Genomic DNA, 53,815 nt, shown 5'->3' with positions numbered 1-53,815 from the left:
CTTTATTTGGGATGGGATATGCGAGTAGCCGAACAAGGCAAGCCGGTCGGGGCGCATGGCGACCGCTGCCCTCACTGTTTCGACGCACGACTCCACCGTTTGACGCGGCAGGCCGTAGATGAGGTCGAAGTTGATGCGGCTTACTCCATGCCGGCGCAGCACTTCCACGGCAGCCGACGTCTGGGCCTCGCTCTGGATTCGGTTGATCGCTTTTTGAACAATGGGATCGAAGCTCTGTACGCCCAGGCTCGCGCGGTTCACGCCGGCCGCTCCCAAGCCTTCCGCCATCTCGGGCGTGAGTGTGCGTGGATCGATCTCGATGGCGACCGTAGCCGTTTTCGAGATGGCGAAGCGGCATCGCAGGAACTCCATCAGAGCGAGGAACTCGGCTGGTCCAATGAGAGACGGCGTTCCGCCGCCGAAATGTATGTCGCTCACGGGCAACGTCTTCGGCACTCGCTCCGAAACCAGACGGATCTCGTCACGCAGCGCCGCCAGATAGTTGAGGATGGGCGCATCACGGCGGGTGATGGTGGTTGGGAAGCCGCAATACCAGCAGGCTGATCGGCAGAACGGAACGTGCAGATAGAGTGACACCGGATCATCAGCCGGCAGGTTCCTGAGCCATTCCTCATAAGCCTCGGCGCCGACCGCCCCAGAGAACTCCGACACAGCCGGATAGATAGTGTACCAAGGCAGCCGGGCCTCTCGAAATTTCGTGGTCTGCAACGGTCACCGTCCCATGCTGATAACATCCAACCTTACCGCTGCGCTCGCCTGCGTCTTTGCGCTATGTCAGTCCGTTCCGCTTTGGGCTCGAAATTTTTTAGCAATGGGCGCCGTTCAGTCTTGGCTGGACAGCGATGGTCTGAGCGCACTCGGTCAGCGACTGACGATGGTGTTCCCGCCGAAACCCTCACGCGCACCGTTTTGTTCCACCGTCCCTTCCCTTCATCTGCGCGTGGGAGACTCTTCTGAGCGCAGATGAAGCATCCGATGAGACAATATACGGTGTCGGGTCCAGACTTTGCACGCCAGCTACCGCCGCCCATAATGATCTCTGCCGTCTCGATGAGCTCGTTGTGTGAATTGCTGGCAGAAGCATTAGCTGTGCCGCGCCGCTTTCAGCACGAAAACCTGCTCGACGCGACCGTCAGGTCCGCCGCAATGCCAAGGCTGGCGCCTACCGACTCAGTGGTGCAAGGCTGCGGCGCGTGGTTATCGACCATCAGCTCGCCAAAGTGACGGCGTCGTACCGAGCGGTGGCCGCCGCATGATGCCTCAACGGCGGGGCTCACAGCAAACAATGCCGTCGCCATTAAGCCAAACTGTCGCGAAGCGAACAGACGAACCGTAGCCGAAACGTTTGCCGTTCGTGCTTGGGTGGATCCGCAAGGCAAAAAGAACGGAAACGCGAACCAAGGTCCGCCCGCACATTTGAGCTTCAAGCCGCAGCTGGGCCGTCAGGGTGGCACGTCATTTGCAGTAGTACCCTTTGTGAGGCCCGCCGCGGAGGTGAAAAGGGTGATTGTACAAAAATGTTGTATGACCGTCTGGGAGTGATAACTACTTAATATATGTGACAACAAGTCTCAATCACATTCTAAATTCTCCTGAGCATTAGCACGACAGGTGCAGCAACACTCCTAGAATTCAGCTTGATGCGCTATCAACCGTTTGCTTAGCAAAAATCATTTATCGGTCTCGATTCCTTTTACTATTTAGACGGAGATCAACAATGACCATTGGGAGCCTCCTCCTCGGCTCAACTGCGGCACTGGTCGCCGTTTCCGACGCTCGCGCCGTGATCATCGTCCCCGAGCCTGATCCGACTGAGTACCTCAAGATCTGCGACGTCTACGGCTCGGGCTACATCTACATTTCAGGCACCGAGTCCTGCCTGCGCATCGGCGGCTATGTCAGTTACGACGTCGGCTTGGGCCATGTCGGATTGTTTGACCACGCAAGAACCTCAGATGTGAGGACTGGTGAGGATCAGGGTACATGGCAAAACAATACGCGCTTCACACTGAAAGCTTGGACCGGCCAGGAGACCGAACTCGGCACGTTGAAGACCTACACCGAAACCCGCGTGAATTTCGGTAACCGCCACACTTCGGTTTCGGACAGTTCTCGGTCCTATGCCTTCAACGGAGACAGCATCTTGACTTTCGCCTGGATTCAGCTTGGTGGCCTCCGAGTTGGTAAGGACTGGTCGGCCTTCGACATGTTTATTGGCGGCGCGGGTGACGTACTCAACCAGACGCCGGTTCCGTACGGCGCTTTGGATACCGATGTGGTCCAGTACTACTTCGACGCCGCGAACGGCTTTTCCGCCGTGGTTTCGCTCGAAGAAGGCTCAGGCGTGGTGGGCACAATCGACAACTACGCTCCGCACATAGTCGGCGGCTTGAAATACACACATGGCTGGGGAGCGATCACCGGCGTTGCTGGTTATGATAGCAACTACGAATCGGTAGCCGCCAAGGTCCGTGTCGACATCAATGTCACCAACGAACTGTTGCTGTTCGGAATGTTCGGCTACGGTTCCAATGGCAAGCTCAACGACGACTCCATGAACGCGATCGACGCTCATGGTCGCGGCTTCTATAAGATTTGGGGCGGGAACTGGGCTTTCTGGGCTGGCGCCGCTTACGAGGTCAACGAGACAACTTCGTTCAACCTTCAGCTCTCGGGTGATCAGCTCAAGAACTATGGTGTCGCTGCGAACGTCGCCTATGCGCTTCTTCCAGATTTCACAGTTACGGCTGAACTCGACTACGACCGCTACGGAGGCTCCGCCGTCGGAAAGGTGAAAGCTTCCGAAGTGAACTGGGCCAATGCCAACAAGAAGAGCAGTGTCGGCGGTATCCTGCGTTTCGAACGCTCATTCTAATGCGATGAAGCGTTGAGCTCCGAGGTGCAGTTGATGCGCGGACATTTCCCCTACATTCCGTTTGATTGTGGATGCGTGGCTCGGACGGCCGTCGTACGCGGCGACGTCATGGAGCTCGGGTTTGACGCCGTGCTCCTGAACACGGCGGTCCCGAGGGCGGCCGATCCGGTCGGGATGGCGCGTTGCGTTCGGCAAGGGCGGTCGATGCCATTCGTAAAGCTAGCACTGGAATGCTCGAACCGCGCTACTCACCGAAGGTCGGCAGGGCTGTCTTCTCATGAAGCTCGATCCCTTCTATCTGAATTTCGACGTGCCGGCTGGGTTGACCGGCTGGCGCCGCTCGGCGTGCGTCTGCTGCAGCTCCGGATGAAGGATATGGACGAGAAAGGACTGCAGACGGAAATCCGCCGCGCGAACGACGCCTGCGCGGTCCATGGTTGCCAAGTGAGCGTCAACGACAATTGGCGCACGGCAATCGAGGAAGGCTGCGACTTCGTCCATCTTGGTCAAAAGGATTTGGCTGCCGCCGATGCTGACGATTAAATACGCCGGATTGAAGCTCGGTCTTTCGATCCACGATCACACCGAACTGGAAACGGCGCCAGTGGCCGAGCCGGAGTATGTGGCGCTCGGCCCAGTCTATCCAACTAGCCTCAAGAAGATGAATGGGCGTCGCAAGGGCTCGAGCGGATCAGCGAGTGGAAGCACCACGTCGCGCCGATCCCATTGGTCTCCATCGGCGGCCTCAACCTGACCGGCTCGAAGGCGTTTTTCGAGGCTGGCGCGGAAAGCGCAGCCGTGGTCACCGACTTTGCGCTGAACGACGCCCCAGAAGCGCGCACGCGAGAATGCATCGAAAGACAGTACAATGGCGCTGGGGCGAGAACCGCATCTGCTCGTTGTTGTCGGGTCAGATTCCCGCGGTGGGGCTGGAATTGCCCGCGAGATCGAGACGATCGCTTGCCTTAACGTGCGCACCTGCCTTTGCTGTCAGCGCGCTGACGGTGCAAACCCAGGAAGACGCCTTGGAAATCCAAGTTACGCAACCCGGTCTGGTGACGGGTCAAATGCGCGTTGCGCTTCAAGCTAACAGAGTGGCCGGCACCAAGGTTGGCATGCTCGCAACGGCTGAGATCATCGTCGCTGCGGTTGCAGGCTGTGCTGCGCGAATATCGGGCGCATATCGACAGTCCAGATCCGGTGCTGGCTTCCACGTCAGGCCGAGCGCTTCTTGAAGCAAGCGCCATCCCGCATCATGAAGTAGCATCTGATGCCGCTTTGCCGTGTCGACACCCAATGTCATTGAACTGGCGCTTCTTGCCGGCTCAGTGCTACCGGTGAATGAGGCCGGCGCGCTTCAACAAGGACCCCAAGCCACCCCGCCTGCTGGACTCCTCCAAATTCGAAACACGGATGGTTCCTATCCAGACAATTGATTTTATCAATCTGCGACAATACCGCATAGCGGCGCCGGCGGAATGATCACCGGTAGCAAGACGAGCTGCTTTCAGTGGCCTGCACGACGCGCACCGCGACCGAGTACAAGCCGGCTCGTCTGCAGCCATGTTCGGATCGGCCGCATCGGTGCGCCGAATGAGATTGCCGGCGGAACGCTCTATTCGTGCAGCTGTGACGGCAGTCATCTCACCGGAGCCATCCTGCCGATGGATGGCCGGCAGTCGGTGCAGCATGGGCTGACACTGTTCACGGAATGAAGCCGCTCGCGCTTCGGACGGTTGAAATGGAGGACATTAGCTTGGAACCGATCAGTCTCGACGAGCTTCTGGCCAGCGTCGGCAAGGAAGTCGGCGTGTCGCCGTGGCGGGTGGTCTCGCAGCGGATGATCGACCAGTTCGCCGAGTCCACCGATGACCACCAGTTCATCCACTGCGATCCGGAGCGCGCCAAGCGCGAGACGCCGTTCGGCGGCACCATCGCACATGGCTTCCTGTCGCTTTCGCTTTTGTCGGCGATGACTTTCGAGACCATGCGGCCGCTCGAAAACTGCAAGATGGGTGTCAACTATGGCTTCGAATCGCTGCGCTTCCTGGCGCCGGTGAAAACCGGATCGCGCATCCGCACCCGTTTCGTACTGGCCGACGTCAAGGTCAGGCCGTCGGGCTGGGTGCAGACGGCGCTGGGCGTGACGATTGAGATCGAGGGCTCGAAAAAGCCGGCGCTGACCGCGCGCTGGTTGACGCTGACGCTGATCAAACGCCAGCCGGAGGCGGCCTGAATTGTCAACGAGCGTCAGCAGAGACGATCTTCACGTGCCGGGGCGATGTAGGCGACCAGTGCGCACCGATCGGCAACGCGGCCACGGGGGTCGGCTAGAGAGTGGCAGGAATGCCTAATCGGGGCTCGCATCGACGTATCGGAAGCGCTTCGGCTTTCGGCGCTGCATTCCTTCTTCACGAAGGTCCATGCAGAATTCCCGACCACGGGGTCGAAAGATCGGCTTGTGATCGGAGTGGGCAGATCCTCCCCGACTGAATCTGCCAATAGGGTGAGTCAACCGGGTCGAACTTGAGGTCGCGGGTGTCGCTGATCGGCTGCTCGTCGAGCTCGAGAGCTGCCAGCTAAAGGCAGAACACCGCGATGCCAAGAGCCTCCGCAGTTGATGTGGACGCCCAGAGCTGGCAGTACAGACCGACGAGTTCCCGGCGGGCGAACTTGCCATTGGTAGCGCGCCAGACCAGTCGCGAGAAAGCCTCGATGAGAAGGCCCCGAGCCGCGCGCGGCATCGACTACAGTGGCGTTTGGCGAGAGGCCTTCGAAGACGAGATCGAGTGTAAGATGGACGAGCTCGACACGCATATCGCGCAGTCCCTGCGATCGCATTGTCCGCGGCGCTCGTGCGAGCGAACTGTTGGTAGATCGAGCTGACTAGATGAACCGGGATGGCATTAAAGCGGAACTGGAAGAGACGCCCTGGCCGAACCAAGCAAGATCAATCCAGCCATCGCTAAAGGTAGGCGAACACGAGACGTTCGGACTCCGTGCCGCTGAAATCCTCAAATTGAATCGGCCGGACCGTTGGAGCTATCATCACCCGCTTGGCTTCCAGAGCTACGGAGCGGGTTGATTATCTGAACGTCCTCGAAGTCCTTTTCATTGTCGGTCACTACGACACACTCGTTGGCTTCGGCTACAGCGGCAATGATTGTGTCTAGGGCGCTCCGCGAACGGCCTCTGGCTTTGCCGTTGGCCATCAGCCGCGCCCACACGAGGCCAGCTTTCTCGTCGAACGATAGCACGCGGCCAGCGAACAGCGCTTGCGGGCCTTCGGAGCCCTCGAACCAAGTTTCAAGGCTGCTGCGCTTTTTCCCCTTCGGCTTCTCTAGGATGCCTCGGCGAATTTCGGCGACAGTAAGCGAAGCAATGAAGAGGTCTTCGTCCTTCTGCGCGCCCATCCAGGCCAGCAACGAGCCCGAAGGCTCCGGCTTTATGACGTTGCTGATGATATTGGTATGAAGAAGGTAGCGCGTCACAGGTCGATCTTGCGCCCCTCTTCGCGCGGCTGGCTGAGGTCGAGATTGGAGCCAACCAGAGGCGAGCGACGCAACGCGGCGAGAATGCTGCCCGCTTTCGGTGGCTCACCCGCCACGGCTTGCTGTATGGTCCGACGAAGCTGTCGGGCATCCGGCCCGCTCTCCGTTAATTTTCGGGCAAGAGTTCGCAGTAGATCGCGGTCTGCGTCGAAGGCCTGGATCTCGAACCGCGCGATGCCGCGCTCAGCCAGGCGAGAGCGATAATTCTCGATGGCTCTCTTCTGTGCAGTGTTGCCCATCGCGTGCCTCCGTTCTCTATCCGGATATATAGCCATGGCTTCTTCGGAGCACAAGGTGCCCCGTCATCGGCCAGCACTGGCTCCTGCGCGACGCGCGTTATTGATAGAATTCCAGCTTGTCGAAGCACTGACTTGGCATCATTGTCGCGAAACGGAGTATTTCGCGTCAGGACAGGAACGCGATCATAGCGCGCCGAAACGGCAACAGCCGAAAAGCTTCGTGTGGTCGCCGGCGCGGCCCGCGAATCGGCTGTGTGCGTCGCCGAAGCCCGATCGACGCTTCGTCAATCTGGTCCGGCTGCTGGCACGACAGGCCGCACGGGATTTCGTTCAAGCCGAAACGGATAGCCAGACGCGGGACCGCGTCCCGGAGTAAGGGGCCGCCTCATGAAGGTCGCGCTTGGCGCTCGCTACTCAACTGACAATCACCGAGACGCCTCGATCGAGGATCAGTTGCGGCTCTGCTGCTTGCGTGCTGAAAAGCAAGGCTGGACAGTCGTCGACAGCAATACCCACCGCGCGATCTGCGGCGGGTCGCTGTTGCGTCCCGGCCTTCAGGAGCTGATCAGCGATGCGATGCAGGGCAAATTCCTGATCGTGCTCGCAGAGGCGATGGATCGCCTGACCATGACCGCTGCAAACCGGGAGCAGGCCAGGCTGGGCAAACGTTGCAACAGATCCTTCAAGGAAATTCATAGACTCTTAGCAACTCCGGCTCGCTGTGAATGGTAGGCTTATTGCAACGTCTGAGGTCAGTGGTTCCAAACCGTGGCCCCGCTTGTCTTCGACTGGCCGAACTGCTTGCAATTTCGGCTAAAGGCAAAAGAACGCCCTTTGTTGTTCGACAGGGCGATATCGGCAGTCGCCACAGCCACCGAGATTTGTCCGGTCGTTGGACAACCTTCAAAAGCTGCGACTTCTGTGGAGGACGCGAATGAGAAATTCGGTAGGACTTGGTCCTGAGCCATGATGACACTGGTTAGTCGCCTACGCATGGCAGCGCATCCTGACCGCCTTCGAATCCTGGGCCTTTGTGCGCATGCGGACCTAACTGTCTGCGAGCTAGCGGAGATTCTGAGCGTGTGTCGAGAGCGGGTTGCGCGACACGTCCGGCTGCTCGCCAGAGCCGACTTTCTTTGCTGCAACGAACAGCCTCCGTGGCGCTCGTACCATCTCAACGCAGGATCCAACGACGGCGGGCTGGTTCAATTATTGGTCGATCTCCTGCCCCATCGCGACGGCTATCATAAACAGGACCTGCAGCGGCTCGAAGCGGTACGAGACACGCGGCCGAAAGGGACCGCGTGCTTGATCGTGAAATAGGTCAATCCAATTGGAGCGCGAAGCTACCATGGACAACTCCGCAGACGGCGCGATCGCACAGCCGGACACCCACGGGCGGTCTTCCTTGGCCGCGGTTGATTGCCGCGTCCACGAGCTGCTTCTGAGACAGGAGCGGCAGGAGCGGACGACCCTGAAGCTCATCGCCTCAGAGAACTTTGCGTCCTCGGCCGTGCTGGAAGCGAACGGCTCGATTTTCACGAACAAGTACGCCGAGGGGTACCCCGGCGCGCGCTACTACGCTGGAAACGAGATCGTTGATGAGCTTGAGGATCTGGCCATTGAGCGCCTGAAAACGCTATTTGGCAGCGAGCATGCCAACGTCCAGCCTTATTCCGGCTCGCCGGCCAACCAGGCTGTCTATCGTGCGCTTTTGAGTCCCGGTGACAAAGTCATGGGCTTGCCCCTTCCGGAAGGGGGCCACCTGACTCATGGTTGGGCCATCAACTTTTCCGGAACTGACTATCAACGCGTGCCCTATGGACTAGATGAAAAGACACAGCAGATTGACTATGACCGCTTGCGCGAGACAGCCAAGCGGGAACGGCCGCGGCTCATTTGGGTCGGCGGAACCGCTTACCCGCGTGTCTTTGACTACGCGGCAATGGCAGAAATTGCCCTGGAAGCGAACTCCTATCTCGTAGCCGACATTGCGCACATTAGCGGCCTGATTGCCGCGGGAGCGCACCCGAATCCCGTGGGCCATTGCGACGTGGTCAGCAGCACGTCCCACAAGTCGATCCGCGGTCCCCGCGGTGGCTTCATTTTGTCAAGGAACGAAGATCGCTATCAGGCCCTGTATCATACAAAGAGCAAATACAATCTCGCCAGACGAATAGACCGGGCGGTCTTCCCTCACCTGCAAGGCGGACCTCACATGAATGCCATCGCTGCGCTAGCGGTTGCCTTGCACGAAGCCGCGAACCCGTCCTTCCGAAGCTACGGCCAACAGACGGTCAAGAATGCCAAGGCTCTGGCACATGCACTGCTTGAGCGAGGTTATGACCTGGTTACCGGGGGGACGGACAATCACATGCTGATCCTTGATCTTCGCGATCGGCCACTATCGGGCAAGGCCTATGCCGAGCGACTAGCAAAGGCAGGAATCATCACAAACTTTAATATGGTGCCTGGCGACCCGCGGCATCCGGCGGTCACAAGCGGAATTCGCCTGGGGGCGCCAGCAGTGACGTCAATGGGCATGCGCGATGTGGAAATGGTGCAAATTGCTGGCTTCATTGACTCCGTCCTCCAGCGGCCAGACGACGAAGATCTCCATGCCTGCGTGCGAAGAGACGTTGCCGACTTGTGCGCTGCGTTCGAGGTCCCGGGCATCTCCGACAAGTAAGGTGGGCCAAGCAAAATGCCCATACCACATCCAACATCCGAAGCGAGGTATTCATGGCTAGGCAGTTCGTGTTCTCTTCCGAATCGGTGGGCGCGGGGCACCCGGATAAGTTGGCCGACAACATCTCGGATGCCATCCTCGATGCCATCCTCCGCACAGATCCCAAGGCGCGCGTCGCCTGTGAAGCGTTGGTAAAATCAGGGATAGTCGTTCTGGCTGGCGAGATCACCAGCGATGCCCAGGTGGATTACAGCCAAGTTGCGCGCGATACGATTCTCGACATTGGGTACGACGACGAGGCTGTCGGCTTTGACGGCCGGCGTTGCTCCGTCGTTCATGCCCTCACCGAGCAGTCGCCCGACATCAGCCAAGGCGTTGACGAGGGAAGAGGGCAAGACCTCCAGCAGGGAGCGGGAGATCAGGGCCTCATGTTCGGCTACGCATGCCGCGAAACCGATACCCTGATGCCTTTGCCGATCCAGCTCGCTCATCGCTTGACGAAACGGCAGGCGTATGTCCGGAAGGCACAACAGCTTGGCTGGTTGCGTCCTGACATGAAATCCCAAGTCTCAGTGCGCTATGAGGGGTTGCGCCCGGTCGCCCTGGATACCATCGTCGTGTCGACGCAACATGACGAGCAGGTCTCGCAAGAGACTGTCCGCGAGGGCGTCATTGAGGAAATCATAAAGCCTGTCCTGCCGACCCACCTGGAGACGGAAGGCATCAGAATTCTGGTCAACCCGACGGGGCGGTTCGTAGTCGGCGGGCCGCGCGGCGACTGCGGTCTCACTGGACGCAAGATCATCGTCGATTCCTATGGCGGGATGGGTCGTCATGGCGGCGGCGCCTTCTCGGGCAAGGACCCGTCCAAGGTTGACCGCTCGGCTGCCTATGCAGCCCGCTATGTCGCAAAGAACATCGTCGCTAGCGGACTTGCGGACGTGTGCGAGGTGCAGCTTGCTTACGCAATCGGCGTGGCCAGTCCGGTTTCCGTCATGGTCAACACGTTCGGGACAGCCAGGGTTGAGGAAAGCAGGATCGAGCGCCTCATTCTTGAGTTGTTCGATCTCAGACCGAAAGGCATTATCAAGATGCTTGATCTCTTACGCCCTATATACCGTAATACAGCGACCTATGGCCATTTCGGCCGTGAAGAGCCTGATTTCACCTGGGAGAAGACAGACAGGGCGGACGAATTGCGTCGCGAGGCAGGACTCGCCGCCCCGTGAGAGCCGCCGGCGAACGGATTGGCAAGCGGAAAGCCCATTTCCACCGGGCAGACCCGCGCCTGGCAGGCGTGGCGAGAAGCCGGCTCGGGTTTTTTGGCGGAGACATTGATGCCGGATTATGACGTGCTTTGCATCGGCAATGCCATTGTCGACATCATCGCCCAGTGCGACGAGGCATTCCTCGAGATCAACGGCATCATCAAGGGCGCGATGAACCTGATCGACACGCGCCGCGCCGAACTGCTCTACAGCCGCATGGGCCCGGCGATCGAGGCCTCCGGCGGCAGTGCCGGCAACACGGCGGCCGGCGTAGCCAGCTTCGGCGGCCGCGCCGCCTTCTTCGGCAAGGTCTCCAACGATGCGCTGGGCGAAATCTATGCGCACGATATCCATGCACAGGGTGTCGCCTTCGACACCAGGCCGCTCGAGGGACAGCCGCCGACGGCGCGCTCTATGATCTTCGTCACGCCCGACGGCGAGCGCTCGATGAACACCTATCTCGGCGCCTGCGTCGAGCTTGGCCCTGAGGATGTCGAGGCCGACAAGGCATCCGGCGCCAAGGTTACCTATTTCGAGGGCTATTTGTGGGATCCGCCGCGCGCCAAGGAGGCGATCCGGCAGACGGCGAAGCTCGCACACGAGGCCGGACGCGAAGTGTCGATGACGTTGTCGGATTCGTTCTGCGTCGACCGCTACCGGGACGAGTTCCTCGAGCTGATGCGCTCGGGCACTGTCGACATCGTCTTTGCCAACAGCCACGAGATCAAGTCGCTCTACCAGACAAAATCCTTCGACGAGGCGCTGGCTCAGATCCGCAAGGACTGCAAGATTGCCGCCGTCACCCGTTCCGAAAAAGGCTCGGTGATCGTGCGCGGCGACGAGACCGTGGTCATCGAGGCGACCGCCATCAAGGAGTTGGTCGACACCACCGGCGCCGGCGACCTCTACGCCGCCGGTTTCCTGCATGGCTACACGCAGGGCCGCAACCTCAAGACCTGCGGCGACCTTGGCTCGCTGGCGGCCGGCCTGGTGATCCAGCAGATCGGCCCAAGGCCAAGGCAGAATTTGCGCCGCGAGGCGGAAGGGGCTGGGTTGCTGTAGATGCGCGGGCAACTAACCAGCCGCCCTACTGACGCGATGACCGCAGTGGCGGAACTGTGTCAAAGCTCGCTGATAGCGACAGCCATTCGCTTCGGAGAACTGACCCATGCTGCTGCCGTGAAGCTCGCTGGAGGAGCGGTGCAAGGCGTGCTTGCCATGACGGCATTCACCGTCATCCAGATCGTCACCAGCATTTTCCAGAAGCTCAGCTTGGGGAAGGCCAGTAAGGTTCCTGAGGTAACGGAGAACTCTCGGCGTCCGTCGGACTTGACTTGCGATCACGTCCCACGATGCCGAATGCGGGCAGCAGACTGAATATTTCACAATGCTAGACAAAGGCGTAAAACGCGACCATATAACGACATAAACATTTCATTATGCGTCATTGACAAAGAGCGGGTTGCTGTGATTGTCTGCTGTTGTGGTTCTCGCGTACGGTGCTGCCGCAGCGGAGCTAAGAGGGAAGCCGGTGCGATGCCGGCGCTGCCCCCGCAACTGTTAGCGGCGTAGCCGATCCACTCATGTCACTGAGGCGAATACCCTCGGGAAGACGGGTAGAGGCTATGACCCCGCGAGCCAGGAGACCTGCCACGCCGAATTACGTCCACGGGCGGGGTGTCTCGGTGGCCGCTGCAACCGGCGTGCCGGCCTGCTAGCGCCTTCCTTGTCACCGACGCCCCCAACCATCGGGGTATGACATGACTGTCTCTCAGCAAATTCCTGTAGCAACGCTCGGCGTGCCGCGCTTCGGTCGTCGGCGAGAACTGAAATTCGCCCTCGAAAGCTACTGGTCCGGAACATCGTCCGCTGGCGACCTTCTTGCGACGTCGAAGGCGCTCCGTGCCGCTAGCTGGGAAGAGCAGCGCGATCGCGGCGTGTCGAAAATCCCGTCGAACGACTTCTCGCTTTACGACCATGTGCTCGACACCGCAGCCATGGTCGGGGCCATTCCATCCCGGTACGGCTGGAATAGCGGCGAGGTCCCACTTGACATCTACTTCGCAATGGCGCGCGGCAACCAGGGTCAGACGGAGGATTGTGGACACGCTGGTCACCAGGAGGAGGCTCGTGGACCTGGTGTAACCGCGATGGAAATGACCAAGTGGTTTGACACCAACTACCACTACATTGTGCCGGAACTCGATGATGATCAGACGTTCGCCCTCTCGTCATCGAAGCCGGTCGATTACTTCCTCGAGGCTAAAGCTCTCGGCATTCACACACGCCCAGTCATCCTTGGACCCATCACCTTCCTCAAGCTGGCGAAATCGCGTGCCGAAGGGTTCGGTCCCATCGCGCTCCTACCGCGGCTGCTGCCCGTTTACGAGCAAGTCCTGCAGAGGCTGAAGCTGTCGGGAGCCGACTGGGTGCAGATCGATGAGCCAGCGCTTGTCCTCGATCTGAACCCGAACGAACGAGCTGCGTTCGAATTCGCCTATGGCCAGCTGTCGAAAGCCGCGCCCGAGCTGAAGATCATGCTGGCTACGTATTTCGGGTCGCTGGGAGACAATCTCGAAACCGCGGTTTCTCTGCCCCTGGCCGGCCTGCATATTGATCTCGTGCGCGCTCCCGAGCAGCTGGAAACGGTGGGTCGGCTCGCTCCGAAGGATCTGGTGCTCTCGCTCGGCTTGATCGATGGCCGCAACGTCTGGCGTGCGAACCTGCCCGCCATTCTCGACCGCATCAAACCGATCGTCGCCGGCTGGCCCTTGGACCGCGTCGAGATTGCGCCTTCTTGCTCGATGCTGCATGTGCCGATTGACCTGCGCATGGAGACGGAACTCGAGGCGGACATCAGGTCGTGGCTCGCCTTCGCGGCCCAGAAGACCGACGAGCTGGTCTTGCTGGCCCGGGCCCTTTCCAAAGGCAGGGATGCGGTGGCAGCCGCGTTGAAAGCTTCTGCCGAGGCTGCCGCCACTCGCTTGACGTCCACGAAGATCCATGACCCGCTTGTTGAGGGGCGGATCGCCAGCATTGACCATAGCATGAAACGACGAGAGAGCGCTTTTGGCGAGCGCTCCAGAGTCCAGGCCGGCACGCTCGGGCTGCCGCCGTTCCCGACGACGACAATCGGGTCCTTCCCGCAGACGCCGCAGGTACGCCGCGCGCGGTCCGCTCATGCGAAGGGCCAGCTCAGTTATGTCGACTACGAGATTTTCCTGAAGAAGGAGATCGAGTCAGCAATTCGTTGGCAGGAAGAGATCGGGCTGGACGTGCTGGTGCACGGTGAGTTCGAACGAAACGATATGGTACAGCATTTCGGCGAGCAGCTGTCCGGCTTCGCCTTCACTCAGCATGCCTGGGTGCAAAGCTATGGGTCGCGCTACGTGCGTCCCCCCATCATCTTCGGGGACGTATCGAGGCGCAATCCGATGACGGTGCGCTGGTGGCAATTCGCCCAGTCGCTTACGGAAAAGCCTGTGAAGGGAATGCTCACAGGCCCAGTGACCATTCTCAACTGGTCCTTTGTTCGAGACGACGTACCCCGCTCCGAAGCCTGCCGCCAGATCGCGCTCGCCATCCGCGACGAAGTGACGGATCTCGAAAGGTCCGGCGCAAGGATGATCCAGATCGATGAGGCCGCGTTTCGCGAAGGATTGCCACTGCGCCAATCTGACTGGAAAGCCTATCTCGACTGGGCTGTCGAATGCTTCCGGATCGCTTCAACGGGTGTAAAGGACGCGACTCGAATCCATACCCACATGTGCTATTCGGAGTTCAACGAGATCATCGACGCGATCGCTGGAATGGATGCGGATGTCATTTCGATTGAGACGTCGCGCTCCAAGATGGAACTGCTGGACGCCTTCACGAGCTCCAAATATCCGAACGAGATCGGTCCCGGCGTCTATGACATTCACTCACCACGTGTGCCGGAGGTCTGCGAGATTTCGGACCTAATCATGCTTGCCCGCGAGCGACTGTCCGACGGCCAACTGTGGGTAAACCCGGACTGTGGCCTCAAAACACGGAAATGGGAGGAGGTCCGCCCTGCCCTCATGAACATGGTCGCTGCAGCGCGCGCGCTCCGGGAGAAAGTGGCCTGAGGCTTCTCCTTCCTCACCGTGTGGTGAGCTACCGGCTGGCTCCTGTCGGCCGTGAACATGCCAAACCGGCACACTCTTGGAAATGAGCCACTCGGCGCAAATGTGCAATTTCCCTACGGCACGTGTCTTAATCCCGCAGAAATATAAATGTGGCACTACGCTATAATATCGGTTCCTTGGGGACATACAGGCCCCGCGCCTCGAACAAATCGGACACGCGTCGTTTCTCGAAGTAGACTGCTTGGCGCGTTCGCTCAGGCAGCGACAATATATGGTGCTGCGTCTGTCCGCCCCCCAGTTGATCGCGCAGACTACGGGCGAGGTGGCAGGGTTCGGGTATCGCTAGACTAGCGTCCCGCCAATTCGGAGATGGACGTCGCAATTCGTGTCGCCAAGTAAAAATCGCCAATCATTTTCGATTGCGAGTCCGCAGCCAGTTGGCCCTTATTTTCCTGAGATCTGCGTTACAGGCCGGGGCGTTGTCGCCGTTTCTGAGGGTAAGATGGGATAGGCGACGTCAGGTGCCTCTCCGGTCAGCGAGTTGAGGAAGGCAACAAGCAGGTCAACTTCTTCGTCCGCCAGTACTACGCCGAGCTGGGTGGTCCCCATAATGGCGACGGCCTGTTTCAGATCCCAAACCTTGCCCGAATGAAAGTATGGCGCGGTGAGTGCAACGTTGCGCAGCGGCGCCACGCGGAAGACATAGGAATCGTCGGCTGCATTGGTGACCTCAAATCGGCCCTTGTCTTTGTCCGGCAGGACTTCGGCGCTGGGCCGTTCCACGAGGCCGAATGGGTAATAGGCTTGCCCACCAACGTTGATGCCGGCATGGCAGGACGAGCAGCCTTTGTCCATGAAAAGCACCAGGCCCTGTTTCTGTTCGGAAGTCATGGCAACCTCATCACCATTCAGGAAGCTGTCGAACGGGGCAGGTGTGACCAGTGTCGCCTCGAAGGCTTCGATCGCCTTGGCGAAGTTGTCGAAGGTGACCCGATCGGCTTCAGCCGGAAAAGCTGCATCGAACCACTCGACATATTGCGGCATGGACTTGAGAGTGGCGATGAGTTGGCCCGGTGTATTGGCCATTTCGATCCCGGCTTGGACCGGTCCCTTCGCCTGAGCCTTCAGGTCTTCGGCACGACCATCCCAGAACTGGGCGATGTTGAAGACAGCGTTCAGTACAGTCGGCGCGTTGCGCTGTCCCTTCTGCCAACCATGGCCAATCGAGGTTTCGTGATTGTCGTCGCCGCCGGTGGCCAGGTTGTGGCATGAATTGCACGACAAGACGCCTGACGCCGAGACGCGTGGATCGAAGAACAGTGCCTTGCCGAGAGTGATCTTTTCCGGGGTGATCGGGTTGTTGGCGACTGTCGGCGTGGTGGATGGCAAAGCCGTGAAGGTGGCCAATGCCGTATCTCTGAGGTCGGTGGGGATCGAATCCGCAGCAAAGGCGGTGGGTGCCAGCAAGGTGACAGCCATCGTACTGAATAGGATTTTCATAATTGGTCTTCCTGCGTCGTCCACGCAGCCATTATGCGATCTGCGGCTCATGAACGCCCTGAGCTAGATCAGCTTGAGGGAGAGGACGGGGTCTCACACCTGTTTTCGCAGCTGAGCTGGGACCCTCTTGGAAGTGATCGCTCTTCTCGATTGGACTTCAGGGAGGAGGAGTATCCCTGGTTGGCAACCGGTTTTATGCATCAAAGCACGCCCTGAGGGCGGCTTCGTAGATTCGGTCACTGCGATCTTCCAGCCAAGGTTGAGAAAGTCGACAGCATCCGCAAGACTGGCAATCTCTTGCACGATGTGCGCTGCACGCCTTGCGAAAAGTGAGCTTCTGAAACGTCAGGGTTCATTCGTTCCTCCTGACCTGCTGATTGCGTGAATCGGCCTTGTCGACACCCGCCGACTGCACATTGTGATGTCACCAGCGATGGCGGTTTCAATACCTAAGCAGCGACGGTCTATGCGACAGTATGGAGGTCGTAGCGGAATAGCCGTTCTGCCTTCATCGATCGTCACACCGGCATATAGCTCCGCTTCTACGAACATCCCATCACGCGAGGATGGCGCGGCGCTTGAGCAGGTCCACCCGCTGCAACTGCCTCACACCTTGATCCACAGATCCTAGGCGATGACCATGTTGTCGTCATCATTTGACGGGCGCGGGGCATTGGCTCATAAGCGAGCCACCGCAAACTGTGCGGTTGCCAGGGCGTAATGAAGTGAATTGGAATGATCTTCGGTTTGGGAAACACGCACGTCCGACGCAGCTTGCGTTGACAGAGGCGGTTTTAGGCGCAATAGCGCCTCCGCTGGCCTATTTTGTGGAGTTCAATTGTGGTTCGGCCAAAGGCGCGGGGCGCCGGACCGGCCCCTTGTAAACGTAATCAAAGAGAGAGAGACCCTGCATGGAAGAAATCTTACCGCGCATCGCCACTGGTGCCGGCATCGGCCCGGCTGTCGCAGAGAAGGCCGTTGGGTTAATGCTGGGTTTCCTGCGGAGCCACGCGGCCGACGGTCCCGGCGCGCGCATGATCGAGGCCATTCCGGGAGCTTCGGAATTAGTAGCGAAGTATCATGGCGACGACCCAGAGGGTGGCGGCCTTATGGGGCTCGGGCAGCAATTGATGAGTGAGGGTCTCAGCATGGCAAAGATCGCCGCCCTCGCCAACGAGACGATCGCCTGCGCCAAGGAACATGCCGGCGACGAACTCGTGGACGAGGTCCTCAATTCCGTTCCTGGCCTTCCCCAGTTCGTCTGATTAGCGGCAGCCGGGGGCGCATGACCTTGTGCGCCCGTGCCGGCCCGTTTGCGCAGCAGGCATTCTCCGCCGGGCGTTCCGCACCGATCTCGTGAGACCACCAACCGCCGGGCACGCGGAGCGCGCGTTGGAGTACTTCATTCGTCTATCGAAAAATCAACTTCAGGCGATTCGATGTGTATAATTTCTGGCGGTAAGCGTTTATCCTGAACGCTTTCGATGAAGCCCGCGAGATAGGCAAACGTATTATATTTCTCGAGGACTAGCCGCTTCGCCTCTCTTATTGCGCCGCGACGTTCCTTCCAGAGGTCTGAGTTGATAATTTCTTGAATTTTTTGGATTACGTTCTTGTCCTCTGGGTCAATCAGAACCATAGAGTCCGAAGGGAAGAACCTCGTGATTGCCGGGCTGCCGTAATAGATCGGCATTGTTTCAGCGACGAAGCAGTCCATAAGCTTCTCTGTAAAATAGTAATCAGCACGAGTATTCTCGAACGCTATACTGTAGCGATAAGGTGCGAGTGCGTTCCATTTATCTCCAATCAGCCGAAAACCTCGGCCGAACAGGTCAAAATCGAGCTCCTTTCTTAGCCGTTCCAGAAACGCCAGCCGATACCGATGTCCTTTAAGCAGGGCGATGTTACTGGTAATCCATGAGAGCCGAAGTGGCTTATCCATGGCTTCGCTGACCAGAAGTTGGTCATATGTCTTGTTTACAGACCAAGACCGAGTGATCGGTGGAGACAAAACGAATCGGCGCGCTGCATTCTGCCGAGCAACCAGCTCTGCGTCAGACGTCAGGACGATAGTATTTTTCCCCTGCCCTTCATGAAATGCACGATGAGCTTTCGTCGGCGGTTCGCCGATTGCAAAAATTGTCCTGTTGGGGCTCGCCTTGATATCAACAGGGAGCCCAAAAAGAGAAGCAGAGTTAAAGACAATATGCCAATCGGGCACGAAGGATGTGGTGCGTACAAAAGCGACATTGTTCCAGATTCCACTGCCCTTTGGAGTGAGGTGGTGGATTGCATCATCCAAAACGCCCCAAGAATCTAGACATGTAGCAACAATGGGCGCCGGGCGTTCCGTCAACAATTTGGCCGACAAAGCAGTTCCACTCCCTTCACTCGCGAAGGTACTCAATCGCCATTCAGGATTGCGGTAACATCGGGCAGCATAAACCTTCCGGGACCTGCTGTCGAGGCAATTGTCGCTTTGCACTTGACCAGGTTCTTCCTCGCTTCGTGTGGTGATCAGGCCGGCTGAGTGGCAGCATTCGTGCCTAAGGAGTTCGCAGCCGGCGCTGCCTAATGGTACGTTTGATCGTCTTCAGGCGGTTGATCGGCTCTTCCGCCTCGGCCGTTCTCCACGGCAGTTCAATGGCATCGCGAACGGAGTCAACGTCACGGCGTAGGACCAGACCGAAACGCGTGATGGCGATGAGCCGGGTGACGCCAAGTCGATCGAAGTGCCGAGCTTGCCCAACTCACAGGCCCCGCAAAATGCCGCGGAAGGGCATGGCAAGCCTGCGCATAGTGGCAAACTCATGTCATCCCTGCTTCAGGACGTCGACCTTTCTGGCCTGGTTGATCGTCAGCACATCCGGAGGCTTCATGCAGAGGGCCTCGGCGACTACCGGCGAGATCACACGGCCGGTCGCGGCATTCTGTATGAGGACGCGTCGCTGGCTGGTTGATGCGTATGATTGATGCAGGCGGCTCACTGTCCTTGCCCGGCCTCTCGGCGCGGCGCCAACTTGCGAGAAGCCGCTCCAGATTCGAGAAGCTGCCGGTCGCCGCGCTGTTTGATATCGTGGAACAGGTGTCATCCGCAGCCATTGCCGCCTCTCCAGGACCGGCTAAGAAACGCCTCGAAATACATTGATGTCCTAGGTTTATCAGCGGCGGTTCCCAGCCCCTTTGCAAGAGCGGCTCACCGGCGATGAACTTACATCACTTTGGCCATTGCCAATGAACGTTTGTTCCATCGTCCCTGACGCCCACCATCAAGCGACCACTATCGCTCGATTTCACAGTGCAAAGAAGCAAAGCGAGACAAAAACAGCGCGCTTAGCCTCGAGGCTACTAGCGACTTCGGCGCTAAGTTAGAGCGGCACGCGCCACGCACCTCGGCAGGGTCGCCAACAACGAGTGGCTCAGCGGTCACGCCGCGAAATATGGCGCATCGATGTCGCTTCTGGACGAGCATTGGCAATAACGCAGTCAGAGACATTGTTGCTTTCAGCGGCAACCGGCCCTATGAAGCGACGCTTCGCTGACTATGTTTCACCGCCTGGAGAGTTTCATGACAGAAGAAGCCGGAAAAAACGTCGACACCCTCATTGAGCTTGCCGCCGATGTCGTGTCGGCCTACGTGTCCAACAATCCGATCCCGGTGGGGGATCTCCCTGCCCTCATCGGCCAAGTGCATGCGGCTCTGAGAGCGACGGCCGGAGGTATCTCTGCACAAGAGCCGGTTGCCCTTACGCCTGCAGTCCCGATCAGGAAGTCGGTGACACCGGACTACATCATCTCCCTTGAAGACGGGAAGAAATTCAAATCTTTAAAGCGCCATCTGTCGACCCACTATGGGCTGACGCCGGGTGAATATCGGGCCAAATGGGGCCTGCCGGTGGATTATCCCATGGTGGCGCCGAACTACGCCGCGAAGCGTTCGTCACTGGCGAAAACGATGGGGCTCGGCCGCAAACCGAAAGCGCCGAGAGAGCCGGAAGCGCCGGTGCCGACGAAGCGAACTCGCAAGAAGGTCGCGGCTTGATTGCGGCAATTGAAATTCCTTCTGCAGCGTTGCAGCCGTCGGCTTAATCTGGGCGTCGCATAAAAAAGGCGGGGCCAACCCCGCCTTCCTTTCCAACAACTTGTTTCATGAGGAATTCGCGACCCATGCAGCAATCTGCTGCCCTCACTTTTTGCTCGTCCCTATCGAGCGGCAGTGAGCACTTCCGGGCCTACACGCCCACTCTTGCGACTTCGCAGGAGAAAATTTCAACCAGCTTTGCTCAGGCTGCCAGCTGAGGACTTGCCAGTGCGGCGGTCCTGCTCGATCTCATAGTTGATCTTCTGGCCGTCAGCGAGGGTCGAGAGGCCCGCGCGTTCGACAGCGGAAATGTGGACGAAAACATCCGGACCGCCATTGTCGGGCTGGATAAATCCAAACCCCTTGGTGCTGTTGAACCACTTTACCGTTCCAGTCGTCATATACTTGTTCCTTCTTCTACAATGCACGTGGGCGGCCATTAGGCCTGTCCGAGTCATAGCCGAGAGTTGGGCGCAGCAAAAAGCGAAAAATTGTTAAGCCCCGATCAGCTGGCGCACTCCATTGTGGGCGTAGCCGCCAGCAAGCACTGTCCTATACTACCGCTCGAGCGTGGCCGGAAGCGCCCAATTTCTTCCAACGCTCCTCAGCGCCACGTCGATGCTCGTGTTTGGAGGCGCGGGACGTAAGGCCGACCGCTGCTCGTGCCGCCAGGTCAAAAGGCCGGGTAGTTCACGGAGCTGCCTTCGTGCATAACACCTTGGGAGCGCCTTAAGGAGTTTCGAGTTGGATTGTTTCAAGAGGGTCGAGGGGTTGATCGATGCGACCAGCGTGGAAGCGATCGATAGCGCGCGCGTTTTGCTGGACCAGTTCAAGGGCAAGTCAGAAACAATCGCCCAAGCGATTGACGACTTCCTGCTTGATTCCATGACCTTGCTGTTTGTGGTAGAAGCCACCCGCGAGCAGTTCCACAATCCGGCGAGGCGGTTAGCGCGCATCAGATTGAGCAAGGTAAGGCTGTTACTCACGCGATGCTCTTGACCTAAGCGACCACTCGCCAGGGTGCATTTGCAGCCGAGCGCGCCAGGCGGTATTTTATGCACATGAAACCAATCGCGACCGCTAAATTCTGCTGTTTGGTTCCCATGGACGGCGGCAAGCGCGGACAGCTTCCGTGCTGCTGTCCTGCAGCGGCAAATGTGCTGCATGCCCCCATCCAAGGCGAGCTCGACGTTTGTTTCTTACGTTGACCAAGGTCCCGCGAAAACACTCCCCTTTCCGCAGTAACTCATCACTGTTCAACCGCCTCGAGGCAGGCCATCACGCCAGAAGACAGCAACGGCCGTCGTTTTTCCCGCCCAGTCCTACGACCTCGTTTTCCAGCGCCTCGCGAATGTTGCCACCCGCCGTTTTTTTTCAGGTCCGTCTTCGCGCGCGAGCTGGGTCCGCGCCCACTTAGCTACGCTGCTCACGCCTCTACCCTTCAGCACCGCCCGGTCTGACTGTCGAGGACATCGGTCCGCTGGAGCGACAACATTTCAATTCTGACCGTCGGTGCAGCGGCCTTCGAAGCGCATCCCGTCCCCCTTCCCCAGCAGCGCGCCCAATCGTCTTCCAATGAAGAAGATATTCTCAGCCGTGCTCGCGTCGCCTTCAGCCCTGTTCGATGGCCCACAATGTCGGATGCACAACATGTCAGACTGACTTGTCCACATGCCTCGAATGTTTTCTGATCTGGCACGGTGCATGCGTGGTCGTCCGCAAGGCGTCGCGGATCAAGGAAAATCCCTCCAATGACCATCCCCCCAAGAACACCGCCGCCGGTCTCCTGGGCTCATCCCAAGATGAGGCTCGAGTGAGCCTTGGCCGCATGATTCATCTGGCTCGGCCTGCCCGCCGAGATCGAAGACGCAGCCCGTTCAGGAAAATGAGGAACAAATCACTGCCTCGAAACTTGCCTTTCCAACCGGAGCCATCGATCGCCCCCTGGCTGCGCAAGGCATTCACTGCCACCGCCCTGGCCCTGGCGACGACCGCTCCGGCTCTGGCCGCCACCGACGGCGGCAAGATTACGGATTTCCTGCTCGATGATGGCATGGAACAGTCGACATGACTCCGCGCAAATCGTCACTCATATGATCTGGCACAAGGTCCGCAGCGCCGACGAGCCACCGGGCAAACCCGACCTTGCCCCTTCCCTCGAGCGTCTGATCTTTAGGGCGACGCCCAACCGCGCCGACAGCGAGTTCGACGGAGCCGTCTCAGACAGCGGCTACAATACCGCCCTCATTGCCTATAAATCGCTTTGGGCGAGATGATGGGCTTCGAGGCCGATTGCATGTTCAACCTCATTCTCAACGACGATGATATCGAGACCGAGCGAAACGTGATCCTGGAGGAGCGCCGTTGGCGCAGAGAGACGGACCCTCAGGTCTGGTGGACGAGGAGGTCAACGCGACGTTGCGGCCGAATCAGCCCTACCGCATTCCGGTGAACGGCTGGACGCAGGAGATGAAGAAGCTGAACGGCACCGATCGGTTCACGATGTGCAACGAATACCGCCGACCGAACAACGCCGTGCTGGTGGTGGCCGGCGACGCAGAGCCTGAGACGGTGAAGGCGCTGGCCGCGAAGACCTATGGCAAGGTTGCGCGCGGGCCGGATCTGCCACCGCGCAACCGACCGGTCGAGCCCGACTAGTAGAACTGCTAGGCGTCTTGTAGCGTCTCCCTCCCACTTGGGTACCGTGGTCTGCTAGCTGTATGGCCGAGGCCCTATAAGGAACCTTTACGTCCGGAATACACACCCCACCTGCTATATACACCTGCTGCGTTGAGGAGGAATCCGGTATTGCCCCTGTGCCCGCCGATGATCCGTCACCTGCGATCCCCTGACCTGTTTGGACCCATCGATCGCCTGCCGGCACTTGGCACGCGGATGGGCGAGCGGACATTTGAGGTTCTCAACCCGTCGACCGGCGAAGTGCTGGCAGAACTACCCGATATGGGTGTCGAGGAGACATGCGCTGCGATCGACAAGGCCTATGTCGCGCAGCCTCGATGGGCAGGGTTTACCGCACGTGAGCGCAGCGACGTTCTATGGCGATGGCATCAGTTGATCATCGACCACGCCGACGATCTCGCTGCAATTCTTACTGCGGAGATGGGCAAGCCGCTTGCGGAAGCCAAATCGGAGATATCGCATGCTGCGGCGTATCTGCAATGGTATGCCGAGGAGGCAAATCGGGTCTATGGCGAGACGATCTCCGCACCATCGGCCGACCGCCGAATGCTGGTGATCAAGCAGCCCATCGGGGTCGTCGGCACGATAACGCCATGGAATTTCCCGGCCTCGATGGTGGCGCGCAAAATCTCCCCAGCCTTGGCGGCGGGCTGCACGATCGTCCTCAAGCCCGCTGAACAGACGCCGCTCGTGGCTGGAGCAATGTTCGCCCTCGCCCATCAGGCAGGCTTTCCCGAAGGCGTCGTCAATCTGATCTATGCATCCGAAGCTGACGCGGTCGGCCGCGAACTTTGCACAAATCCCAAGGTCCGCAAGATCAGCTTCACCGGGTCTACTGAGATCGGGCGCCTACTCATGCGCCAGTGCTCGGCCCAGATCAAAAAAGTCAGCCTAGAGCTCGGCGGCAATGCACCTTTCATCGTCTTCGATGACGCCGATATCGATGCCGCGGTAGACGGTGCGATCCAGGCGAAGTACCGCAATGCCGGCCAGACCTGCGTTTCAGCGAACCGCCTTTACGTCCAGTCGGGCGTTCACGACGAGTTCGTCGAGAAATTCGTTGAACGGGCTCGCCAACTTCAAGTTGGTGACGGATTCGCGCGCAGAGTGGACATCGGGCCTCTCATCGACAAGAAGGCTTTGGCCAAGATTGAATCCCATATTGCCGATGCCGTAGCTAAAGGCGGCGCGATTCGATGCGGGGGCAAACGCATCGGCACGAATGGCACGTTTTTCCAACCAACGGTCCTGACCGGTGTCACCAGCGAGATGACCGTCGCGCGCGAAGAGACATTCGGGCCGCTCGCACCGATTATTCACTTCAAAGATGCCGATCAGGTCGTGCGTGATGCCAATGAAACGATCTACGGCCTCGCGGCCTATTTTTATGCCTCTAACCTGAAGCGTGTCTGGCGTGTCGCCGAGGCCTTGGAATATGGAATGGTCGGGGTAAATACCGGCCGGATGTCTTCGGAAGCGGCGCCGTTCGGTGGGATAAAACAGTCCGGAATCGGGCGGGAGGGTTCCCGCCATGGCCTCGAGGACTACCTCGAAATGAAATATCTCTGCATGGGCGGCATCTGAAGCATCGACTTGCAGGGTCACAGGCCGAGTACCTAGTGAGCGATCCCCAAACATGTAAATTGTAGAATCGCTCCTCGATTAGGGCCGTCATACCGGAGCAAACACGCAATCCTGAGGAGCACCCTAATAATTTAGGCATCTATCTCTCCCGCGACAAGCGTCTGCATTTTCGGCGAAGACCTCGTGAATGTTAAGGAGGATACGCTTGCGATTTGGCAGCCCTCGCCGAATACTTCAGGCGAAGGGCTGTGCGTTGCGCGGGTCTGATTGGAAGCTTGTGCACCATGCTGGATCGTGAACGCTGGTTGTGAGCAATACCGGTTTCGGACCCGAATTTGAAGCTGCTACATTCCGATTGTCAGTTCAGTTGTTCTTCGGCTGAATGCCGCGCCGGTACAGTCTCGCACAGAATAGAAGATATCATCACGCAGGCATTCGCGTTCACATTGGTGATCGGCGCACGCTCCAGGCGCCAGGTTGACCAAGCGGGTCGAATCGCATGACAGCCTTGACCCGCTGGAGGACGGAATCCCGATGCCGCAGAGGTTGGTCAGCGCAGTCGAGCCCTCACGGCATTGCGGCACGAACAGCAAGGGCTGGGAAGCGACCGGCCGAGCGGTCCTCGAAGCCGCGGGCCAGGGTTGTCGACGACGCGCTGGTTCAGGTCGCCCCAGTGACAGCATATTTGGCATGGTCGGCTTTGGTTGCCGCGCAGATCTGGTCGAGATTGGGACAGCTCACTGGTGCACCTTTGGGCTCATAGTGCTTCCTCCTCATCGAGGTGAGGATTGCCGGACTTGGCGTAGAACACCAACACGGGTCTGAGATCAAAGCGCGTCCCGGGCGCGAGGCGCTGGACGGACCGGGGCCATGTTTCGGTTGAGACGCCATCGATGCCTCGCGCCAGCGTTCTGGCGAATCGGGGCATCAGCGGAGCGACTGTCGGTGCCATGATCGCAGCGGCCGTCGTCTGAAGGGCTAGCGAAGTTCGATTGCGGGCGGGGTAGAAACATCGCGCAGCCGCATAGTCTCGCGCCCGACGGTAGATCACGCAATCGCGCACGAAATCGCAGGCCTGAGCGGCCGCGCGCCGGACCGAGAAGCCTTCGTCCGAATATGCCCGCTCCATCGCCGCGCGATAGACCTCTATCCGAGCAAAAAAGGCGCGGTCGACTGGGCTCCAGTCGCCTGCATCGGGTACACGGCCGGCAAAATCCTGCTTGATTTCCTGGTCCAACGCATCAAGCCAGTTCAGCCAAATCCCTTGGAAGACCTCCTTCTCGGTGCGGCGCAGCCCGTCCAGCGTGAAATCCGTCCGCTCCCCTTCCGGGCGTGTCAGGCCCAAATGGAGGCGCACGACGTCGACTGTCTTTGGGCTCAGAACGTCCTTGCCCCAGACCGCGTGGCGGCAGCTGGTTGAGAACTTCTTGGCGTCGAGCAGGTAGAACTCGTTTACGTGATAGTGGATGCGCGGCGTCCAGTGGGAGAAGACCTCGGCGTAAAGAGCGGGGTAGAGTAGCGCGTGGTAGAACGAATTGTCGAAGCCGAAGAAATGGACAATCTGCCAATCGCTGCCGGGCATCTCCGCGTTCCAGTCGCGACCCAGCGAGCGGCCGAGCGCCTGGATGTTGTAAAGAAAACCGAAGGCCATCTCCGGCCAGACCCAGATCACTTGCCCCGGGAACCCTTCGGCCGGCAGGCCCCAGTCCGAGGGGTGGGTAATGGGTACTGAAAATCCGCCGCGTTGGCGTAGGCGCGCGAAGAGATCCAAGATGCGTAGCGGGACGCCTGATGCCCTTAGATGCCGGTCGATATTGTCGTAGCAGCGGTCCAGGGCAAGTTCCGGACGGCGGAGGGAGCCGACCAGCGGCGCTTCGGCAGACTGCCGTGACCGCGCTGCACCCAGGTCGTGGCAAAGGTTTGGGGCGCCGCATTCCTCGCAGATGTTGCCGGCGGCGGAGCCGCCGCAATCGGGGCAGAGGCCTTTAACATCCGGCTCATAAAGATAGTGGCCTGTCACAGCATCGAAAAGCGCAGGGCTCTGGCGCAGATCTACCGCCGTGCTGCTCAGAAGAGTTCGGAAACACGCGGCTTGAAATTCGCGGTAACCGTCATCGCCCATTGTGGCTTGGAAGCTGTGGACGTCGCAATCGAGAAGTGCAAGCGTGGCGCGAATCTCGTCGGAGTAGTAGCGCGCCACGTTTGCAGGCGTCCATTGATCGGTAGCGGCGCGTGTCGCGACGTAGCTCTGGTAATCGTCGCTTCCGGTCAGGTGATACGCCTCGACTCCTTTCATGCGCAGGAAACGGGTATAGACGTCGGCGCCGAAATAGGGGCCAGAAAGATGCCCCAGATGCAGATCGCCATTTGGCGTTGGCGGCGCGGAGAAGACGAAGGTCGGCCCGCGTGGAGCCGTGGTCTTTGCAGCGGCATCAAGGGCGGCCTCGCCGTCTCGCCAGTAGACATCGACGAAATTCAGGTCTTTGTTCCCGTCATTGCGCAGCACATGCGCTTCAAAAGGATGGAACAGGACGACGTCGCCGGCCTCGACCGAGATTTCCCCAAGGTCGGTGGTGACCTTGCCCGCACCGGACAGGACCACGAAGGCCTCGATTTCGTCGTGCCGATGGGGCTCGGATGTGACCCCGGGTCCAACCTTTCCGAACGAAAACCCCGTGCGAGCACTGCCCGTTCCAAGCGTGGCCGTGTCGATACCGAACGCTCGCGACAGCTCCGTTCGAGAAAACGTGTATTTGCGCATGACAACGAACCTAAGCTGTTGAAGAGTGGGACGGACCTTCGGCTGCCAACGAACAGCCTCAAGTGCACTTCATGGAGAGAAACGGCAGCCCGACCCGTTGGCGGCCCGGCCAGGATAGTGCAGCTCTGGGCCGGCAGGCGGGCGACCAAGGGGGGCGCTGTCGGGCTGTAGGCGCACAGAAGGCCGCCTGTGACCCCTCCACAATCCACGTGCCAAAGCGTCCGATGCTCCGCTAGCCCGCAAATCAGACCGCCATACCGTCCGCGCATTTCGTGAGCGGTCGATCAGTTTCGTGTGCATGCCTCCGCCTGGCTGCGTGAGCTCAATCGCGATAGAAGATGCCATTTGGGGGCTTGAGATTGTCGAGATCGGCCACTTTGCCCTCGGGCGGGTTAAGGGCGCGCTTAAGCACGTTATATTCAGCGCGGGTCGGCCCACCGGTTGAGGCACGCTGGAACACCAAGTAGAGTGTCCGCCGAGAGCGATTGCTTTTGTTCGGTCGTGAGTAGTGCGGTGCGTAATCGTCGAAGATGAAGATGTCGCCAGCCTTCCATACTACGGGTTCCCAGGAGAACGTTTCGGCGACTTGAGGATCGATCACCCCACCGGCATCCATGGGGAACACCCCCTTCTTGTGGTTGCCGGGGCTGAAGAAAAGCCCGCCGTTTTCCGGGTCGGAGTCGTCGATGCCTATGGCAACCACCGCATGGACCATCCGGTCGGGGAGTTTGTGTGGAATGTGATAAATGTCCTGATGCGGGAGATAGCCGCCGCTGTCGGGGTAGTGGAAAATAAGCAACTCCTTGAGCCTGCGCGAATCTTCTCCAAGCAAATCATCGACTGCTGACTTTATGCGCTGATCTGCTAATAGCAAACGACGCAATGGATCATGGTAGTCGAGAAAATTCTCGGTCTTGGATATGATCTTTCGATTGTCCGTCGTCTTCTCGAACCACATGAGCCATTTATCATCGCTGACGTCCCAGCGTGACACATCTTCGACAAAATCAGAGATATCTTCCTGAGCCGCTGGCGCAAAGAAACTTTCGAGCCTGACGTATCCGTCTTTCTGCCACTTGTCTCTTTGTGTATCAGTCAACATGCGAAAAGCCTCCTGTTGGAAAGACTGGTTGGTCGGACCCAATTGGGCAGTCGGGCGCTGGCTAGTTGCGGTCCACGGAGGCGCCCACGCATGTGGGACGGCGATGCTAAGTGCGTACCGCTCCGACGGATTTTGTCCGCAGAAGCTCGGCGCGTGACTGCCTATGTCATGCTCAGCCGGGTCCAGGGCTTCGGTAAACTGGGCCGGATCAACCGCCTCACCCGGTCCAGCCACGACACGCATCGCTAAAGGCCGGCACCATCCGCTGACCGCCGACCCAGCCATGGCCCCCAAGACCACGGCGCTCTTTCGAGTGCGCGACCTGGTACGACCTTGACAATGGTAGGGGAAATGCACGCCCCCAGAATAATGCGATGCGCCGCTTGGTCCAAGAACTTGTTCGGTCACGATGATTTCGGAGAAGCCTCCGGCCTTCGCAGCGGAGGCGGACATCATTCCCAGGATGCCACCGCCGATGATCAGAAGTTTACGAGTCATATCCCGCTGCCCATTTCTTCGGCTACGGGGGCGGGCCAGCTCTCGATCGACGTATGGCTGATGAAGCCAGGATGCTCGGGGTTCGCGCATGGCGCGCGCCCAAGAAGGCTATCGAGGATGCGGCGCGCGCGCCAGGCCAGCAGGCTTAGGTTCGGATCGGCCAGGCCGCGCTGCCCGAGGCTCGCGTTTTGTACGAAGATGCGTCTGTCACGCGGTCCGTCCCAGCTCACCGAAAAATCCTCGCGAATAGCTAATTCATTGTCGATATGCTCCAGCCGGTGCGCGATAGGTTCCAAGAAGTCTGGGATCGCGTTCTCGTAACCGGTGGCCAGCACGACGATATCAGCCCTGACTTCTTCGACCTCGACCATGCCGTGCTGCAGGGTTAGCCTGTGACCCGCGCCGGCGTTGATGCAGTGCGAGACGGTGCAGCCCGGCCGCAGTGTGATGTCGGATCGGTTTGGCTCGAAAAATGCGTGGCGGTAGAGCGCCTGATAGATCGCCCGCAACGTGCTTTCTGAAATGCCGTCCGAGGCAAGCACGAAACGCCGCAGGAGCAGCTTACGCTGCGACTCGCTCATGGCCGCGAAACGGTCCGAAAAGCAGGGCATGAACAACTCGTTTGTAAACGGGCTGTTGTCCAGAGGCAGATAGTTTTCGCGCTGCGAGACCCAAGTGATCGAGGCAGGCCGCCGATCTTTCGGCAGGCCGATAAGATGCAACATCACCTCGGCTCCCGATTGTCCTCCGCCGACCACGCAGACATGCTTTCTCCGCACCTCAGGGTGGATGTGCAGTAAAACAGATGAGTGGAACAGGTTGCGTCCAGTCCAGCCCTGGAACTGAGGCGGAATTTGCGCCTGCTTGCCAATGCCGACCACGACGTCTCTGGCGCCGAGAACCGCCTTATCCGTCCGCACCCGAAACTCGCCGTCAAAGCGGATCTCGCGCACTGTCTCGCCGCCACGCACAAGTGGGTTCCTGTGGAAAACCCAGTTCAGGTATTGTTCGAACTCCACTCTAAGCACGGCTTCGAACCGTGCGTTCAGGAAGTGATACAGACGCCCGTTCTCGTGCAGGAAGTTGACGAAAGTGTAGGCTGATCGCGGATTCACTAGAGTGACCAGGTCCTTGAAGTGGCTGACCTGGAGCTCCGAGGAATCGAATGCACTGCCTGGATGCCAGCGGAAGTCGACCTGCCGATCCAGGAACACCGCACCTTTCCCAACTTGCTCGTGTAGCTGACACGCAAGGCTCAAATTGGACGGGCCAGCACCGACCCCAACGCAAGATAACTCCACTGCTTCCTCCTATAGAGTTTTCCCACTAGGCGGCTTGTTCGCGGCGAATATCGGCCGCAGCCGCTGGCCCCCCCTCGCGGACGTTCGGAGCACCGGTCCCGACCGGGTTTGCGAGAATTTGTCCAGCGCGTTCGGTCGTCGAATGTAGACCGGAGCATTCCAGCGCGGTGAAATCGAGGGGTCATGCCTGCGACGTGGGGCAACGACGTTTGTCCTTTCCGCCCGTCTGGATGCCCCCCTCGCCGTCACGCGAGGAGCTTTCCAGGCCCACTAAGGTGTTCGAAGCCGGCGCAATCGCCCGCCTGGACCATGACGCGCCGGCCTTTCGGCGGCTTGATGGCAGGCGAGAGCGCGGTTTTCACTGCGGCGACGGCATTTTCGGTGCGCATGATCATGGACGACGTCTCGCTGATGCGTTCGCAGAGTCCCATGCATGGGCCGTGCCAGAGAAGGAAATTTTATTAAACAACGGGTTCTCGGATTCACGATCCTGTCGGAAATCCGACATTGAGGGGGGACGCCTCACGGCGGCGCCCGATTCGCACGTCGATGTCGCACCTTCTGCACCAGAATACTTCTCTTATGGAGACCAGCACGAAATCTTCATGAACGGACCGTGCAGAACCTGGTGTCTCTGCCGGACAGATCGCGATATGCCTCCCATCGAGGTTGGCAGTTGCCAGATCCTTCGCCCTATCGTGCCGTTGCACTGGCTCGATCCCGACATCCTCGGAGGCCGAGATCATGAAGAGTGACGCAATCTCATGTCCGCCGCGAGGCCTCTCTCATGGGGAAGCAATTCTCTTTGTTGGTGTCGGATCGGTGCTCTTGATGAGATGGTTGCCGATGGGCGCATGCTCAGTCCTAAGCGCATCAATGATTGCGCGATACGGGACCTTCACCAACTGGATTGTCGAATCTCTGTAAAAATAACCGAAAGACAATTGCGTTATGACCACTCTGCCGGTCCCAAAAGCACGACGCCATTCGGTCCCTGCGACTCAATCCAGGCGGAGGGATGAGGCCGCAAAGCAGTCTTTTGCGCGCCGCGCCGGTGGCCCAGGATGGAGCCATCGTAAACGCAGTTATTCGATGATCGCCGCCGCGGAGTCCTCAGGCTGTGCCGCGCCCGACACCGCGACGTAGTGGTCGTCGATCGCCCCGTCGCCGATGTCGGTCCGAAGCTCGGCCAGTTTCGCGGTGAGCTTCACTGCCTATTCCGCAGTGCCCACCGAGCTCGCACAGGAGGTTCTGATCACGTTGTCGGGTCTTCGACAAAGTCGGAGATGAGACACACCGCAATTAGAGCCATGTCATTGTTGTGAAATGACTTTCTCGTTTGGCACGACACGTGCAAGGCTATCCGCAAACGCGCTGCGGCAAGGACTGAGGAGAAATCATGCCATGATCAAGCTCGCCGAACATGCGGTCGCAGCCGCGAACTGGGCCTTTCCGAGCCGACAGGACGTTGCGGCTGTTTCCAGTCGACATCATTCTTCACGTTACCGGACATGACCGTATTCGATTTCCGCCCAACGCTGACTGCCCCGGACGATGATCTCTATCTTTGGCTCGAATGTAGAAGGAGAACGGACACTAGCCTGGGCCGCCAGCCGCGGTCAGTACCTCTACAATTTTCTGGCAGGATGCCGGAAATCCGCGCGCACTGTGGCACCGGCACCACCCTTGCCGCCTATCCGCCGATCCTGCTCGCCACCACGAAGCGGAACGACCGCGTCCACCCGGGCCACGCGCGTAAGACGGCCGCCAAGCTGCAGGCCTTTGGTTATCCCGCTTACTTCTAAGTGAGTACAGGTCGATGATTGCGAGGACGGCGCAAATAAGATGATTGCGAGCACGACGCAAATAATGTGTGCGCGGTCCCACGCAAACTGCGCATGAGCGCTCCGCCAATCTCACGCAATTCGAGCAAGACTTTTCGTAGTTCAGTGCATCATTTCTGAAGAGCAAAGGAGAGAATATCATGGCGAGAAAGCGAATGGGCGCGGCGCGGGGAGTAACAGCGGCCGTCATGCTGGTGGTGGGACAGCAGGCCATCGCGGCGGAGCTTGCGCAAGCCGCGAGCGTCCCGCAGGCAGGGGCCTCGGTCACGGAAGCGCCAAGCCCTTGGCAGATCCGCCTGCGTGCGTTAGGGGTCGTCACTGAGGATTCGGGCTACGTCAAAGCAGTGCCCGGCTCCGATCTTTCCTATTCGAACACGGTGACGCCGGAACTCGATATCTCCTATTTCTTCACGGACAACATCGCCGCCGAGCTCATACTCGGCACCACCTATGCAAACATCGGGGGCCAAGGAGCGATCGGCGGGCTGGGCAAGATCGGCAAGGTTTGGCTGCTGCCGCCTACGCTCACATTGCAGTATCATGTTACCAACTTCGGCGCTTTCAAGCCCTATGTTGGTGCCGGCGTGAACTACACGATATTCTATAACCAGGATGTCGGCAGCGCCGACGCTCTCAAGGTTAGGAACACGTTCGGCGCCGCGCTGCAGGTCGGGTTCGACTACATGGTGGATCAGCACTGGGGCGTCAACTTCGACGTGAAGAAGCTTTTCCTCAAGCCAGACTTCGACGTCACGGTCGACGGCGCGAAGCTGACGGGCAAGGCTGCGCTCGATCCGTGGTTGATAGGCGCAGGTGTCACCTACCGCTTCTGATACGCAACGCGAAGGCGGCCCTGCTGACAGCCGATCTGAAATGAAGGGCGCCTCGGGCGCCCTTTCCACGCCGGCGGTGCACGGGCGAGTCGACCTGGATCATTAGAGGGGTGGGGCCTTGTAACCCTTGGGCGGGGAGGTGTCCGAATCGGAGGAACGTTCTGATCAACTTCATGCGATGACCATCCAACGCATAGCAGCCGATTGTCGGGGATACTTGAAGAAGCCGACGCCAGATAGGCAAAGGTGAGTAGATCAAGTGCTGTGGCCGCCCCGGCCATGGCATCCCGGAAATCTGTTTCATCGACACCCTCCGACAGCTTTTCCACAAATGTCTCGAAGAGACGGCATCTTCTTCGTCATTGTCCTGACTCGATCCCTCCATCCGTCTACTGCGCGCCACCCAGATCTGGAGACCCCGCCAACCCGGCCGCCCAACTGCGGCCGGGTTTTGCAGGCAGTGGCCGGGCTGACCGTCGTTACAGAATGCGACGGAGCTTGCATGATCTTCGCACCGGTCGTCGCCAACCGCAGCTGCGCTGGACTGTTTGAACGGCCATCACCGAGAAGCTACAGCATCTTCCCAACGCAATAGTGCAATCAGAGAGCTTCTTGGGGCGAAATGAAATCCTCGCCACCCCCGCATCATGCAATGGTGAGAAGTCATCCTGCGCCACCATGATCGGGGCCGTATCAAAGCCGTCATCAATCCAATGGTTGCCGCGTGAACGTCGGTCGACACGGAAGAGCACAACGGATAGGCGCATCTCGCCGCTTTGAGCGCTATGATCCGGACGTATTGTTGCGCCGCTTTCTGATTGTTGGTGGGCAGATCCACTCCAAACATTTAGCATGGCTAGAGGTGCCGCTGTTCTCCCAAATTAGATACCATCTATCATCTTAAGCCGGGCCCAACCCAAGCCGGCACTATCGCTCGACACTGCTGCGGCGACATTCGATTGAAGGCTCTGAAGCACTTTGCGAAGTGCGAAGCAGACGTAAACCCGCAGGCCATGGCAATGTCGATGATGGGCATCCGTGTGCCTTCGATCAGGCGCTTCGCATGGTCTGTGCGAATCCGGAGATAGTGACGCACTGGCGGAAGTCCGATATGGGAAGCGAACAAGCGTTCCAGCTGGCGCCGCGATACTCCGGCCCGTTGCGCGACCTCCTCCATTCTCAGCGGGAACTCCACATTTTCCTCCATGATCCGCATTGCCATCAGGAGCTTGTCGCTCACACCCGCAAAGGCTAGACCCGACGGCCCGGTCTGGCGATTTGATCCTGAGCGCTGACCTTGGACAGTCGCGTGGCGGCAGACCTCCTGTGCAATATACCCGCCGGCATGGCTGCCGATCAGATCGACCGCCAGGTCAAAAGCTGCCAGTTCTCCTGCGCAGGTTGAATACTGGCCGTCCTTGACAAACAGGGAATCGCTTATGCGGGGTTGGTTGAACACTTCGGCGAAAGCAGCGAGCCGCGACCAGTGTATCGTGCAGCGTGTACCTGCCAGAAGGCCCGTCCGAGCGAGCAGCCATGTCGCTGTCCCAACCGCAGATATCGGCACCGCGCGACGCGCCATCGTTCGCAGAAATCCGTTGAGCTCAGGCGTCAGTTGCTGTTCTACCGGCTCGCCCGTCACGATAGCGAGCTGGTTCGGTCTGCGATCGTCCGAGCCGAAAACCAGCTCGTCTATCGCGACATCAACGGCAACCGAAAGGCCGTTGGCGCCCTCGATTGGCCGAGAGTCAAGCCCCGCGATTCGCCACCGGAACAGCGGCAGCTTCGATACCGTGTTGGCGATGCGAAAGGGTTCGATATAGGCGTGAAGCGCCAGGTGCGAGAACCCGGGTAACACCAGTACCACAAGGTCAAACGGTCGATCAGCCGCCGCCGAAATTTTCGGCGTGGCCAACGACGTAATTGCGCTGATGTTGGCGGGTGCGTTCACTAGGATCCGTACATTGCTACTGCCTGACCGAACAGGCCGGGTTCCGGTTTGATGCCGAGGCCTGGCAGTTGCGGTACGGCGATGTGACCATTTTCAATGACGATCGGATTCTTCGCGTCAAAATGCCCTTCGATATATTCCTGCGCGATCCAGGCGCCCTCAAAACGCCGCGGCTCCACAGTGGAAGCTAAGTGCACGCAAGCCGCCGCCATTATGTCGCCACCCCATGCGTCATCACAGCTGTGCGGCAACGAGCGGATGGCGCAAAGGTCACGCATGGTCGCCATTTTGGTGAGGTCACCAAGACGGGTGACCTTGAATCCGAAGCCATCTGCGATGTCGAGGGAGATCGCCCGGAGCACTGTATTCTGATCTTCGGTGTTCTCATCCAGATAGATCGGATGCGTGACCCTGCCCTTCAGAGTAGAGGCCTCATCCATAGTGTTGCAGGGCTGCTCGAAAACAAAGGCGATTGTCTGGCATAGCCGATCGAGATGAATGGCGGCAGCGACCGTGAGGCCTCTGTTACCGTCGACCGCGATGCGCGACCTGTATCCGACCGCCACCCAAACCTTATGGACGTTCGCCGCATCCTCTTCGAGATCCTTTCCCGAGATCTTCACCTGAAGCCGCAGATACCCCCCCTTCACCTTCTCGGCGGCAATCCGAGCCGTCTCCTCTGGCGGGCCGACGATAAGCGAATAGTAGGCCGGAACACGGTCGGTCAGGGCGCCGCCCAACAGCGTTGAAACCGGGACGCGCAGCTTCTGGCCGAGGAGATCCAGAAAGGCCATATCCAAGGCCGCCTTGGCGTAGCCATGCCCGTTCAAGAGCTCGTCCATCCGTTTCGCAAGAAGTCTGATTGAGGCAACCTCAGCCCCGATAAGACCTGGCGCGATTTCGGCGATGGCTGCGCGTGCGCCGAGTGCATGATGCGGCTGATAAACGGGCCCGATCGGGCAGGTCTCGCCCCAGCCAGTCAGTCCGTCATCGGTCACAATCTCGACAATGGTGCTGTCAAGCGCGTCGACGTCGTCGCTTGCCATTCGATAGGTGCCACCTTTAACAGGCAGCTGGACCTTATAGTCGTTGATCTGGTCAATGCGCATGAGGATGCTCAGTATTCCTCGTTGAGCGCGTCGACAGCGGGGATTTCCCGCGAGCGACGATCGATATACGCGCGCAATTCCTCGTCCTTCGCGACGTCGAGCTTAGGTTCTTCATATTCGGCCAGAAGGCGGCGCGCATGCTCGAGGGCACGTTGCTTGATGTCCTTGGAGCCATCAGCGTACCACTGCTCGACCGAGTTATTGTCGAAGAGTTTCGGAATAAAGAAGGCCTTCTCGAAGTTGTCCTGTGTATGGGGATGTCCAAAGTAATGGCCGCCCGGCCCGACATCGCGGACCGCAGCCAGGGCTTCATCGAAATCGTCCCACTGGATGCCTTGCGTCATGCGATAGCCCATGGCGCAGACTTCGGCGTCGACGACGAATTTTGCGATCGAGCAGTGCATGCCGGCTTCATTCCAGCCAGCAGAATGCCAAATATAGTTTGCGCCTGATAGCAGCACTGCCATCATCGTCATCGCACTTTCATAGCCAGCTTGCGCATCGAAGATCTTGGCGCCGCCAAGCAAGTTCGAAGTGCGCCAGGGCACGTTATAGCGACGAGCCATCTGGCCGATCATGAAATTCATGAGCGATATCTCTGGCGTTCCCGCCATCGGCGCTCCCGATTGCATCGACACGGTCGACAGGTAATGCCCATAAATCGCAGGGCAGCCCTTGCGCACCACCTGCGTGTAGGCGAGTGCCGAAAGCGCCTCCGCATTGAGCTGCGCCACTGCCGCCGCGGTGGAGGCTGGCGTGTTCGCACCGCCGAGAACGAAGGGCGAGCACAAGACGGGCTGGTTGCGCCGGCAGAAAGCACGCATGCCGCCCAGCATGACCTGGTCCCATACCAGCGGCGAATTGCCATTGCAGTTTCCGGTGGTGACTGCATGCGTCTCGAGGAAGCCTTCACCGAAAAGGATCTCGCACATGTCGAGCACATCCTCGGCATTCTTGGGCGAGGTGGTCATGCCCATGAAAATCTTGTTGGAATGCTTTATTGACGAATAGGTGATGTGCAGGTGCCGATGCGCGACGACAATGTCCATCGGCTCCACGATGTGGTGAGCCGACGAATGTAGCGCCGGCATCATGTGCGCGAGTTTATGAAACGTCCCCAGGTCCGCAATTGTCGGGCCACGCCTCACATCATCGAGATCGCGCATGTACGGTGCGCCTGTCATCGGCACGAAGATGGATTTATCGCCTCCGAGCTCGACATTCTTCGCAGGGTCGCGCGCGAAATATTCGACGTTGGGGGGAATGGTCTTGATGAGCTCCATGACCAGGCCGCGGTCGAGATGAACGCGGTCATCCGCGCGCACGTCCGCTCCGGCTCTCTTCCAGTCCTCAATCGCGATCGGATCGCGAAACACCACGCCTACTTCTTCCAGGATGGCGAGAGAAGCCTCGTGAATGCGTTCAACCTGTTCGGCATCCATCGGCTCTACCACCGGCAGGCCCCGCTTCAGCGTGGGCAACATGTCGACCTTTGGCGCCGTGCGGATCGCCCGCCGCGCTTCCCGCCCTCCTCTACGGGAAAGTAGTAGTTGAGCAGTCATGCCGGCCTCCAAAGAAAAAGCGGTGCGGGCCCGTGTGGACCGGCCCGAACTATTGCCGGAGAGGGACGATTTGACCTACTGCAAAACTCTCACGCGTCTGTTGACTAAAGCGCTGCGGCAGACGGGCACCTCGATCATGCGGCTCTCGTCGGAGGCAGTTTCCCGGCGGACAGAATCGGTCGCCGACTGCGCTTATTCGGCTTTTGCGGCTCCAGAGGAGAACCGACTCCCGCCGAAGGCAACGTCACAGGAATAGTGGCGGGGCGAGGTCTCCGCAATAAAGTCAATCGGGAGGCTATATTTTTGCGTCGACGAGCTTCGGCGGTTCCGTGCTAGCAAGTTTTTGCTTGGAATGTGGTGGCAGACCCTGTCAATGTTCTGAACCAATGCCCGAAATTTCAGCGGCTTGGCTCGATGGTAACAATCGGCACTTGGTGAAAATGGCAGACCGTGGGGAATGAGATATTGAAGTGATGCAGCACTTCCCAACTTGACCTGAGGCCTCACCATAACGTCAAGATAGATGGCCTGACGTTCGAAGTTGGCGCATCTGCCACGAACCCTCGGAAAAGCCGCTCATCCTGCATGTAGTCCAACTTTCGGTCCTCCGCTGCCCGAAGGCCTGGTCTGCAAGCCACACCTTTGATTTGAGGCCGCGCTAATTCGCGGACAACGCGCACTAGGAGTCCTGAAAATGGCAGCGTCGCTTACATTCTTCCCGGTCGACAACGGGGACATGGCCCTCATCAAGCTCGATAACGGCCAGCATATACTCGTCGATATAAACATCCGCTCAGCTGCGGACGATCCGGACGACGACACCTACGATGTCGCTGCCGACCTCAAGGAGCGGTTGCCGCGTGACGACCAAGATAGGCTCTTTGTGGACGCGTTCCTGCTGTCCCACCCGGACGGTGATCACATCACAGGTCTGAGCAAGCACTTCTATCTCGGTCCCCCGGAGGACTTCCCTGAGGATAACGACGACGACCTGATCCTCATCAGGGAGATGTGGTCGTCCCCGATCGTGTTCCGGCGCGCCAGCTCCAAGCACAAACTCGGCGACGAAGCGAAGGCTTGGAAGAAGGAGGCGCGTCGTCGGGTCGCAATCTATCGCGAGATCGGCTCCGGCGTCAGCGACGGCGATCGCATCCTCCTGATGGGCAAGGACAAGGACGGCAAGACCGACGATATCATGGACATCGTCGTCGAGCAGTACGAGCTCATCACCCGCGTTAACCAGGGCGAAGAAGGCCAGTTCGAGGGACGACTGCTGGCACCGATGGTGGTTGAGGACGACGACGAGGACCTGATTGACCTGCTCGAGAAGAACAACTCGTCGGTCATCATCCGCTTTTCCATCACCGGCGACGGCTACAAGGACATGTGCCGGTTCCTGACTGGTGGGGATGCCGGCGTCGCAATCTGGGAGCGGCTCTGGAACGTCCTTGAGGAAGAAGGCAATACCGACTGGCTCAGTTACGATGTCATGGAGACGCCGCACCATTGTTCGTGGCGAACCCTAAGCTATGACCGCTGGTCCGAACTCGGCGAGAAGGTCAAGGTGTGCGGGGAAGCCCGCAACGCCCTCTCGCAGATCCGCGATGGTGCCGTGATCGTCGCGAGTTGCAAGCCGATCAAGAAAGACGATTCAAATCCCCCGCACGAGCGGGCGAAACGGGAATATGTCTCCATGGTCGAGGGCGAAAGCGATCGGTTTATCTGCACCACCGAATATTCGGCGAACGAAGACCGCGCGCTGGAATTCAAGATCTGCCACGCCGGGACGGCAAAGAAACTCGCCATGACGGCCAAGAAGACGGCGTCAGTGGTCGGCGTCAGCGGCATCGCGACGGCCGCGAGGGCCCACGGCCGCAAATGACCGCGCAGCAATTGGAGCGACACGCACATCAGTTTGTGCGTGTCGCCGCCGATCATCGGCAATGCGTGAAGGCGGGCATCATCGGCGTTGCCGACGATCATGCCCGCGTTTATGTCGTGCTCAGTGTTGAGATGCCACTGCCCTATGCGTCCAAGGGATCAAGCCCGAACGGCGTGAAGCTGCAGGAACGTGTCGAAATCCGCATCGCTGCGGACTACCCTTGGAAAAGCCCGTCGTTCTTTCTCCGGGAAGATTTTCCCCGTGACCTGCCGCATCTGTCGGCTGGCGGCGGAAAGTCGCTCCCGCGGCCTTGTCTCGTCGACGGTTCGCTCGACGAGTATTTCAGCAGCTTTGGGCTAGTCGAGGTCGGAATCCTTCAACTGCTTTCGCAGATGGCGGTCTGGCTGGCCAAGGCCGCCGTCAACGGGCTGATGGATCCCGAGCACGGTTGGGAACCCGTCATGCGGCACAACCTGGACGACGTGGTGGTGGTTGACCCTGCGGCCGTCCGCAGCCGGGTCGGGCGCGACGCCGGCGCGGTCTGGCTGAGATCCGATTTTTTCCGGTATCGATCAGGACAGGGTCGCCTCAGCGGGGACGAGGTCTACCTAACCATCAATGAGGAACTGGCGGCCTCCGTTGGCAAACTTGGCACCTTCCCCTTCGACATCAACGTGTCGGCCGCCGGTCATCCCTATGGCAAGACGATAACTGCGGTGTTCTGGGCCGCCGATAACGTCATTGCTAAGACGATCTTTCCAGAAACCATCGAGACGCTGGAGGACCTCGCCGCAAGAGCTAAGGAATTCGGTTTCGGTCCCGCTTTTGACGCTTTCTTGCGCCGGCTGGAAGAGCGCTGGGAATCCGCCACATGGACGAGCCAAGGATCCCTGCCGATCGGGGTTATCTTTTGTGCGCGGCGGCCGTTCAAACTGATTGGCCGCGATTCGACCATCGAGCTGCTGCCCTACGTCTTCGACGTGTCACCACGGAAAAAGAGGGAAAACCTCTATCAGGGGCCAAGCGGGCGCCGTGCTGTCGCCGCGCGCCAGGTCGACAAGGTGTCCTCCACCTTGTTGCGGACCGTTTCGGCGTCGGCGGACCTCGGCAAGATCGCATTGATCGGGTGCGGCAGTGTGGGCTCGAAGGTGGGTCTGCATCTCGCGCGCGCCGGCGCAACGATTACCGCACTTGCCGACAAGGGCATCTTGCAGCCGCACAACATGGCGCGGCACGCGTTGGCAAGAGACGTCCTGCCACTGGCCAAGGCAATCGAACTGGCGTCGGAGTTGTCGAAGCTCGGCCAGAAGCCTCAAGTTTATTTGGATGATGCCGCCCGCGGGTTGGCGCAGGCGGCAAATCGCACGAAAATCGCGCCAGCAGGCACGAGCTCAGTCGTAAATACAACGGCGTCGCTCCTTGTGAGGGACGCCCTGTCAATTGTCCCGCCCGCGGATTTTCCCGCCCGTGTGACCGAGATCGCGCTGTTTGGGAGAGGAAAAGGCGCTTTCGTGCTGCACGAGGGACTGGGCAGAAATCCCACGCTGGCCGACTTGGAAGTCGAACTCAGCGCCAAGGCCACCGAGGTCGAAAGCGCGTTGCTGTTCGATGAAAAGTTTGGCCTTACCGAGATCCAGATAGGTGATGGCTGCGGTTCGCTTACCATGCCTATGACCGACGCGCGCCTTTCGGCCATGTCGGCGGCGGCCACTGAGGTGCTCGCAGATTTTATCAGTCAGGGCGCCGCCGGCGGCATCGTCGCCGTCGGCACCCAAGACGCCAATTCGCCAACGACGACTTGGAGGTCGTTCGCCGTACCGACGATGATCACGGTTCCCGTCGATGGCGCCGACTGGACCCTCAAAATTTCGGCCGACGTTGATAGGCGGATCAGGGAAGAAATCGCCGTCTATCCACACGTCGAGACGGGAGGTTTAATGGTCGGCGCGTGCAGCGCCCGCACCAAGACGATCACAGTCGTCGACCTTCTGCCGGCACCGCCAGACAGCCAGCGCTCCAGTTCGCTGTTCGTTCTTGGCAAGCAGGGCCTCAAGGGGGCGGTGATGGAACGGCATCTCAAGAGCGGCAAGCGCCTGCTCGACGTGGGCACGTGGCATAGCCACCGAGCCGAGCAGGGCCCGTCGCCGACGGACTGGTGCACGGCAAAAGACCTCGCTGGCGAGCGATCCCCGCCCGCCGTCCTACTTATCGCAACACCCAGCAGGTATTGCAGCATCGTTCATGACCCCTATAGGTGAACCATGGATTTTTTAGATACTTATTCAATAAAGGCTCGGCTCTTTCCGGCCTTGATCGCCGTTCTCCCTGCATTTGTTCTTTTCCTCCTTGCAGGGTCATGGAAGGATCCGGGGCTGCCAGAAGCCATGACAGCCTTGGGCATAGGTGTCTTGTTCTACGCCATGGCGGATCTCGCGCGCAGAGCAGGCCGGGATGTGCAGCGAAAGCTATTCAAGGAATTAGGTGGTTTCCCCGCAAACACCGAACTTAGCCATCTCGATACGACTTTGGATTCCGGCACGAGGGACCGGTTCCGCAACTTTCTCGCAAGACAGATAGGCAAGACTGCGCCGACGCGCGAGTCAGAAGTCGCTGACCCGGCCGGCGCCGCCCAGTTTTACGTGGAGTGCTACAACTACCTGCGTAACAACACCTACGACACCGAACGCTTCCGTGTCCTTTTCAACGAAAACATCAGCTACGGCTTCAGAAGGAACCTCTACGGCTTGAAGCCATACGGCATTACCATCAACCTGCTTGCAGTTCTGGCCGCATATGGGCTGTATCGTTACCAGCCAGCCTTTGCGACGCTTAGTCAGGGACAGATTTTCATCCAGGGGGGCTTCGCGCTCTTCCACGCGCTTTACTTCATTTTTGCGGTGACCAGAGGTACCGTTCTGGACGCGTCGAAAACCTATGCCCGTCAGCTGACGATGTGTTGTGACGTGCTTATACGAGAGACAACAGCATAGCCGGGTTTAATGGGCGATCTTGCAGTTGGCTCTCTGTGGGAGCTAGACGTCGGTCAAAGGCTGCCAGTCTGCCGGCGCCTTTATCGCGCTTCATCACTTCGATCGCGGCGGCGACTGGCCTGGCCTCGCCGTCGTGGTTCTGGCAATCCTTATTGATCGCATCGACAGGCGATTTAGCGAGAAAGTTGATCCGAGAGCCTGACAAAGGGCGGGACTTCGCTGTTTATGGAATCGGTAGCTGCAGCTTTTTGGTACGGCCGCCGTCGATGACGTAGACCTGACCGGTCACTAAGGCATTCTCTGCCGAGGCAAGCCAGACTGCAAGATTTCCGGCATCAGTCGGTTCGCCAAGACGCCCCACCGGATGCATTGCGAGCAGTTCTCTGCGGACGCGGGAGCTATCGGCCATGCTGTCGATGTAGAGAGCTCGCTGAGATCAGAATTGATCCAGCCCGGTGCAATGGCATTGCACCGGATCCCTCGAGCCCATGATCGACCGCAACCGCTGCTGTGAATCCGTGAATCCCCCCTCGAGGCCGAATATGCAGGATGTCCCCGGTTTGGACGCCAAGCCTTCGATTGAGCCGATATTGATGATATTTCCTCCACCCCGCTCCCGAAGATGTGGCATTCCTCGAGAATGTCTCCTAGCTTGTTGACGAGCATATCCAGCCGCCCTGTGGGGCTTGGACGGAGTACTCAATCAAATCCGCGCATAGGCCTTGTTCCTGAGGTCGCCGGCCTTGCTCCAGACATTCTGTCCGGTTCGATTGAGTTGGGCCTCGAGCTTGTCCAAGCCAGCTTGGTCGACGTCGCCGGCAACCACACGACCCCCCGCAACGAACTGTCTGGAGATCGCTTGCCCGATACCTCCCGCCGCGCCTGTTGTCACAGCAGTCTTCTTTTCAATGCCAGTCTGCGTATTCCAATGAAACCGGACAGTGATTCCGAAACGAAACCGGACGCTTATTCCGATTAGGATACCGGACGCGATTCCGAGGCGAAGCCGGACGGCTTAGAGCGCCTCAGGGTCATTTTTGATATTTGTCGACGAAGTCGTTTCCGGTCAAGCGGCAGTTGCGTCTGCGACTGGCAGGACCCTGTGTTTGCGCATGCTTTCGCCGGAGAGTTCGATGCGATAGGCGTTGTGAACAAGGCGATCGTGAACGGCATCGGCGATGGTCGGATTTCCAATCATGTCATACCAGTGATCCACGGGAATTTGACTTGTGAGGATGGTGGAACGCTTCTCGTAGCGATCCTCGACAATTTTCCAGGAGATCGCGGCGTTGTTCGTCGTTGAGCTTCTTAGGCCCCCAATCATCAAGAATAAGCAAATCCGTTTTGGCCAGGCTCTTGAGCAGCTTCGCGTAACGGCCGTCTCCGCGGGCAAGGGCGAGCGTTGCGAAGAGGCGCGGTACACGGTGGTATGCGACCGAAAGATCCTCACGGCATGCCTTGTGGCCGAGCGCGCAGGCCAGCCAGCTCTTTCCGACGCCGGTCGGACTGGGCTCATAATGCCCGTTATCAGGATGGCGAGGCAAAGAAGATTGTCCGTTACGCCTTTCATCCACGTTCGGGCGGGGAGATTTTCGTCACAGGCCGTCAGCGTTATTGCGGTGAGCCGGCCTATGTCGGGCGACAACCGGATGGCAGCCTGGCGCTGATTCCGATCTGGATGACGGAAGAGATCGCCCTGACGATGGCGGTTCGCGAGGCGCCCCGTTTTCCCCTTTCATGCCTGCGCGACGTGCGCCGCGAGGTCGATGCATGTCTACGTTTTCTGCAGAGCGACTCACGCCAGCCAGGAGACGACCATGCAGCGCAGGCAATGCCGAACCGACCAGCCAGACCTGTTTTCCAAGAAGGCTCCGCCATCGAGTCTTCCAGGCGAAGTCCGGGAACGCACCCTCCCGCTGATCGAGACCTTGCTGAGGGAAGCGGTGGTGAGCCAGACGGGACGGGAGGCAGATCATGAAGATCATCGCTGAACATCTCGCGCGCGGTGCCTATGTCTATGTCCGGCAGTCGACGGCCGATCAACTCGTCAACAATCCCTAGAGCCGGCGACGCCAATATGGCCTTGCCGAGCGAGCGCGGTCCCTTGGCTGGAAAGACGCCATCGTCATCGATGAAGATCTCGGTCGTTCAGGGTCTGGCATCCGCCGTCCGGGCTTTGAGAAGCTTCTGGCGGCGATCTGCGAAGGTCGGGTTGGTGCGGTCCTCGCCATTGAAGCCTCCCGGCTGGCCCGCAATGGCCGGGACTGGCATACGCTCATCGAGTTTTGCGGCCTTGTCGGAACGCTCATCATCGATGAGGACGGCATCTACGAACCGCGTCATCCCAACGACAGGCTGCTGCTCGGCATGAAGGGCACGAGAGCGAACTGGAGCTTTCGATCCTGCGGGCCCGCTCGATCGAAGCCCTGAAGCAGAAGGCACGACGGGGCGAACTTTTCCTGACGGTGGCGATCGGTTACGTCAAGTCGGGCCGGAACCGGGTCGAGAAAGACCCGGACCTGCGGATCCGCGAGGCGATCGATCTTGTATTCCGGCGTTTCGACGAACTGCAGAGCATCCGGCAGGTGCATCTGTGGTTGCGCCGCGAGGGCATTATGCTCCCTGCCGTAAATTACACGCGCGCGGCGGACAGGGCGATCGTCAGGAAGCTGCCCGTCTACTATACGGTGCACCACATTCTCGCCAACCCGATCTACGCCGGCGCCTATGCGTTCGGGCTAACCTGCAGCAAAGTCACCATAGAGGCCGGACGCAAACGGATTTTGCGTGGGATCAGGCGCGATCGCGCCGACTGGGAGGTCTTGCTCATCGACCATCACGAAGGTTACCTGAGCTGGCACGATTTTGAGAGGAATCAGCGCCTGATCACGGACAATGCCACAAGCAAAGGCCTGGTGCCGCGCGGTGCTCTTCGCCGGGGCGAGTTGCTGCTCGGCGGTCTCTTGCGCTGCGGCCATTGCGGCCGCAAGCTGCATGTCTCCTATTTCGGCAGCAACGGCAATACGGGGCGCTATCATTGCCGCGGAGCGCAGGTCAACCACGGAACCGACCCGTGCATCGGCTTCGGATCGTTGCGGGTCGATCAGGGGGTCAGCGCGGAGGTTCTTCAACGCCTTCAACCGCTCGGCATGGAAGCGGCGATCAAGGCCATCGAGACCTCCACCGTGCAGGCTGGAGAGAAGCGGCGCCATGTGGAGCTCGCACTCGAGCAGGCACGTTATGAAGCCGCCCATGCACGCCGCCAGTATGACGCAGTCGACCCGGACAACCGGCTTGTAGCAGGCGAACTGGAGCGACGCTGGAATGCCGCGCTCGTAGCGGTCCGCGAGCGTCAGGACGAGCTTGACGCGCTCGGCCGCCACAAGCCTGAGGCTCTGGGAGAAGAGGAACGGCGGAGCCTGCTGCGCATGGGCGCCGATCTCGAACTGGCATGGCATCATGCCAACGCCACCGCCACCACGCGCAAGCGGATCCTCCGTGCCGTGATCCGCGAGATTGTCGTCGCCATCGAAGACGACCACATCAAAATGCTGGTGCATTGGCAGGGCGGCGACCATACCGCGCTTTCGGTCAGGAAGAACAAGGCAGGCCATCACCGTTGGGGCGCCCCGCCGGACATCGAGGACCTGATCCGTGCCCTGGCACGCCAATTGCCGGATAGAGCGATCGCATCGCTTCTCAACCGGCTCGGCAAAACCACGGGTCGTCTGAACGGATGGACGCAGTCCCGTGTCTGCACTTTCCGCAACCAGCACGACATCGCGTCTACAAAAAGGACGAACGGTCGGAGCGCGGCGAGTATACATTGCAGGAAACGGCTGCGAAGCTCGGCCTGCGGCCAATGACCGTGCTGCGCATGATCCGCGCCGGCGATCTGAAGGCCGAGCAGTATTGCAAGGGTACGCCCTGGATCATCCGTCATGAAGATATCGAGCAACTCGATATCCAGCACCATTGGCAGGAGCGGACACATTCCATTATCACAACGACAGGATCAGCAGATCCAGCTTTTTCAATAACATAGCGAGGTGTGCATTATGTCGTGGGATCGGCTGGTCCGATCATGAGCAAGCTATGGCGCTGTCTGATCCAGTCGCATGTCGTCAGCTTCAATGAAGAGATTGCGATCGAGACCGCGAGTTGCGTGGAAATCGGCGTTCTCGATCTGGGCATCATGACGGAGTCTGGCGGCTCGCGCTCTGGCCTCGAAGCGCTTCTGCCGGCGCGCCGTCGCCTCCCGTTCGAGCAGGAGGGCAAGCCATTCGCCGTGCTCGAGAGCTCGTGCCTCCGGTTGCGCCTCCAGTTCCTGGAAAGCGCATGCCATGCCGGAAAGCCCGAGTTCGCGCAGCATGTCGATGGTGGGGTTGATAAGCATCGTTGATTGTCTCCTTAATGAAAGTAGCCGGGGCCACGAAGATTGGCGTGCTCGCCGACGGCGGCAGGTTCGGCGGTGTGCCTGGACGCCTTGTGGGTTTTGATGAGAGCGGTGATGCTTTTGCAGTTCAGGCCACCGATCTCGAGCGCGCGGGCTGACACGGCTTCCGCCTGCGCCGTGTCGATCGCCTGGTAGAGCTTGAGAATGCCGAGGCATGTTCTAAAGCCCTGTTCCGGATGCTGGCAAGGATGGCGATCACGAGCCCCTCGGTCTGTGGACCGATCGAGCGGGCCCAGCGCCGGAAGCGCTCGGGCGACCATTCCGCGTAGCGGCGGTGCGAACTGGGCATGTGGTCCGGATCGGTTCCGAAACGGGCCCCACCATAGCGACGCTGATGGACAGCGACGCGTTTGCCCTTGAAGACCTCGATCGTTCGGCTCGTTGCCCGGACATCCACCTGCTCTCGGGTGAGGCCGTGTGGCACGGAGTAACATAGCGCTCGAACTCGACATGATAGTCTGTCGATACACGCGCCAGCCGCCACTCGGCGAACTCGTATTCCTCGGCCGGCAGCACGGCGAGCGCTGGACGTTCCATCGTCTCGAACAGGTCGCGACGGCACTGGTCCAGTCGGCGCATGACGTGGGTGTTGATCCGCTCCACAGCCTCCCGGATAGCGGCATTGGCTTCGTCCAGGGAAAAGAAAGTCTGGTTGCGCAGCCGACCGAGAATGCAGCTCTGCGCGAAACGGACGCCACATTCGACCTTGGCTTTATCCTTCGGTCGCTTCGGTCGCGCCGGCAGAACGCCGACGCCGTAGTGCGAAGCCATCATGCCGAAGCTGCGGTTGATCTCGGGGTCGTAGAAGCTCGACCGATTCACGCCAGACTTCAGATTGTCGGGAACACTTAGCCGCGGGACGCCGCCAAAGAAGCGGAACATGCGCACATGCGAGCCAATCCAGTCCGGCAAGGTCTGGCTCCAGGTCGCCTCGGCAAAGCTGTAGCTCGACGCGCCGAGCACCCCGAGAAAGATCTCGGCCTCGCGGATCTCGCCGTTCTTGCGGTCCACGAACGGCAGCTTCTTGCCGGAATAGTCAACGAACACCTTGTCTCCGGCGACATGCACCTGGCGCATCGTTGGCGTCAGCCGCCGCTCGAAGCCTCTAAAGAGATCACAGAACCTGCTGCAGGCGTAACCATCGGGATGAACGGCCCGATACTCCTCCCACAGGATCGACAGCGTCACGCCCGGCTTCTTCAGTTCGACGGCCAGCGCCCCCCAGTCGGGCTCGGCGCGCCGGCGTATCCCTTGTTTGACCCCCTGACGGGAGAAGAGCCGATGTTCGAGAACATCGTCTGTCAGCTCCGCCGGTAACGGCCAGGAAAGGCCGGCGGCAGTCGCTCGCTCTATGTTGTCCTGCACCGTGCTGCGGGCAATCCCAAGGCAATGTCGCGAACGCTTATGCCTTCCGCGCTTAGCCGAAGCAGTTGTCCTCAATTGTCTCATGGTCAGCCTTCTTCTCTTCGGCATGCGTCTCTCCTCTACCGTCGAGGAAATGCATGCCCAGGTTGCTGACCCAAAGGCACTATCCAAGCTTCAAAACTGTCCGGTATTTAATCGGAATCGCGTCCGGTTAATTCTCGGAATCGCGTCCGGTTTTTGATCGGAACGGTGTCCGGTTAATCGTCGGAATTTGCAGCCAGTCACAGCTCAAGCCATCTTTGAGAGGGAAAGTTCAGCTCATAATCTCTGAACGGCGGCCGAAGACCAGTGGGGCAGCCCTGCAACAGTCTCACCCCCTATTGAGTTGTTGAGCCCAGACATCGCCGAGACATGCTACGGTGTAGCTGCGTCGGACATGGATTGGGCAGCGTCGCAGATCGCGAAGCATGGTTCGTACAGTTTTCCTATATTGCGCCGCAAATAGGTTGGGGATCGCGGCCATAGTCGGTCGAACGCGGGCTATCGCGCCGCCTTGCAAATGCTTTTCCCGACATCTTGAGCATCGCTTGCTATATTTGTCGCGCGGCGCGATTGCCGAAGTGTTTGGAGCTTGAGATGGTTCGCCGCTACTACGACCTGCCGTCCCTGACTGCTTTGGCTGTTTTTGAGGCTTCTGCCCGGCACCTGTCATTCAAATTGGCTGCTGCGGAACTGAACGTCACTCCTGGCGCCGTCAGCCGACAGATCAAAGCGATCGAGGACGAACTGGGGGTTCCGCTGTTTACCCGATTGGGAACCGGTGTGGCGCTGACAAGCGCCGGCGAAGACCTTTATGGCGTGTTGGCCAGTGGTTTTTCGCGGGCCGCAGACATCGTCCGAAATGTGAAACGCGGCGACCGTTCCAAGAACGTCACGCTGGCGTGCACGGACGCCTTCGCGTCGACGTGGCTGATCCCGCGGATGCCGGACTTTTGGACCCGGTACCAGGATATTGCCGTTGATCACCTTATCTCGGACAATCCTCGCGATTACCGCCGCGCCGAGGTCGAATTGCGCATCCGTTACGGGTTCGGATCGTGGTCGAATGAAGACGCTGAGCTCCTTTTCAATGAAACAATCTACCCGGTATGCGGGCCTGGGTTTGCAAGCAAGCACCGCGATGCAACGGCGGAATCGTTGGCAGACCTTCCCCTGCTGCATGTCGATTGGGTGGATCCCGACTGGGCTGGCTGGGACGAGGTCCTACGGCGCGCGGGGGTCTCGCATGGTCCGACCCGCGGTCGGCGCTTCGGCAAGTTCTTCGTGGCGCTTCAGGCAGCTCAGGCCGATCAAGGGGTGGCTGTTGGGTGGCATCGCCTTGTCAAGGTGCAGATTGACGAGGGGAAACTCGTCAGAATGACGGATCTCGAGCTCCCAGCCCCTGGCAGCTACTATCTCACATGGTATCAAAATCGTACGCTTTCCCCTGCCGCCCAGAGCCTCCGTAGCTGGATCCGGGAAGTGGCGGCGCAAGAACGAGAAAGCTAGAGCTCTCTGCCGGCGCGCATCTGCATCGCCCACAGCTTCAGCGGCGCTCCGATCGACATCAGCGGTTCTGGATAAAGCCGAACCGGAGCTGGCTCGTTCAGGGCGTCCACAACCATCGGCTCGTTAGTGCCAACGGCAAGATCGGCAGCCAGCATCCCGTAGAGGGTGCCTTGCACAGTTCCAAGGCCATTGCAGCATCCGGCTACGAAGACTCTGTCTTCAATTTCGCCGAATGCGGGCGCGGAATTGAGAGAGAGACACAAGTGGCCTCCCCAGCGAAACTCCATCGGTGTTTCACCCACCATCGGGAAGCGCGCCTGGAATGACCGATCGTGCACGGCGCCGATCCGACGGATCTGCTTCTCACTGGTGGACATGTCCGGATTATAGGTGAAGGTGTTGCGGACGACGATCCGATCGCCGATCCTGCGGATGGTTGATCCCATCGGGTCGGCCGGGATCAAGCCCCAATGCGGGTCACCGCCCAGCGCAGTCTGTTCGCTCTTGGAAAGCGGCCTGGTCATGCTGGCGTAGGTGAACACATGCAGCAGGTGTTTCTTGAACAAACCAAAGCTTTCGAGATGTCCGTTAACGGTGAGGATCAACCGTGGCGCGGTGATCTCGCCCTCAGCCGTCTTGGCAGTGTGCAGTTTGCCTGTTTGCAGAGAAGTCACCGGTGAATTCTCGAATAGCTGCACACGCCTCGACAAGCCTTCGGCGAGCCCTCGGATAAAGCCGGCCGGCTGTGCCATTACTGTTCCCGGCGTGAAGGTGCCGCTGACGAAGAAGTCGGTACCGGTGATTTTCTTCAACTGCAGCGCGTCGAGCCGATCGAATGGCTCGCCTAGCCCCGTCAGGTGCTTTTCGAATTCGCCCAGGACGGCAACACCATGATTGGTTGCAGCTCCATGGTACTTGCCGGCCCGAACGAAGAATTTCTGCAACCCGTACTCGTCCGCCGCCGAAGCCGAGAATTCAATCGCGGCCCGATTCATGCGGATGCGCTTGCGGTCGTGATCCTGGCTTCCGCCGTAATGCTCCCCACCGAGCTCGTGCGGAAGGTCGATCATGAAGCCGGAGTTGCGCCCGGCAGCACCCCAGCCGACGCGCTGAGCGTCCACCAACACTATGCGCTCGTTCGGCACCAGTTGTGAGAGGCGCCGCGCGGCCGCCAATCCAGCAAACCCAGCTCCTACAATGAGCCAGTCCGCTTTGTGACAGCCGCGCAGCACCTCAGGTGCCTTGGGAGGCGGCAGAATACCGTACCAACCGGGCATGGATGTGTCCGCAGGCGTGCGGACAGCCTCATAATCGCTCATGGGTGCGATCAGGCTAGTCTACCGAACGCGAGACCTTAGGATCGGAGATGTCCGCCCAGATGGTCTTAAGTTCAGTATATTGGTCGTGGGCATGCAATGACTTGTCTCGTCCCCCGAAGCCCGAAAGCTTGAAGCCGCCGAAGGGAGTAGAGACATCCCCTTCGCCGTAGCAGTTGATGGTCACCGTCCCGGCGCGAATGTCCCTTGCGATGCGATGCGCCTTGCCGAGATTGGCGCTAAAGATTGAAGCTGCGAGCCCGTATTGCGTATCGTTGGCGACCCGGAGCGCCTCGTCAGCGTTGGCCACTTTGATCACCGACAGCACCGGACCGAAAATCTCCTCTCGTGCAATCGTCATTTCGGGCGTGACATCGTCGAATACGGTCGGCTCGATGAAATAGCCTTTGCCATGCCTGTGGGCGTTGCCGCCCGTGACGATCCTGGCGCCTTCCTCCCGCCCCTTCTTGATGTAGCCCATGATGCGGTCGAACTGCTCCTTCGACACAATGGCGCCGAGCCGATTGCCCGGATCCAGCGGCTCGCCCAAAGGCCATTCCTTTAGCTTGTGGAGGACGGTTTCCACCAAGCGATCCTTGATCTTCTCGTGCACGATCAGGCGGGAATTGGACGAGCAGTTCTCGCCCATGTTCCAGAAGACAGCTTGGGTCACATGTTGCGCAACAACGTCGAGGTTCTCGGCGTCTTCCAGCACGACGCACGGGTTCTTTCCGCCGCATTCGAGTACGATCCGCTTGAGGTTGGACTTGGCCGAATATTCCAGGAACTTTCGCCCGACGTCAGTTGACCCGGTGAACGCGACCATATCGATATCGGAATGCATGCCGAGTGCCTTGCCGGTGATTGCGCCCGGACCTGTGACGATCTGCAGGACGCCTGGCGGCAACCCGGCCTCATGCGCCAGCTCGGCGATCCGCAACGTCGACATGTTGGTCTGCTCGGCCGGCTTCACAATGACCGAGTTTCCGGTCGCGAGCGCCGGCCCGATCTTCCAGGCCAGCATCAGGATCGGGAAATTCCAGGGCAAAACGCAGGCGACCACGCCCAGCGGCTGGCGCACGATCATCGAAACGACATCATCGCCGGACGGCGACGTCTGGCCGTATAGTTTGTCGGTGGCTTCCGCGTGCCATTCCAGGCAATGCAGCGCCTCGGGAATGTCTATGGTTGCGACATCATAGATCGGCTTGCCGCTTTCGAGCGTCTCAAGCACCGCAAGCTCATGGGCGTTTCGCTCTATCAGTTTCACGAGCCGCCGCAGAACGCGCTTGCGCTCGCTCGGATGCGCACGCGACCAGGCGCCCGATTCAAATGCCAGCCTTGCCTTCTCGACAGCGAGATCGACATCGGCCTGGCCGCAGGAAGCGATCTTGGTGATGACCCGTCCTGTCGCGGGATTGATGGTCTCGAAAGTATCCCCAGATTGTGCAGCCCGCGCCTTGCCGTCAATTACTGCGCTGGTCGGCAGTGGCAGGCTGTCCGCCAGGTTCTGGTACTCATCACGCGTTAATAGCGATGACATTCTCGGAAGCCCTCTTCTGGGATTTTGCAGTGATTGACGCGATGACTGTCTTAAGGGTGCGGATCGTCGACTCGAGTTCCCGCTTCTGTTCGTCGCCGAGTGCCCGCATCGGCAGGCGCACGGGCCCAGCTGGCAATCCAGCCAATTCGCACCCGAACTTGATGCTCTGGACAAACTTGCCGCCCTGCTCAAGAAGCCTCATCAGAGGCAGAAGCCCCGACATGATCTGCCGGCCCTTGGCGAAGTCCTTCTCGATCACGCAGGCTTCGTACAACGCGAGGTGCTCTGCCGGTAGGCAGTTGCCGGCGCCGCAGACCCACCCTTTTGCGCCCCAGGCGAAGAATTCGAGCGCCTGATCATCCATGCCGCAGAACAGGTCGATATGCGGATAGTCGCGAGCCAGTGCGTGCAGCTGGTTCATGCTGCCGCTGGATTCCTTGATGGCACAGAAATTGGAGCTGCGACCGACCCGGTCCAGGAACTCGACGTCCATCATCGTGCCGGTGCGTCCGGGATAGTTGTAGAGCATCACCGGTAGATTGGCGGCCTTGTCGATCGCAAGTGCATGATTGGCAAGTTCGAGCTGCGTGGGAACAGCGTAGTACGGCGAGCCGATTAGGATGCCGTCGCACTTGAGGTCCTTTGCAATTAGCGCGTATTCGATGCAGTCGTCGGTGCGAATGGCGCCGACGCCGGCGATTAGAGGCATCTTCCCCTTCACCACGCTCCTGGCAAGCTTGAGCAGACTGACACGCTCGTCGCGTGATTGGGCGTAGTATTCGCCTGTCGTGCCACCGACAATGATACCGTGGACGCCAGTCGCGACCAAGTATTCGACCATCACGCAGAAGCCGTCACGGTCAATCGATCCGTCCGCATGAAAGGGCGTTGTAACGGGCGGAATAACGCCTTTGAATGACATGAGCCTGGCTCCAATTCGGCTATAGGCCCGTCGTTATATGCAAGGATAAATAGTCTAACAGCTGAAATAAAGTCACTCGGCAGGCTACTTTTTTGCACGACACCCGCTCTGAACAGGCATGCTACCGCTGAGCTTAAGCTGGCTTACTGCGCTCTAGGGAACACTGCGCTCTAGGGAACACTGCGCTCTAGGGAACACTGCGCTCTAGGGAACAC

44 protein-coding genes, 5 pseudogenes and 1 riboswitch are annotated in these 53,815 nt (G+C 59.3%); of the genes and pseudogenes, 26 read left to right on the top strand and 23 right to left on the bottom strand.

Features of this window, described 5'->3' with window-relative positions:
• Positions 1-729, bottom strand: a 729-nt coding sequence (locus tag NKI61_RS18180; protein WP_352840214.1) for a radical SAM protein, incomplete at its 3' end; no start/stop codon positions are given.
• A 1,009-nt stretch (positions 730-1,738) separates the two neighbouring features.
• Between NKI61_RS18180 and NKI61_RS18175 the strand changes: the two genes are divergently transcribed.
• The 5 genes and pseudogenes from NKI61_RS18175 to NKI61_RS18150 all read left to right on the top strand — a co-directional run bounded on the left by NKI61_RS18175 (position 1,739) and on the right by NKI61_RS18150 (position 5,132).
• Positions 1,739-2,896: a porin gene (locus NKI61_RS18175; RefSeq protein ID WP_352840213.1), complete on the top strand. Its 1,158-nt coding sequence runs from the start codon at positions 1,739-1,741 to the stop codon at positions 2,894-2,896.
• 33 nt (positions 2,897-2,929) lie between these two features.
• Positions 2,930-3,079: pseudogene (locus tag NKI61_RS18170) on the top strand (thiazole synthase); the annotation flags it as partial.
• A 94-nt stretch (positions 3,080-3,173) separates the two neighbouring features.
• Positions 3,174-3,757 (top strand): annotated as a pseudogene (locus NKI61_RS32925) (thiamine phosphate synthase); the annotation flags it as partial.
• Complete coding sequence (locus NKI61_RS18155) at positions 3,745-4,131, top strand: bifunctional hydroxymethylpyrimidine kinase/phosphomethylpyrimidine kinase (RefSeq protein ID WP_502899903.1); 387 nt, start codon at positions 3,745-3,747, stop codon at positions 4,129-4,131. The pseudogene NKI61_RS32925 and the gene NKI61_RS18155, both read left to right, overlap by 13 nt.
• Positions 4,132-4,637: 506 nt before the next feature.
• Positions 4,638-5,132: a MaoC family dehydratase gene (locus tag NKI61_RS18150; protein WP_031194149.1), complete on the top strand. Its 495-nt coding sequence runs from the start codon at positions 4,638-4,640 to the stop codon at positions 5,130-5,132.
• A gap of 778 nt (positions 5,133-5,910) precedes the next feature.
• Here the strand turns inward: NKI61_RS18150 and NKI61_RS18145 are convergent.
• Both NKI61_RS18145 and NKI61_RS18140 read right to left on the bottom strand, forming a co-directional pair.
• Positions 5,911-6,387: a type II toxin-antitoxin system VapC family toxin gene (locus tag NKI61_RS18145; RefSeq protein ID WP_023671838.1), complete on the bottom strand. Its 477-nt coding sequence runs from the start codon at positions 6,385-6,387 to the stop codon at positions 5,911-5,913.
• On the bottom strand, positions 6,384-6,686 hold the full coding sequence (locus NKI61_RS18140; protein WP_352840211.1) for a hypothetical protein: 303 nt from the start codon (positions 6,684-6,686) through the stop codon (positions 6,384-6,386). The genes NKI61_RS18145 and NKI61_RS18140 overlap by 4 nt, the downstream gene beginning before the upstream one ends.
• Before the next feature lie 387 nt (positions 6,687-7,073).
• On the opposite strand from NKI61_RS18140, the gene NKI61_RS18135 reads away from it, so the two are divergent.
• The 5 genes from NKI61_RS18135 (at position 7,074) to metE (ending at position 14,752) form a co-directional block, all read left to right on the top strand.
• Complete coding sequence (locus NKI61_RS18135; RefSeq protein WP_023690648.1) at positions 7,074-7,418, top strand: recombinase family protein; 345 nt, start codon at positions 7,074-7,076, stop codon at positions 7,416-7,418.
• A 619-nt stretch (positions 7,419-8,037) separates the two neighbouring features.
• Positions 8,038-9,375 carry a serine hydroxymethyltransferase gene (gene glyA, locus NKI61_RS18125; protein ID WP_352447904.1) on the top strand — a complete coding sequence of 446 codons (1,338 nt, stop codon included), beginning with the start codon at positions 8,038-8,040 and terminating at the stop codon, positions 9,373-9,375.
• A gap of 53 nt (positions 9,376-9,428) precedes the next feature.
• Positions 9,429-10,604 (top strand): methionine adenosyltransferase, encoded by a 1,176-nt coding sequence (gene metK / locus NKI61_RS18120; RefSeq protein ID WP_023693516.1) that lies wholly within the window; start codon positions 9,429-9,431, stop codon positions 10,602-10,604.
• A gap of 108 nt (positions 10,605-10,712) precedes the next feature.
• The gene (locus NKI61_RS18115) at positions 10,713-11,705 is read left to right on the top strand and encodes an adenosine kinase (protein WP_352840210.1); all 993 of its coding nucleotides are present in this window, start codon (positions 10,713-10,715) and stop codon (positions 11,703-11,705) included.
• A gap of 405 nt (positions 11,706-12,110) precedes the next feature.
• A riboswitch (cobalamin riboswitch) is annotated at positions 12,111-12,312 on the top strand.
• Positions 12,313-12,403: 91 nt separating this feature from the next.
• Positions 12,404-14,752: a 5-methyltetrahydropteroyltriglutamate--homocysteine S-methyltransferase gene (metE, locus tag NKI61_RS18110; protein ID WP_352840209.1), complete on the top strand. Its 2,349-nt coding sequence runs from the start codon at positions 12,404-12,406 to the stop codon at positions 14,750-14,752.
• Positions 14,753-15,196: 444 nt separating this feature from the next.
• On the opposite strand, the gene NKI61_RS18105 is transcribed toward metE, so the two are convergent.
• The gene (locus NKI61_RS18105) at positions 15,197-16,252 is read right to left on the bottom strand and encodes a cytochrome-c peroxidase (protein ID WP_352840208.1); all 1,056 of its coding nucleotides are present in this window, start codon (positions 16,250-16,252) and stop codon (positions 15,197-15,199) included.
• A gap of 911 nt (positions 16,253-17,163) precedes the next feature.
• Here NKI61_RS18105 and NKI61_RS18100 point away from each other — a divergent pair.
• A complete protein-coding gene (locus NKI61_RS18100) occupies positions 17,164-17,517 on the top strand; it encodes a hypothetical protein (protein WP_023671848.1) in 354 nt (117 codons plus the stop codon).
• Between the two features lie 137 nt (positions 17,518-17,654).
• On the opposite strand, the gene NKI61_RS18095 is transcribed toward NKI61_RS18100, so the two are convergent.
• A complete protein-coding gene (locus tag NKI61_RS18095; RefSeq protein WP_352840207.1) occupies positions 17,655-18,659 on the bottom strand; it encodes a glycosyltransferase family 10 domain-containing protein in 1,005 nt (334 codons plus the stop codon).
• A gap of 1,161 nt (positions 18,660-19,820) precedes the next feature.
• Here NKI61_RS18095 and NKI61_RS18090 point away from each other — a divergent pair.
• Entirely contained in the window at positions 19,821-20,294 is a 474-nt protein-coding gene (locus NKI61_RS18090; RefSeq protein ID WP_023693512.1) for a Ros/MucR family transcriptional regulator, read from the top strand.
• Between the two features lie 227 nt (positions 20,295-20,521).
• Here NKI61_RS18090 and NKI61_RS18085 read toward each other — a convergent pair whose 3' ends face one another.
• Positions 20,522-20,734 carry a cold-shock protein gene (locus NKI61_RS18085; protein ID WP_023671852.1) on the bottom strand — a complete coding sequence of 71 codons (213 nt, stop codon included), beginning with the start codon at positions 20,732-20,734 and terminating at the stop codon, positions 20,522-20,524.
• A 370-nt stretch (positions 20,735-21,104) separates the two neighbouring features.
• Between NKI61_RS18085 and NKI61_RS18080 the strand changes: the two genes are divergently transcribed.
• From NKI61_RS18080 to NKI61_RS18065, 4 genes are all read left to right on the top strand, one after another.
• Complete coding sequence (locus NKI61_RS18080) at positions 21,105-21,332, top strand: hypothetical protein (RefSeq protein WP_352840206.1); 228 nt, start codon at positions 21,105-21,107, stop codon at positions 21,330-21,332.
• 709 nt (positions 21,333-22,041) lie between these two features.
• Positions 22,042-22,404, top strand: a complete 363-nt coding sequence (locus NKI61_RS18075) for a hypothetical protein (protein ID WP_155927437.1) — start codon at positions 22,042-22,044, stop codon at positions 22,402-22,404.
• A 293-nt stretch (positions 22,405-22,697) separates the two neighbouring features.
• Complete coding sequence (locus NKI61_RS18070) at positions 22,698-22,991, top strand: insulinase family protein (protein ID WP_348625624.1); 294 nt, start codon at positions 22,698-22,700, stop codon at positions 22,989-22,991.
• A 168-nt stretch (positions 22,992-23,159) separates the two neighbouring features.
• Positions 23,160-24,617, top strand: a complete 1,458-nt coding sequence (locus NKI61_RS18065) for an NAD-dependent succinate-semialdehyde dehydrogenase (protein WP_352791613.1) — start codon at positions 23,160-23,162, stop codon at positions 24,615-24,617.
• Positions 24,618-25,374: 757 nt separating this feature from the next.
• Here NKI61_RS18065 and NKI61_RS18060 read toward each other — a convergent pair.
• From NKI61_RS18060 to NKI61_RS18040, 5 genes are all read right to left on the bottom strand, one after another.
• Entirely contained in the window at positions 25,375-27,378 is a 2,004-nt protein-coding gene (locus NKI61_RS18060; RefSeq protein ID WP_352840205.1) for a class I tRNA ligase family protein, read from the bottom strand.
• Between the two features lie 322 nt (positions 27,379-27,700).
• Positions 27,701-28,480 (bottom strand): phytanoyl-CoA dioxygenase family protein, encoded by a 780-nt coding sequence (locus NKI61_RS18055; RefSeq protein ID WP_352840218.1) that lies wholly within the window; start codon positions 28,478-28,480, stop codon positions 27,701-27,703.
• Positions 28,481-28,974: 494 nt separating this feature from the next.
• The gene (locus NKI61_RS18050) at positions 28,975-30,279 is read right to left on the bottom strand and encodes a lysine N(6)-hydroxylase/L-ornithine N(5)-oxygenase family protein (protein WP_352840204.1); all 1,305 of its coding nucleotides are present in this window, start codon (positions 30,277-30,279) and stop codon (positions 28,975-28,977) included.
• Between the two features lie 245 nt (positions 30,280-30,524).
• Complete coding sequence (locus NKI61_RS18045; protein ID WP_352840203.1) at positions 30,525-30,674, bottom strand: iron-sulfur cluster assembly accessory protein; 150 nt, start codon at positions 30,672-30,674, stop codon at positions 30,525-30,527.
• 690 nt (positions 30,675-31,364) lie between these two features.
• Positions 31,365-31,490: a hypothetical protein gene (locus NKI61_RS18040; RefSeq protein WP_352840202.1), complete on the bottom strand. Its 126-nt coding sequence runs from the start codon at positions 31,488-31,490 to the stop codon at positions 31,365-31,367.
• 300 nt (positions 31,491-31,790) lie between these two features.
• Between NKI61_RS18040 and NKI61_RS18035 the strand changes: the two genes are divergently transcribed.
• Positions 31,791-32,084 carry a hypothetical protein gene (locus NKI61_RS18035; RefSeq protein WP_352840220.1) on the top strand — a complete coding sequence of 98 codons (294 nt, stop codon included), beginning with the start codon at positions 31,791-31,793 and terminating at the stop codon, positions 32,082-32,084.
• 179 nt (positions 32,085-32,263) lie between these two features.
• Positions 32,264-32,956: an OmpW/AlkL family protein gene (locus tag NKI61_RS18030; RefSeq protein ID WP_502899902.1), complete on the top strand. Its 693-nt coding sequence runs from the start codon at positions 32,264-32,266 to the stop codon at positions 32,954-32,956.
• Positions 32,957-33,851: 895 nt separating this feature from the next.
• Here the strand turns inward: NKI61_RS18030 and NKI61_RS18025 are convergent.
• From NKI61_RS18025 to NKI61_RS18015, 3 genes are read right to left on the bottom strand one after another with little or no spacing between them, the layout of a single operon-like run.
• The gene (locus NKI61_RS18025) at positions 33,852-34,907 is read right to left on the bottom strand and encodes a GlxA family transcriptional regulator (RefSeq protein WP_352840201.1); all 1,056 of its coding nucleotides are present in this window, start codon (positions 34,905-34,907) and stop codon (positions 33,852-33,854) included.
• Positions 34,907-36,016 (bottom strand): mandelate racemase/muconate lactonizing enzyme family protein, encoded by a 1,110-nt coding sequence (locus tag NKI61_RS18020; protein ID WP_352840200.1) that lies wholly within the window; start codon positions 36,014-36,016, stop codon positions 34,907-34,909. Before NKI61_RS18020 ends, NKI61_RS18025 begins: the two co-directional genes overlap by 1 nt.
• A gap of 8 nt (positions 36,017-36,024) precedes the next feature.
• On the bottom strand, positions 36,025-37,578 hold the full coding sequence (locus NKI61_RS18015; protein ID WP_352840199.1) for a trimethylamine methyltransferase family protein: 1,554 nt from the start codon (positions 37,576-37,578) through the stop codon (positions 36,025-36,027).
• A gap of 694 nt (positions 37,579-38,272) precedes the next feature.
• On the opposite strand from NKI61_RS18015, the gene mblB reads away from it, so the two are divergent.
• Genes mblB through NKI61_RS18000 form a run of 3 tightly spaced genes read left to right on the top strand, consistent with a single transcriptional unit; the run spans position 38,273 to position 42,450 of the window.
• Positions 38,273-39,460 carry an anti-phage 6A-MBL system MBL-fold protein gene (gene mblB, locus NKI61_RS18010; protein ID WP_352840198.1) on the top strand — a complete coding sequence of 396 codons (1,188 nt, stop codon included), beginning with the start codon at positions 38,273-38,275 and terminating at the stop codon, positions 39,458-39,460.
• On the top strand, positions 39,457-41,718 hold the full coding sequence (gene cap2-3 / locus NKI61_RS18005; protein ID WP_352840197.1) for an anti-phage 6A-MBL system cap2_3 protein: 2,262 nt from the start codon (positions 39,457-39,459) through the stop codon (positions 41,716-41,718). The genes mblB and cap2-3 overlap by 4 nt, the downstream gene beginning before the upstream one ends.
• A gap of 3 nt (positions 41,719-41,721) precedes the next feature.
• Complete coding sequence (locus NKI61_RS18000; RefSeq protein WP_352840196.1) at positions 41,722-42,450, top strand: hypothetical protein; 729 nt, start codon at positions 41,722-41,724, stop codon at positions 42,448-42,450.
• A gap of 223 nt (positions 42,451-42,673) precedes the next feature.
• On the opposite strand, the gene NKI61_RS17995 is transcribed toward NKI61_RS18000, so the two are convergent.
• The 3 genes and pseudogenes from NKI61_RS17995 to NKI61_RS17985 all read right to left on the bottom strand — a co-directional run.
• Positions 42,674-42,859 (bottom strand): SDR family oxidoreductase, encoded by a 186-nt coding sequence (locus NKI61_RS17995; RefSeq protein ID WP_352840195.1) that lies wholly within the window; start codon positions 42,857-42,859, stop codon positions 42,674-42,676.
• A gap of 294 nt (positions 42,860-43,153) precedes the next feature.
• Positions 43,154-43,342 carry an SDR family NAD(P)-dependent oxidoreductase gene (locus NKI61_RS17990; protein WP_352840194.1) on the bottom strand — a complete coding sequence of 63 codons (189 nt, stop codon included), beginning with the start codon at positions 43,340-43,342 and terminating at the stop codon, positions 43,154-43,156.
• Between the two features lie 174 nt (positions 43,343-43,516).
• A pseudogene (locus NKI61_RS17985) lies at positions 43,517-43,955 on the bottom strand (ATP-binding protein); the annotation flags it as partial.
• A 312-nt stretch (positions 43,956-44,267) separates the two neighbouring features.
• Between NKI61_RS17985 and NKI61_RS17980 the strand changes: the two are divergent.
• The 4 genes from NKI61_RS17980 to NKI61_RS17965 all read left to right on the top strand — a co-directional run bounded on the left by NKI61_RS17980 (position 44,268) and on the right by NKI61_RS17965 (position 46,495).
• The gene (locus NKI61_RS17980; protein WP_156933500.1) at positions 44,268-44,441 is read left to right on the top strand and encodes a hypothetical protein; all 174 of its coding nucleotides are present in this window, start codon (positions 44,268-44,270) and stop codon (positions 44,439-44,441) included.
• Between the two features lie 130 nt (positions 44,442-44,571).
• The gene (locus tag NKI61_RS17975) at positions 44,572-44,880 is read left to right on the top strand and encodes a recombinase family protein (protein WP_352840215.1); all 309 of its coding nucleotides are present in this window, start codon (positions 44,572-44,574) and stop codon (positions 44,878-44,880) included.
• 35 nt (positions 44,881-44,915) lie between these two features.
• Positions 44,916-46,316 (top strand): recombinase family protein, encoded by a 1,401-nt coding sequence (locus NKI61_RS17970; protein ID WP_352840193.1) that lies wholly within the window; start codon positions 44,916-44,918, stop codon positions 46,314-46,316.
• On the top strand, positions 46,313-46,495 hold the full coding sequence (locus tag NKI61_RS17965) for a helix-turn-helix domain-containing protein (protein ID WP_352840191.1): 183 nt from the start codon (positions 46,313-46,315) through the stop codon (positions 46,493-46,495). The genes NKI61_RS17970 and NKI61_RS17965 overlap by 4 nt, the downstream gene beginning before the upstream one ends.
• A 26-nt stretch (positions 46,496-46,521) precedes the next feature.
• Here the strand turns inward: NKI61_RS17965 and NKI61_RS17960 are convergent.
• From NKI61_RS17960 to istA, 3 genes and pseudogenes are all read right to left on the bottom strand, one after another.
• Positions 46,522-46,846: pseudogene (locus NKI61_RS17960) on the bottom strand (ATP-binding protein); the annotation flags it as partial.
• A gap of 127 nt (positions 46,847-46,973) precedes the next feature.
• Positions 46,974-47,303 carry a hypothetical protein gene (locus tag NKI61_RS32920; RefSeq protein ID WP_502899901.1) on the bottom strand — a complete coding sequence of 110 codons (330 nt, stop codon included), beginning with the start codon at positions 47,301-47,303 and terminating at the stop codon, positions 46,974-46,976.
• A 167-nt stretch (positions 47,304-47,470) separates the two neighbouring features.
• A pseudogene (gene istA / locus NKI61_RS17955) lies at positions 47,471-48,355 on the bottom strand (IS21 family transposase); the annotation flags it as partial.
• Between the two features lie 552 nt (positions 48,356-48,907).
• On the opposite strand from istA, the gene NKI61_RS17950 reads away from it, so the two are divergent.
• A complete protein-coding gene (locus NKI61_RS17950) occupies positions 48,908-49,819 on the top strand; it encodes a LysR substrate-binding domain-containing protein (RefSeq protein ID WP_352840188.1) in 912 nt (303 codons plus the stop codon).
• Here the strand turns inward: NKI61_RS17950 and NKI61_RS17945 are convergent.
• The 3 genes from NKI61_RS17945 to NKI61_RS17935 are packed head-to-tail and all read right to left on the bottom strand — an operon-like array spanning position 49,816 to position 53,600.
• On the bottom strand, positions 49,816-51,138 hold the full coding sequence (locus NKI61_RS17945; RefSeq protein ID WP_352840187.1) for an NAD(P)/FAD-dependent oxidoreductase: 1,323 nt from the start codon (positions 51,136-51,138) through the stop codon (positions 49,816-49,818). The two genes, NKI61_RS17950 and NKI61_RS17945, sit on opposite strands and share 4 nt — an antisense overlap.
• 13 nt (positions 51,139-51,151) lie before the next feature.
• The gene (locus NKI61_RS17940) at positions 51,152-52,678 is read right to left on the bottom strand and encodes an aldehyde dehydrogenase (RefSeq protein ID WP_352840186.1); all 1,527 of its coding nucleotides are present in this window, start codon (positions 52,676-52,678) and stop codon (positions 51,152-51,154) included.
• Complete coding sequence (locus NKI61_RS17935) at positions 52,656-53,600, bottom strand: dihydrodipicolinate synthase family protein (RefSeq protein WP_352840185.1); 945 nt, start codon at positions 53,598-53,600, stop codon at positions 52,656-52,658. The genes NKI61_RS17940 and NKI61_RS17935 overlap by 23 nt, the downstream gene beginning before the upstream one ends.
• Positions 53,601-53,815 lie beyond the last annotated feature (215 nt).

This window comes from Mesorhizobium sp. M0514, from assembly GCF_040321145.1.
In the GTDB taxonomy this organism is placed as follows: Bacteria; Pseudomonadota; Alphaproteobacteria; order Rhizobiales; family Rhizobiaceae; genus Mesorhizobium.
Note: the sequence above shows the minus strand (reverse complement) of the source record. Positions and strands in the feature narration are given on the sequence as shown.

Excerpts from the sequence above, each read along its gene's own strand:
- NKI61_RS18175 (WP_352840213.1), top strand. The coding sequence starts at position 1,739 with ATGACCATTGGGAGCCTCCTCCTCGGCTCAACTGCGGCACTGGTCGCC.
- NKI61_RS18155 (WP_502899903.1), top strand. The coding sequence starts at position 3,745 with ATGCATCGAAAGACAGTACAATGGCGCTGGGGCGAGAACCGCATCTGC.
- NKI61_RS18150 (WP_031194149.1), top strand. The coding sequence starts at position 4,638 with ATGGAGGACATTAGCTTGGAACCGATCAGTCTCGACGAGCTTCTGGCC.
- NKI61_RS18140 (WP_352840211.1), bottom strand. The coding sequence starts at position 6,686 with ATGGGCAACACTGCACAGAAGAGAGCCATCGAGAATTATCGCTCTCGC.
- NKI61_RS18135 (WP_023690648.1), top strand. The coding sequence starts at position 7,074 with ATGAAGGTCGCGCTTGGCGCTCGCTACTCAACTGACAATCACCGAGAC.
- glyA (WP_352447904.1), top strand. The coding sequence starts at position 8,038 with ATGGACAACTCCGCAGACGGCGCGATCGCACAGCCGGACACCCACGGG.
- metK (WP_023693516.1), top strand. The coding sequence starts at position 9,429 with ATGGCTAGGCAGTTCGTGTTCTCTTCCGAATCGGTGGGCGCGGGGCAC.
- NKI61_RS18115 (WP_352840210.1), top strand. The coding sequence starts at position 10,713 with ATGCCGGATTATGACGTGCTTTGCATCGGCAATGCCATTGTCGACATC.
- metE (WP_352840209.1), top strand. The coding sequence starts at position 12,404 with ATGACTGTCTCTCAGCAAATTCCTGTAGCAACGCTCGGCGTGCCGCGC.
- NKI61_RS18105 (WP_352840208.1), bottom strand. The coding sequence starts at position 16,252 with ATGAAAATCCTATTCAGTACGATGGCTGTCACCTTGCTGGCACCCACC.
- NKI61_RS18100 (WP_023671848.1), top strand. The coding sequence starts at position 17,164 with ATGGAAGAAATCTTACCGCGCATCGCCACTGGTGCCGGCATCGGCCCG.
- NKI61_RS18090 (WP_023693512.1), top strand. The coding sequence starts at position 19,821 with ATGACAGAAGAAGCCGGAAAAAACGTCGACACCCTCATTGAGCTTGCC.
- NKI61_RS18085 (WP_023671852.1), bottom strand. The coding sequence starts at position 20,734 with ATGACGACTGGAACGGTAAAGTGGTTCAACAGCACCAAGGGGTTTGGA.
- NKI61_RS18065 (WP_352791613.1), top strand. The coding sequence starts at position 23,160 with ATGATCCGTCACCTGCGATCCCCTGACCTGTTTGGACCCATCGATCGC.
- NKI61_RS18060 (WP_352840205.1), bottom strand. The coding sequence starts at position 27,378 with ATGCGCAAATACACGTTTTCTCGAACGGAGCTGTCGCGAGCGTTCGGT.
- NKI61_RS18055 (WP_352840218.1), bottom strand. The coding sequence starts at position 28,480 with ATGTTGACTGATACACAAAGAGACAAGTGGCAGAAAGACGGATACGTC.
- NKI61_RS18045 (WP_352840203.1), bottom strand. The coding sequence starts at position 30,674 with ATGATCATGCGCACCGAAAATGCCGTCGCCGCAGTGAAAACCGCGCTC.
- NKI61_RS18035 (WP_352840220.1), top strand. The coding sequence starts at position 31,791 with ATGACCGTATTCGATTTCCGCCCAACGCTGACTGCCCCGGACGATGAT.
- NKI61_RS18030 (WP_502899902.1), top strand. The coding sequence starts at position 32,264 with ATGGCGAGAAAGCGAATGGGCGCGGCGCGGGGAGTAACAGCGGCCGTC.
- NKI61_RS18020 (WP_352840200.1), bottom strand. The coding sequence starts at position 36,016 with ATGCGCATTGACCAGATCAACGACTATAAGGTCCAGCTGCCTGTTAAA.
- NKI61_RS18015 (WP_352840199.1), bottom strand. The coding sequence starts at position 37,578 with ATGACTGCTCAACTACTACTTTCCCGTAGAGGAGGGCGGGAAGCGCGG.
- mblB (WP_352840198.1), top strand. The coding sequence starts at position 38,273 with ATGGCAGCGTCGCTTACATTCTTCCCGGTCGACAACGGGGACATGGCC.
- cap2-3 (WP_352840197.1), top strand. The coding sequence starts at position 39,457 with ATGACCGCGCAGCAATTGGAGCGACACGCACATCAGTTTGTGCGTGTC.
- NKI61_RS18000 (WP_352840196.1), top strand. The coding sequence starts at position 41,722 with ATGGATTTTTTAGATACTTATTCAATAAAGGCTCGGCTCTTTCCGGCC.
- NKI61_RS17995 (WP_352840195.1), bottom strand. The coding sequence starts at position 42,859 with ATGGCCGATAGCTCCCGCGTCCGCAGAGAACTGCTCGCAATGCATCCG.
- NKI61_RS17980 (WP_156933500.1), top strand. The coding sequence starts at position 44,268 with ATGCAGCGCAGGCAATGCCGAACCGACCAGCCAGACCTGTTTTCCAAG.
- NKI61_RS17965 (WP_352840191.1), top strand. The coding sequence starts at position 46,313 with ATGACCGTGCTGCGCATGATCCGCGCCGGCGATCTGAAGGCCGAGCAG.
- NKI61_RS17950 (WP_352840188.1), top strand. The coding sequence starts at position 48,908 with ATGGTTCGCCGCTACTACGACCTGCCGTCCCTGACTGCTTTGGCTGTT.
- NKI61_RS17945 (WP_352840187.1), bottom strand. The coding sequence starts at position 51,138 with ATGAGCGATTATGAGGCTGTCCGCACGCCTGCGGACACATCCATGCCC.
- NKI61_RS17940 (WP_352840186.1), bottom strand. The coding sequence starts at position 52,678 with ATGTCATCGCTATTAACGCGTGATGAGTACCAGAACCTGGCGGACAGC.
- NKI61_RS17935 (WP_352840185.1), bottom strand. The coding sequence starts at position 53,600 with ATGTCATTCAAAGGCGTTATTCCGCCCGTTACAACGCCCTTTCATGCG.